This is a genomic window from Cupriavidus sp. 8B (assembly GCF_054589115.1).
Genome location: NZ_BAAILO010000099.1, coordinates 1 through 56,421, shown reverse-complemented (window position 1 = coordinate 56,421; position 56,421 = coordinate 1). Strand labels below are relative to the sequence as shown.

At 62.6% G+C, this 56,421-nt stretch carries 51 protein-coding genes and 1 pseudogene (1 of these 52 only partly in view); 21 read left to right on the top strand and 31 right to left on the bottom strand.

The window, feature by feature from the left end:
- A protein-coding gene (locus ACYP5B_RS10410; RefSeq protein ID WP_459569529.1) for a quinone oxidoreductase family protein crosses the window boundary here: on the bottom strand, positions 1 to 315 show its 5' end (the start). The gene continues 666 nt to the left of window position 1, outside the view; only the first 315 of its 981 coding nucleotides appear in the window; it begins with the start codon at positions 313 to 315; the stop codon falls past the left edge of the window.
- A gap of 67 nt (positions 316 to 382) precedes the next feature.
- On the bottom strand, positions 383 to 1,330 hold the full coding sequence (locus tag ACYP5B_RS10405) for a universal stress protein (RefSeq protein ID WP_459569528.1): 948 nt from the start codon (positions 1,328 to 1,330) through the stop codon (positions 383 to 385).
- A gap of 323 nt (positions 1,331 to 1,653) precedes the next feature.
- Here ACYP5B_RS10405 and ACYP5B_RS10400 point away from each other — a divergent pair, with 323 nt between their 5' ends.
- Positions 1,654 to 4,353 carry a LuxR C-terminal-related transcriptional regulator gene (locus ACYP5B_RS10400; protein ID WP_459569527.1) on the top strand — a complete coding sequence of 900 codons (2,700 nt, stop codon included), beginning with the start codon at positions 1,654 to 1,656 and terminating at the stop codon, positions 4,351 to 4,353.
- 109 nt (positions 4,354 to 4,462) lie between these two features.
- On the opposite strand, the gene ACYP5B_RS10395 is transcribed toward ACYP5B_RS10400, so the two are convergent.
- Positions 4,463 to 5,458: a Bug family tripartite tricarboxylate transporter substrate binding protein gene (locus ACYP5B_RS10395; RefSeq protein ID WP_459569525.1), complete on the bottom strand. Its 996-nt coding sequence runs from the start codon at positions 5,456 to 5,458 to the stop codon at positions 4,463 to 4,465.
- Between the two features lie 271 nt (positions 5,459 to 5,729).
- Here ACYP5B_RS10395 and ACYP5B_RS10390 point away from each other — a divergent pair, with 271 nt between their 5' ends.
- Both ACYP5B_RS10390 and ACYP5B_RS10385 read left to right on the top strand, forming a co-directional pair.
- Positions 5,730 to 7,403, top strand: a complete 1,674-nt coding sequence (locus tag ACYP5B_RS10390) for a fatty acid--CoA ligase (protein ID WP_400093356.1) — start codon at positions 5,730 to 5,732, stop codon at positions 7,401 to 7,403.
- A gap of 181 nt (positions 7,404 to 7,584) precedes the next feature.
- The gene (locus tag ACYP5B_RS10385; RefSeq protein ID WP_400093354.1) at positions 7,585 to 8,823 is read left to right on the top strand and encodes a polyhydroxyalkanoate depolymerase; all 1,239 of its coding nucleotides are present in this window, start codon (positions 7,585 to 7,587) and stop codon (positions 8,821 to 8,823) included.
- A 245-nt stretch (positions 8,824 to 9,068) separates the two neighbouring features.
- Here ACYP5B_RS10385 and sorB read toward each other — a convergent pair whose 3' ends face one another.
- The 12 genes from sorB to ACYP5B_RS10325 all read right to left on the bottom strand — a co-directional run bounded on the left by sorB (position 9,069) and on the right by ACYP5B_RS10325 (position 20,330).
- Positions 9,069 to 9,704 carry a SorB family sulfite dehydrogenase c-type cytochrome subunit gene (gene sorB, locus ACYP5B_RS10380; RefSeq protein ID WP_400093353.1) on the bottom strand — a complete coding sequence of 212 codons (636 nt, stop codon included), beginning with the start codon at positions 9,702 to 9,704 and terminating at the stop codon, positions 9,069 to 9,071.
- Positions 9,705 to 9,712: 8 nt separating this feature from the next.
- A complete protein-coding gene (sorA, locus tag ACYP5B_RS10375; RefSeq protein ID WP_400093426.1) occupies positions 9,713 to 10,939 on the bottom strand; it encodes a SorA family sulfite dehydrogenase catalytic subunit in 1,227 nt (408 codons plus the stop codon).
- Positions 10,940 to 11,005: 66 nt separating this feature from the next.
- Positions 11,006 to 12,091: a YeiH family protein gene (locus ACYP5B_RS10370; RefSeq protein WP_459569524.1), complete on the bottom strand. Its 1,086-nt coding sequence runs from the start codon at positions 12,089 to 12,091 to the stop codon at positions 11,006 to 11,008.
- A gap of 361 nt (positions 12,092 to 12,452) precedes the next feature.
- A complete protein-coding gene (locus ACYP5B_RS10365; RefSeq protein WP_459569523.1) occupies positions 12,453 to 13,541 on the bottom strand; it encodes a phosphotransferase family protein in 1,089 nt (362 codons plus the stop codon).
- Between the two features lie 78 nt (positions 13,542 to 13,619).
- Positions 13,620 to 14,405: an SDR family NAD(P)-dependent oxidoreductase gene (locus ACYP5B_RS10360; RefSeq protein WP_459569522.1), complete on the bottom strand. Its 786-nt coding sequence runs from the start codon at positions 14,403 to 14,405 to the stop codon at positions 13,620 to 13,622.
- 87 nt (positions 14,406 to 14,492) lie between these two features.
- Positions 14,493 to 15,962: an NAD(P)(+) transhydrogenase (Re/Si-specific) subunit beta gene (locus ACYP5B_RS10355; protein ID WP_400093346.1), complete on the bottom strand. Its 1,470-nt coding sequence runs from the start codon at positions 15,960 to 15,962 to the stop codon at positions 14,493 to 14,495.
- A complete protein-coding gene (locus tag ACYP5B_RS10350; RefSeq protein ID WP_267602989.1) occupies positions 15,959 to 16,294 on the bottom strand; it encodes an NAD(P) transhydrogenase subunit alpha part 2 in 336 nt (111 codons plus the stop codon). Before ACYP5B_RS10350 ends, ACYP5B_RS10355 begins: the two co-directional genes overlap by 4 nt.
- A gap of 10 nt (positions 16,295 to 16,304) precedes the next feature.
- Positions 16,305 to 17,423: a Re/Si-specific NAD(P)(+) transhydrogenase subunit alpha gene (locus tag ACYP5B_RS10345; RefSeq protein ID WP_459569521.1), complete on the bottom strand. Its 1,119-nt coding sequence runs from the start codon at positions 17,421 to 17,423 to the stop codon at positions 16,305 to 16,307.
- 246 nt (positions 17,424 to 17,669) lie between these two features.
- Entirely contained in the window at positions 17,670 to 18,464 is a 795-nt protein-coding gene (locus ACYP5B_RS10340; RefSeq protein ID WP_318237265.1) for a TauD/TfdA dioxygenase family protein, read from the bottom strand.
- 40 nt (positions 18,465 to 18,504) lie between these two features.
- Entirely contained in the window at positions 18,505 to 19,476 is a 972-nt protein-coding gene (locus ACYP5B_RS10335; protein ID WP_400093344.1) for a zinc-binding dehydrogenase, read from the bottom strand.
- A 37-nt stretch (positions 19,477 to 19,513) separates the two neighbouring features.
- Positions 19,514 to 19,879, bottom strand: a complete 366-nt coding sequence (locus ACYP5B_RS10330) for a hypothetical protein (RefSeq protein WP_459569519.1) — start codon at positions 19,877 to 19,879, stop codon at positions 19,514 to 19,516.
- Entirely contained in the window at positions 19,869 to 20,330 is a 462-nt protein-coding gene (locus ACYP5B_RS10325; protein ID WP_459569518.1) for a hypothetical protein, read from the bottom strand. Before ACYP5B_RS10325 ends, ACYP5B_RS10330 begins: the two co-directional genes overlap by 11 nt.
- Positions 20,331 to 20,518: 188 nt before the next feature.
- On the opposite strand from ACYP5B_RS10325, the gene ACYP5B_RS10320 reads away from it, so the two are divergent.
- The 7 genes from ACYP5B_RS10320 (at position 20,519) to ACYP5B_RS10290 (ending at position 29,882) form a co-directional block, all read left to right on the top strand.
- Complete coding sequence (locus ACYP5B_RS10320; RefSeq protein ID WP_267602983.1) at positions 20,519 to 20,809, top strand: UxaA family hydrolase; 291 nt, start codon at positions 20,519 to 20,521, stop codon at positions 20,807 to 20,809.
- 4 nt (positions 20,810 to 20,813) lie between these two features.
- On the top strand, positions 20,814 to 21,968 hold the full coding sequence (locus tag ACYP5B_RS10315) for a UxaA family hydrolase (RefSeq protein WP_459569517.1): 1,155 nt from the start codon (positions 20,814 to 20,816) through the stop codon (positions 21,966 to 21,968).
- 6 nt (positions 21,969 to 21,974) lie between these two features.
- Positions 21,975 to 22,679: a GntR family transcriptional regulator gene (locus ACYP5B_RS10310; protein WP_459569516.1), complete on the top strand. Its 705-nt coding sequence runs from the start codon at positions 21,975 to 21,977 to the stop codon at positions 22,677 to 22,679.
- A complete protein-coding gene (locus ACYP5B_RS10305) occupies positions 22,676 to 23,710 on the top strand; it encodes an Ldh family oxidoreductase (RefSeq protein ID WP_459569515.1) in 1,035 nt (344 codons plus the stop codon). Before ACYP5B_RS10310 ends, ACYP5B_RS10305 begins: the two co-directional genes overlap by 4 nt.
- A 100-nt stretch (positions 23,711 to 23,810) precedes the next feature.
- Entirely contained in the window at positions 23,811 to 27,389 is a 3,579-nt protein-coding gene (locus ACYP5B_RS10300) for an indolepyruvate ferredoxin oxidoreductase family protein (RefSeq protein ID WP_459569514.1), read from the top strand.
- 89 nt (positions 27,390 to 27,478) lie between these two features.
- Complete coding sequence (locus tag ACYP5B_RS10295; RefSeq protein ID WP_459569513.1) at positions 27,479 to 28,456, top strand: tripartite tricarboxylate transporter substrate binding protein; 978 nt, start codon at positions 27,479 to 27,481, stop codon at positions 28,454 to 28,456.
- Between the two features lie 100 nt (positions 28,457 to 28,556).
- Complete coding sequence (locus ACYP5B_RS10290) at positions 28,557 to 29,882, top strand: MFS transporter (protein WP_459569512.1); 1,326 nt, start codon at positions 28,557 to 28,559, stop codon at positions 29,880 to 29,882.
- A 181-nt stretch (positions 29,883 to 30,063) separates the two neighbouring features.
- Here ACYP5B_RS10290 and ACYP5B_RS10285 read toward each other — a convergent pair whose 3' ends face one another.
- The 7 genes and pseudogenes from ACYP5B_RS10285 to ACYP5B_RS10255 form a co-directional block, all read right to left on the bottom strand.
- Positions 30,064 to 31,269, bottom strand: a complete 1,206-nt coding sequence (locus ACYP5B_RS10285) for a porin (protein WP_400093331.1) — start codon at positions 31,267 to 31,269, stop codon at positions 30,064 to 30,066.
- A gap of 330 nt (positions 31,270 to 31,599) precedes the next feature.
- Positions 31,600 to 32,199: an RBBP9/YdeN family alpha/beta hydrolase gene (locus tag ACYP5B_RS10280; RefSeq protein ID WP_459569511.1), complete on the bottom strand. Its 600-nt coding sequence runs from the start codon at positions 32,197 to 32,199 to the stop codon at positions 31,600 to 31,602.
- Positions 32,200 to 32,394: 195 nt separating this feature from the next.
- A complete protein-coding gene (locus ACYP5B_RS10275) occupies positions 32,395 to 33,237 on the bottom strand; it encodes a TauD/TfdA dioxygenase family protein (RefSeq protein WP_459569510.1) in 843 nt (280 codons plus the stop codon).
- A gap of 296 nt (positions 33,238 to 33,533) precedes the next feature.
- Entirely contained in the window at positions 33,534 to 33,611 is a 78-nt protein-coding gene (locus ACYP5B_RS10270; RefSeq protein ID WP_400093424.1) for a hypothetical protein, read from the bottom strand.
- 23 nt (positions 33,612 to 33,634) lie between these two features.
- A pseudogene (locus tag ACYP5B_RS10265) lies at positions 33,635 to 33,979 on the bottom strand (alcohol dehydrogenase catalytic domain-containing protein); the annotation flags it as partial.
- Between the two features lie 333 nt (positions 33,980 to 34,312).
- The gene (locus tag ACYP5B_RS10260; protein WP_400093327.1) at positions 34,313 to 35,314 is read right to left on the bottom strand and encodes an AraC family transcriptional regulator; all 1,002 of its coding nucleotides are present in this window, start codon (positions 35,312 to 35,314) and stop codon (positions 34,313 to 34,315) included.
- 248 nt (positions 35,315 to 35,562) lie between these two features.
- Positions 35,563 to 36,621, bottom strand: coding sequence for a beta-keto acid cleavage family enzyme (locus tag ACYP5B_RS10255; RefSeq protein WP_459569533.1), 1,059 nt, complete (start codon positions 36,619 to 36,621; stop codon positions 35,563 to 35,565).
- Positions 36,622 to 37,312: 691 nt separating this feature from the next.
- On the opposite strand from ACYP5B_RS10255, the gene ACYP5B_RS10250 reads away from it, so the two are divergent.
- From ACYP5B_RS10250 to ACYP5B_RS10235, 4 genes are all read left to right on the top strand, one after another.
- Positions 37,313 to 38,305 (top strand): Bug family tripartite tricarboxylate transporter substrate binding protein, encoded by a 993-nt coding sequence (locus ACYP5B_RS10250; RefSeq protein ID WP_459569509.1) that lies wholly within the window; start codon positions 37,313 to 37,315, stop codon positions 38,303 to 38,305.
- Between the two features lie 65 nt (positions 38,306 to 38,370).
- Positions 38,371 to 40,086, top strand: coding sequence for a long-chain fatty acid--CoA ligase (locus ACYP5B_RS10245; RefSeq protein WP_459569532.1), 1,716 nt, complete (start codon positions 38,371 to 38,373; stop codon positions 40,084 to 40,086).
- Positions 40,061 to 40,339, top strand: a complete 279-nt coding sequence (locus ACYP5B_RS10240; RefSeq protein ID WP_459569508.1) for a 3-keto-5-aminohexanoate cleavage protein — start codon at positions 40,061 to 40,063, stop codon at positions 40,337 to 40,339. Before ACYP5B_RS10245 ends, ACYP5B_RS10240 begins: the two co-directional genes overlap by 26 nt.
- 80 nt (positions 40,340 to 40,419) lie before the next feature.
- Entirely contained in the window at positions 40,420 to 41,466 is a 1,047-nt protein-coding gene (locus ACYP5B_RS10235) for an AraC family transcriptional regulator (RefSeq protein ID WP_459569507.1), read from the top strand.
- A gap of 283 nt (positions 41,467 to 41,749) precedes the next feature.
- Here the strand turns inward: ACYP5B_RS10235 and ACYP5B_RS10230 are convergent, their stop codons facing one another.
- Positions 41,750 to 41,953, bottom strand: a complete 204-nt coding sequence (locus ACYP5B_RS10230) for a cold-shock protein (protein WP_400093421.1) — start codon at positions 41,951 to 41,953, stop codon at positions 41,750 to 41,752.
- A 1,013-nt stretch (positions 41,954 to 42,966) separates the two neighbouring features.
- Between ACYP5B_RS10230 and ACYP5B_RS10225 the strand changes: the two genes are divergently transcribed.
- Positions 42,967 to 43,533, top strand: a complete 567-nt coding sequence (locus ACYP5B_RS10225) for a phasin family protein (RefSeq protein ID WP_400093320.1) — start codon at positions 42,967 to 42,969, stop codon at positions 43,531 to 43,533.
- A gap of 121 nt (positions 43,534 to 43,654) precedes the next feature.
- Positions 43,655 to 44,398 carry an acetoacetyl-CoA reductase gene (gene phbB / locus ACYP5B_RS10220; protein WP_459569506.1) on the top strand — a complete coding sequence of 248 codons (744 nt, stop codon included), beginning with the start codon at positions 43,655 to 43,657 and terminating at the stop codon, positions 44,396 to 44,398.
- Between the two features lie 129 nt (positions 44,399 to 44,527).
- Here the strand turns inward: phbB and ACYP5B_RS10215 are convergent, their stop codons facing one another.
- Positions 44,528 to 45,400: a hypothetical protein gene (locus ACYP5B_RS10215; RefSeq protein ID WP_459569505.1), complete on the bottom strand. Its 873-nt coding sequence runs from the start codon at positions 45,398 to 45,400 to the stop codon at positions 44,528 to 44,530.
- Between the two features lie 534 nt (positions 45,401 to 45,934).
- Here ACYP5B_RS10215 and ACYP5B_RS10210 point away from each other — a divergent pair.
- A complete protein-coding gene (locus ACYP5B_RS10210; protein WP_400093318.1) occupies positions 45,935 to 46,375 on the top strand; it encodes a GNAT family N-acetyltransferase in 441 nt (146 codons plus the stop codon).
- A 593-nt stretch (positions 46,376 to 46,968) separates the two neighbouring features.
- Here ACYP5B_RS10210 and ACYP5B_RS10205 read toward each other — a convergent pair.
- From ACYP5B_RS10205 to ACYP5B_RS10185, 5 genes are all read right to left on the bottom strand, one after another.
- Complete coding sequence (locus ACYP5B_RS10205; protein ID WP_400093317.1) at positions 46,969 to 47,238, bottom strand: DUF1643 domain-containing protein; 270 nt, start codon at positions 47,236 to 47,238, stop codon at positions 46,969 to 46,971.
- Positions 47,235 to 47,819, bottom strand: coding sequence for a hypothetical protein (locus ACYP5B_RS10200; protein WP_459569504.1), 585 nt, complete (start codon positions 47,817 to 47,819; stop codon positions 47,235 to 47,237). The genes ACYP5B_RS10205 and ACYP5B_RS10200 overlap by 4 nt, the downstream gene beginning before the upstream one ends.
- The gene (locus ACYP5B_RS10195; protein ID WP_459569503.1) at positions 47,816 to 48,235 is read right to left on the bottom strand and encodes a hypothetical protein; all 420 of its coding nucleotides are present in this window, start codon (positions 48,233 to 48,235) and stop codon (positions 47,816 to 47,818) included. Before ACYP5B_RS10195 ends, ACYP5B_RS10200 begins: the two co-directional genes overlap by 4 nt.
- A gap of 12 nt (positions 48,236 to 48,247) precedes the next feature.
- Complete coding sequence (locus tag ACYP5B_RS10190; RefSeq protein WP_400103348.1) at positions 48,248 to 48,439, bottom strand: Dabb family protein; 192 nt, start codon at positions 48,437 to 48,439, stop codon at positions 48,248 to 48,250.
- A 144-nt stretch (positions 48,440 to 48,583) separates the two neighbouring features.
- Positions 48,584 to 49,447, bottom strand: coding sequence for a LysR family transcriptional regulator (locus tag ACYP5B_RS10185; protein WP_459569502.1), 864 nt, complete (start codon positions 49,445 to 49,447; stop codon positions 48,584 to 48,586).
- Between the two features lie 196 nt (positions 49,448 to 49,643).
- Here ACYP5B_RS10185 and ACYP5B_RS10180 point away from each other — a divergent pair, with 196 nt between their 5' ends.
- The 4 genes from ACYP5B_RS10180 to ACYP5B_RS10165 all read left to right on the top strand — a co-directional run bounded on the left by ACYP5B_RS10180 (position 49,644) and on the right by ACYP5B_RS10165 (position 53,431).
- The gene (locus ACYP5B_RS10180; protein WP_459569501.1) at positions 49,644 to 50,564 is read left to right on the top strand and encodes a DMT family transporter; all 921 of its coding nucleotides are present in this window, start codon (positions 49,644 to 49,646) and stop codon (positions 50,562 to 50,564) included.
- Positions 50,565 to 50,902: 338 nt separating this feature from the next.
- A complete protein-coding gene (locus ACYP5B_RS10175) occupies positions 50,903 to 51,991 on the top strand; it encodes an IS630 family transposase (RefSeq protein WP_459569500.1) in 1,089 nt (362 codons plus the stop codon).
- Between the two features lie 12 nt (positions 51,992 to 52,003).
- On the top strand, positions 52,004 to 52,303 hold the full coding sequence (locus ACYP5B_RS10170; protein ID WP_459569499.1) for a hypothetical protein: 300 nt from the start codon (positions 52,004 to 52,006) through the stop codon (positions 52,301 to 52,303).
- Positions 52,304 to 52,465: 162 nt separating this feature from the next.
- Complete coding sequence (locus ACYP5B_RS10165) at positions 52,466 to 53,431, top strand: Bug family tripartite tricarboxylate transporter substrate binding protein (RefSeq protein ID WP_400103350.1); 966 nt, start codon at positions 52,466 to 52,468, stop codon at positions 53,429 to 53,431.
- Here the strand turns inward: ACYP5B_RS10165 and ACYP5B_RS10160 are convergent.
- Both ACYP5B_RS10160 and ACYP5B_RS10155 read right to left on the bottom strand, forming a co-directional pair.
- Positions 53,428 to 54,354, bottom strand: coding sequence for a LysR family transcriptional regulator (locus tag ACYP5B_RS10160; RefSeq protein ID WP_459569498.1), 927 nt, complete (start codon positions 54,352 to 54,354; stop codon positions 53,428 to 53,430). The genes ACYP5B_RS10165 and ACYP5B_RS10160 overlap by 4 nt on opposite strands.
- 502 nt (positions 54,355 to 54,856) lie before the next feature.
- Complete coding sequence (locus tag ACYP5B_RS10155; RefSeq protein WP_459569497.1) at positions 54,857 to 56,047, bottom strand: iron-containing alcohol dehydrogenase; 1,191 nt, start codon at positions 56,045 to 56,047, stop codon at positions 54,857 to 54,859.
- Between the last annotated feature and the right edge of the window lie 374 nt (positions 56,048 to 56,421).

The window sequence follows — 56,421 nt, the reverse complement described above, 5'->3', positions numbered from 1 at the left end:
CGCAGCCGGGATCAGGCGTTCGGTGCTGTACGCGCCGAGCGTATTCAGAAAGCCCGTATAGGTGACGCGATCGCCCACCGCGACCTGGCTGACGCCGGCCCCGACGGCCTCGACCACGCCGGCGGCTTCAACGCCCATGCCGGCCGGCAGTGGCATCGGGTACAAGCCCGAGCGAAAGTAGGTGTCCGCAAAGTTCAGGCCAACGGCTTCATGGCGCAAGCGCACCTGCCCGGGACCCGGATCACCCACGGCGACCTCTTCCCATTGCAAGACTTCCGGGCCGCCGGTTTCATGGATTCGAATGGCGTGTGGCATGTTGACTCCTCCTCGTTATATTCAGTATGTGGTTGATTCGGTTTAGCGGTGATCCGCCGGGATGCGTTCAGGCATCCGGCGGTGCGGCTGGGGCAAGCGCGGCCAGCAGCTGTGCAAACGTGGCGTCGGAGCGAATCCCGGCGCGGTGATCGACGGCCTGGGTCAGCGCGACATGCAGCGCATCCCAATCGGCCTGAGTGAGGTAGTGGCGCGCCGCCGGCAATACCACGCCTTCTTCGCGGCCCCTGTACTCCCATACCAGGCGGGCATACTGCTCGACCACCCGGGCGAGCGCGGTAAATGCGGACGCGCTGGCAGCGGCTTGCTCCACTTGCACGGCAAGGTCGTCAAGCAGATTCTCTTGGCGCAAATGCTGGCGGGACAGCTCTTCCAGTTCTGCGCGCAGGGCTTCGCTGCGCTGGCTCAGGCGGCGAAACAACGTGGCCTCCTTGCGCCGTTGCAGCGGATGAATCGTCTGGTGCACATATTCGACGGCTGCCAGCATGGGAGCCGCGACAATCGGCGCGCCCGCCACCGGCGGCGCTTCGACGAGGCGCAGCCAGGCGTCCAGCAGCGTCGCCAGGCGGCTGTACGCGTTGTGCAGCAAATCGATTGCCGCAATGGGCGCGGGTGCGCAAGCAGCCCCGATCGATAGCACCGGAATGCGGGCATGCATCAGTATGTCCCTGGCAGGTGACGCCGGCTCGGCGAGATCCCCCGCGCCATGGGCGAGGACAATCGCGTCGCAACCGGCCTGGTCCGCCGCGGCCAGCAAGGCCCGCGCCGGATGTTCGGCAACGAGACTGGCGAACGTGCTCGCTACGCCCTGCGCACGTGCCGCCGCATCTGCCCGGACCAGCGCCTCGCGGACCTGCGACTGGCCGCGCGTACAGCTATCCTGCGCATGCCGGAAGCTGATGCGCGCACCGTGGCTGCGGGCCAGTGCGATCGCTTGCAGCGTTGCTTTGGCGTCGTGGTCGCGGGGGTCGACAGGGACGAACAGATGGCGGAACATGGTCTGGGCCGGTTTCGGGTTAGAGCGGGGCAGGGCGGGTTAGGGCGACGTTGGTGCATGGACGCCGGGCGTCGTAGCGATTGGGTTGTCGGCTGCAGGCATTGCGTCCCTTGTTTGATCGTCCTGATTGTGGATTGAATGGTAGGAGCGCGCCGGTGGGGGGCTCCCCCCAGCAGCGGGGGGGATAGGGCACAGGGATATCCCTGAGAGCGACCAGCAATGCACCCGGCGTGGCTATAATCCGCGGCATTGGCCGTGCGCTTCGGCTGACCCGCCGGATACGCTCAACCCACTTGATCGGCATAGCCTGCCGGGCTTACTTGATGACAAATCCCACCAGTGGCACTGGCATCACAGCATCGGAACTGCTGCTCAAGACCAGTCCACCGCGCGCACCGCGCCACCTGCTAGCGCGGTCGCGCCTGCGTTCGGATAGCGAGCGGTTCGTTGACCGGCCCGTGACGATCGTGCAAGCGCCTGCCGGCTTCGGCAAGACATCCCTGCTGATCCAGTGGCACCGCGAATACATCATGCGCGGCAGCGCCGTGGCCTGGGTGTCTCTGGATGAGGGCAACGATCCCCGCCGGTTGCTGATGAGCCTCACGAGCGCGATTCGCTCAGGCTGCGGGCGTGCTGCATTCGGCGGACGGCTGCTGGAAGGAGAGAGGGCGACCGATGGACCGTTGGAGGGGTTCACGGCATGGCTGGGCGAGGTTGCCCACCTTGCGCTGGATGTCGTTCTCATACTGGATGAGGCCGAGCGGCTGCCGGACGCCAGCCGCGATGCGCTGATCTACCTGCTTAACAACTTGCCATCCAACCTGCGCATCGTGGTGGCGGCCCGCGGCGGCTTCGACACGGTCGTGGAGCGGCTGGGCCCATATGGCCAGTGCGTGAAAGTCGATACCGGCTTGCTGCGTTTCCGCCTGGACGAGACGATCGCGCTGATCGGCAGGCATTTTGAGACTAGCGTGGAGGCCGACGCCTGCGCCAGGTTGCATGACGTGACCGAGGGCTGGCCGCTCGGCCTGCAACTCGCGCTGGCGGCAATCACCCATGCTCCTGATCCCGTTGCCGCCATTGATGCCTTCGCCAGCAGTACCGGAGGCATGCGAGAACACTTCGTTACCGCGCTGCTCGCCAGGCTCTCCGATGCGGATACCGGGTTCCTGACGCGCATCTCGATCGTTGAGCTGCTGCATGCCGATCTTTGCCACGCCGTGACGGGGTTGCCGGATGCGCAGGAGCGCTTGCAGCGTCTGATGCGTGACACGCCGCTGTTTGTCGTCTCGGACCAGCATGGCGAGTGGTTCCGCCTGCATGCGATGGCACGCGATGCGCTGCGCACCCGGCTGGCGGACCTCCCGGCTCAGGAACTCGCCGGGATGCACGATCGTGCGATGCACTGGCTTGCCGATCATGGCATGACCGAGGCTGCCGCGCGCCACGCGCTCGCCAGCGGCCAGCGCGAGACTGCCTATGGGCTGGCGCAGCGCTGCCTGCATGACGCCGCCACGCGCGGCCAGTTGTCCGCCGTGCTCGAATGGCTCGAATGGCTGCCCGAGCCCGAGCTGGACCGGCATCCACGCCTGCGCCTGGCGGCGGCATGGGCGCTGGCGCTGAGCGAGCGCCACCAGCAGGCCGAGGCGCAAGTGCGGCAAATCCTGCGCCATGCGACGCCGGACGATGCCATGCGCTACGAGATCGACCTGATCCTGAGCGCCGCGGCCTACTACGCGGACGAGCCGGACCGCGTCGCGGCACTGTTCGATCGCTGGGGGGAGGCACCACCCGTCAACGATGCGTGGCTGCAGCAGGCGCATGCCAACCGCCTGGCCGTGCGCGCGCTGACGGCAGGGGAGTATGCCAAGGCGCGCCGTTACGAACAGAACGCGCCGCGCGGCGACGCCAGTCTTGCCTACCGTTATGTGATCCGCTGGCGCGATTACATCATCGGGCTGGGGTACCTGTTCGAGGGACAGGTGCTATTGGCGGAGCGCACGCTGCGCCCGGCACTGGCCCGCGCCGACGAAGAGTTGGGCCGGCGCCACCCGTTTTCCTGCATGATCGCCGGCTTGCTGGCCGCCGCCGCTTATGCGCGGGACCAGATAGACGAAGCGGCAGCGCTGCTGGCCAATCGCCTGGATGTCCTGGAGCGTGGCGGGACGCCGGACACGGTGCTGCTGGCTTACCGCACGGCGGCCCGCATCGCCGCCGCCAGGGGCGTCGAGCATCGCGCTCTCGACCTGCTCGAGACCATGTATGCGGTTGGCATTGCCCGCAACCTGCCCAGGCTGTGCGTGGCCAGCCTGACAGAGCAGTTGCGGCTGCATAGCGGGCGTTTTCGCTCCGAGACGTGCCGGACCCTGCGGCGGCGCATCGATGAGATCGTTGCAGACAACGCCGCGCCCGAGTCTCCGATCCGGCAGCGCAACCTGGTCCTGCTCCAGGATCTGGCGCATGCCTATACGTGCATTGCCGAGCAGGACTGGCGCGCGGCGCAGCAGCAGCTGACGCGGGCGGAGGCAGGGGCCGAGGCGATGAAGCGCGAGGTCGTGCGCATCGAGATCATGGCGCTGCGGGCGCTGGCCATGGACCGCTGCGGGGAGAAGAGCCTTGCCTTGCTGCGTGAAGCCATGAACCTGCTGGAGGCATACGGGGTGACGCGCGGCGTACGCGACGTCCATCCCGCGCTGGCGGACTGGGCGCGCGATATCGAGACTGAATCCACAGCTGCCCGGCGTCTTGATCCCGCCACGCCGGCGCCGGCGGCACGTCCCCTCGCCGCGACTGGCGCAGACGGGCCGCGCGCGGCGCCCAGCATGGTGCTGACGCCGAAAGAGCGCAATGTCCTGGAACTGCTGGCCCGGCACCTTGCCAACAAGGAAATCGCGCTTGCCATGGGCATCGGGCAAGAGACCGTCAAATGGCACCTGAAGAATCTGTCCGCCAAGCTCGATGCCGGCACGCGCAAGCAGATCGTGCGCAGGGCGCAACTGCTAGGCCTGCTGCGCGACGTGTAGCGGGAATGACAGCACGATTGTCAGGCTCGGCATCAAGATCCATGCTTGTGTTTGGCGTGTTCATGGGCAAGCGTTCCTGGCTAGCGGTATTGTGTACGAGCGGCTGTGGCTAGTCAGGCTTGAAGTCAATCGCCTTTAGCAGTGCGCCCTGACGATCGTGCGCCGTGCGCAGCGAGGCGCCCAGTTCAGCCTGGCTCCTGGGAACCCCAACGTCCAGGCCGAGTTCGGCAATGCGATCCCGTACCGATGCCGATTCAAGCACCTTGCGGGTTGCCGCACGCAAGCGGTCCTGGATCGCTTCGGGCACGTCAGGTGCTACCCAGACGCCGATCCATGCGAGCTGGTTAAGCGCAGGGTAGCCAAGTTCGGTGAACGTAGGTACCTGCGGGAGCGTCGCAAGGCGCTTCGGCGAACTGACGGCGAAGGCGCGGAGTTTGCCAGCCTTGATGAGCGGCAGCGAAGTCGCTGTCCCATCGAACGTCAGGGGGACATGCCCTCCCATCACATCCTGCAACGCCGGCGGAGATCCCTTGTAGCCCACATGGCTCATGTCGATGCCGGCAAGCTGATTCAACTGCAGACCCATGGTATGCCCGAGCATGCCTGTGCTGTAGGACGCATAGTTGACCGAGGCGGGATGGGCTTTGACATAGGAGATCAGTTCGCCAAGAGTCTTGGCGGGCAAGGCGGGATTGCCGACGAGCACTAATCCGCCGCGCGCCAGTTCCGCAACCGGCTTGATGTCCTTGAAGGGGTCGAACCGCTGCTTGGCCAGGAAAGGGGCTTCGGATGCAATACCGTCCTGGATGACCAGTAGCGTATAGCCGTCATGCGGCGCTGCCAGCATGTCTTGCACTGCAATGGCGCCGAAGCCACCCGGCTTGGAGTCGACGATAAAGGGTTGGCCAAGTTGCCTGGTCAGCCCGTCAGCCAGGCTACGGGCGAGCATGTCGGCGGTGCCGCCCGCGGGCGCAGCTGTGACGATGCGAACCGGCTTGGCAGGCCAGGTTTCGGCGCCGGCCTGCTGGCCAGCGAGGCACAGGACCACGGTGCCTGCGGCCATGAGTGCACGACCGCCCCGGTCAAACCACTTGATGCATTCCACGAGTGTCTCCTTGTTGTTGATAGCGGCCCTGGCTTGGTGGCTGCGTACTGCAAGAAACGCAAAAACGTGCGCAACGCACACCAAGCCCAACAGCCGCTTGCCAGCATTCTTACCCTGGCGCCCGTGGCATCGCCCCCCTGCCTTGGGGGGGGATGCGGAGTGGGACTAGGGCAGAATCCAGCGCATCAGGCCGGCGCGCGACGTTCACAAAGGACGGACGTCGCATCGCTGGCGGAGCATGCTACTCACAAACACTACACGGAGACTTCCTATGCAAGCATTTGAACCGTCCGCGCGCCATGCGTCGGCAACTCCATCCGCCTATGACTATCCGTTGCTTGTTGGGCAACTGCTTCTGAATTCGGTCAGCCTCTATGGCAGCCAGGAGATCAATTACTGCGGGGAGCGGCGCTTTACCTTCAGCGAGTTCCGCCAGCGTGTCGGGCGGCTTGCCTGCGCACTGGATGCACAGGGCGTCGTACAAGGGTCGACCGTTGCGGTCATGGATTGGGACAGCCACCGCTACCTGGAGAGCTATTTCGCCATCCCTATGATGGGCGCGAGGCTCTTCACGGTTAACGTGCGCATCTCTCCCAAGCAGATTGCCTATACGCTGAACGACTCGGGTGCCGATCTAGCCCTGGTCCATGCCGACTTCCTGCCCCTGGTGGAGCAGATACGCTCGGAATTGCGCTACCTTCGCAAGATCATCGTGATAGCAGATGGTCAGGCGCTGAGGGAGATCAGCCTGCCGGTCGCGGGGGAATACGAGGCACTGATCGACCAGGCACCGGCCGAGTTTGCATTCCGGGATTTCGACGAGAGGACCACGGCGGCTATCTTCTATACGACGGGCACCACTGGCGATCCGAAAGGCGTGAGCTACAGCCACCGCCAGATTGTCTTGCATACGCTCGCCACGGCGACCACGCTGTGTGCTCCGCGCGATGGCCAGCGGCTTCACCGTGAAGACGTCTATATGCCCATCACGCCCATGTTCCATGTGCTGGCGTGGGGCATGCCCTACGTTGCCGTCATGCTCGGCCTCAAGATCGTGCTCCCAGGGCGCTACTTGCCGGAGAACCTGCTACGCCTGCGCAAGGCGGAGAAGGTGACCTTTTCCCATTGCGTGCCCACCATTCTCCAGATGCTGCTGCAAAAGGCCGGCGAGCAGCAGACGGATCTTAGCGGATGGAAGATGATCATCGGCGGCTCCGCGCTATCGGCCTCGCTTTGCAAAGCCGCTGTCACGCAAGGCATCGATGTGTTCGCCGGCTATGGCATGTCGGAGACGGGGCCAATTGTCGCGCTGTCGCAATTCCCGCCCGGAGGCGCTCCCGACGATATCGATGAGAGCGTTCGCATGCGCTGCATGACCGGCAGGCCGATTCCCCTGGTGGATTTCCGCGTGGTCGACAACGAGATGCGCGATGTGCCGCGCGACGGCAAGACGCAAGGGGAAATCGTGCTGCGCTCGCCGTACCTGACGCTGTCCTACCTTGGCCAGCCCGACGCATCGGAGGCACTCTGGGCCGGTGGATACCTGCATACCCAGGATGTGGCGGTCATGCGCCCGGACGGCTACGTACAGGTGGTGGATCGTCTCAAGGACGTCATCAAGACCGGCGGCGAGTGGGTGTCCTCGATCGAGGTCGAAAACCTGATCTGCGAGATGCCCGGCGTGCGTGAATGCGCGGTGATCGGGGTGCCGGACGACAAATGGGGCGAGCGGCCAATGGCCGCGGTATGCGTCGACGACAGCGCACTGACTGTCGAGCAGATTCGCCGTCACCTGGAGCGCCACGTGGAAACCAGGCGCATCAGCCGGTATGCCGTGCCGGATCCGCAGCGGATCGTCTTTGTTTCCGAGATCCCGAAGACCAGTGTCGGGAAAATCGACAAGAAGCAGCTTCGACTGGATCTGCTGCAGGGGGAGAGTGAATAGGGGTAAAGGGCAGGCAAGGGAAGTGGGCAGCCGCGTGATTGCAAAATAACGTCATTGCCGTTTCCCTTGCCTTTTCCGTTGCCTTCTGTGTGCTAGCGCCTATTGCTGCAGACACACTGGGCTTCCTCGCGGGTAATCTTCAATCTAGCTTCAGGCCAGTCTGTCCGACCGGGAAATCAATATGCTTTACCAGTTGCATGAATTTCAGCGCTCGTTGTTACAGCCACTCACCGCGTGGGCGCAGGCAACGGCCAAGACCTTGACCAATCCGTCGAGTCCGCTTTCCCTTCTACCCGGCGCTACTCGGCTGGCGGCCGGCTACGAACTGCTGTACCGGCTCGGCAAGGCCTATGAGAAACCGGCCTTCGATATCAAGTCGGTCCGCTCCAATGGCCGCGAGATCCCTATCATCGAGCAGACGATTCTCGAGAAGCCATTCTGCAGGCTGGTGCGCTTCAAGCGCTATGCGGACGATCCTGAGATCATCAGGCAGCTCAAGAACGAGCCGGTGGTGCTGGTGTGCGCGCCGTTATCGGGCCACCACGCCACGCTGCTGCGCGACACCGTGAAGACCTTGCTGCAGGACCATAAGGTCTATGTGACCGACTGGATCGATGCCCGCATGGTGCCGCTTGAGCACGGCGCCTTCCATCTGGCTGACTACATCCATTACATCCAGGCATTCATCCGCCACGTCGGCGCCGAGAACCTGCATGTGGTGTCGGTGAGCCAACCCACGGTGCCGGTGCTCGCGGCCATTTCCCTGCTGGCCTCCGCTGGCGAGAAGACGCCCAAGACCATGACCATGATGGGTGGCCCGATCGACGCGCGCCGCAGTCCCACCGCAGTGAATTCCCTGGCCAGGGAGAGGTCGTTCGCGTGGTTCGAGAATCATCTGATCCACACGGTGCCGGCGAACTACCCAGGACACGGCCGCAAGGTCTATCCGGGCTTCCTGCAGCATGCTGGCTTTGTGGCGATGAATCCCGACCGTCACCTGATGTCGCACTACGACTATTACCTAAGCCTGGTCGAGGGCGCCGCAGACGACGCGCAAGCGCACGTGCGCTTCTACGATGAATACAACGCGGTGCTCGATATGGCCGCCGAGTATTACCTCGATTCGATTCGTGACGTCTTTCAGGAGTTCCGGCTCGCAAACGGCAACTGGGAGATCGACGGCATGCCGGTTCGGCCGCAGGACATCACGGCCACCTCCCTGCTGACCATCGAAGGCGAACTGGACGACATTTCAGGGGCTGGCCAGACCGCGGCCGCGCACGAACTGTGCACCGGTATCGCGGACGGGCGCAAGCAACATATTGTCGCTGCAGGCTGCGGGCACTATGGCATCTTTGCCGGCAGCCGTTGGCGCGAGAGCATATACCCGCAAGTGCGTGCATTCATTCGTAGCGCCTAGCGCCCGCCAGGCGGTTCGGCAGGCAGGGGAGCGGTCAGTCTGCGCGTGCGCTGGCTGCGTATCGGCATCGAACCCCCATGAACCCAGCGCGTTCGCATTCGACCCGGTACTGGCCGGACGCAATAGGAGGATGCCGTGGTGCCAGATGCGCCGCGCATCGCCCCCCCTCGCAAGCCAGGAGTAGAGCGTGACCAAGCATGTTGTCCATGTCGGTGATCTGTCCGATAACCCGCGCAGGCTTGTTGCTACTGTGTGAGCACCCAGCTTGCCAGGGTTTTCAATTCGGCCTCGCTTAGCTGCGGGAACCCGGGCATGGGAACGGCGCCCCATTTCCCGCTTCCGCCGGCACGGATGCTCTGCATCAATTGCGTGGTGGCATCCGCTTTTCCGACGTACTTCGCCGCGACATCGTGCAGCGCTGGCCCGACCAGCTTCTTGTCGACAGTGTGGCAAGCGGTGCAGTTGTTCGCACTGAGCAGGCTCCTGGCATCCTGCGGCGCTGGGGATGCTTGCACGGCCGGATGCGCGCCGGCGGTTCCCGGGCTGTCCTTGCCCCGTTCGGCGCCGTAGGTTTTGACCAGATAATCGATCATGGCCGGCATGTCCTCGTCCTTCAGCGGTGCGCCAAAGGGCTTCTTCATCTTCTTCACCGTGGCATCCCAATAGGCGCGCGTAGAAGAAGGCGGCTGGCTTTGCACGTACTGAGCGGAGTGGCAGGTCATGCAGTTCTGCTGCACCAGGCGGTATCCGGGGAGTTCGCTAGCGCGATAGCTGGCGGTTTCCGCGGGTAGCGTGACTTCCAGTGCAAAGGCAGCGGGAATGCCGCTCACGACTGCCATTGCGGCGGCGAGGCTGGCGCGTACCAGTTTAGGAGACATCATGCTGTACCTCATATTGCGCTGACGCGGGTGGTTTCCACCACGTTGCGCATATAGCCAGCCGGATTCCAGAGCGCATTGAGCGGCTGGCTTTGGCCGATTCGATTGGTGGCGCGTACGCGCAGATCGTAGCTGCCCTTGCGCGAGGGGCGGAAGGCCACGCTCCACTCCCGGAAGGAGTAGCGGCCGAGATCCTTGCCCATGCGCGCTGCGTTCCAGGTCTGCCCGCCATCGGAGGAGAAGGCCACCTCGGAAACACCGTACCCGCCGTCAAATGCGATGCCGCGCACGACCGTCTCATGGCCGGCCAGAACCTTGCTGCCGGTCTGCAGGCTGGTGATGAAGGAGCGCACGTTGAAGCGGCCGATCGGCGTTGTACGCGCGGGCGCCGTGCCCGGCGCCACACAAGCGCAGCCATTGTCGGGCGTACGATATGCGGCGCTCATCCAGAAACCATCGAAGACGCTGTCAAGTACCTGGATCTTCGAAAGGTGCTTCACCCAATAGGTGCCGTAGTGGCCCGGCACCACCAGCCGAAGCGGGTAGCCGTTGAGTAGGGGAAGATCCGCCCCGTTCATACCCCACGCCAGCATCACCTCGCCATCCAGCGCGTGATCGATCGGCAGCGCTTTCACAAAGTCCGGACTGCTGTCCAGCGGCGGGTGATCCAGTCCGTCAAAGCTGACCTGCACGGCGCCGGGTTGCACGCCAGCCTTTTCCAGTACCTTTTTCAGCGGAATCCCCATCCATCTGGCATTGCCCATGGCACCGTTTGCCAGCTGGCCGCCGTTGACGCGCGGGGTGAGAAAGCCACGGCTATTCCCCGAGCACTGATTGACCGCCACCAGTTCGACCGGGTCGGCCATCTGCTTCAGGTCCGCAAGCGACAACGCCAACGGGTTGGCAACCTTGCCGCCCACTTGCAGCCGGTAGCTGTCTGCATCGATGGACGTGGGAATGCCGCTCCAGTGGTATCGCACAAAGAACGCATCGTTTGGCGTGACGGCGCCTTCATTGAATACGCTGAAGGGCGTCTCGAGTTGCGGGGGACGGCTGGTCAGAAGGATCAGGGGGCGTTTCTGGGGGAATGCCACCAGTTCGCGCGTGCCGTTATCGAAAGGCAAGTCCACCGTGCTTGCGCTTGCGGCTGCCATTGCGTCGAACGCGAAGCCGCCAAGCGCGGCGTGTGCGCCAATTGCAGCCGCACCCCGCAGGAATGTGCGCCTCGCAGGCAATATCTGATCAGGGTTCTGATGGTTCTCCACTGCTTCTCCTCTGGGGTTGGTCTTTTTATCTGCCGGTGCTCAGGCGGCGAACCAGCACAAGGCCGCACCGCCTGCGATCAGGAACACGAACAACATGCCCGCCAGGATCATCGGCGCGCGGCCGGTGCGGACCAGGTCGATCAAGCGTGTTTGCAGGCCGATCGCGAGCATGGCGGTGGCAAGCAGCCAGTTGTCCAGTGCGATCAATCCGGGCTTCCAGGCATGTGGCACCATGCCGGCGGAGTTGATGGCCATCACGGCAACAAAGCCAAGGGCAAACCACGGTACCGAGCGCAGGAGACCGGACCAGCCGGCGGCCCCGGTATCGAGGCCTTGCTTGCGCTCGCTTGTGCGGGTCCACAGAGCCATGATCAGCAGCAGGGGGCCGAGCGCCAGCACGCGCACCATCTTGGCGACGACGGCGGCATCGGCCGTCGCATCGCTGACCATCTTGCCGGACGCGATGACCTGCGCTACCTCATGCAGGGTGGCGCCGGTGAAGACGCCGAAAGTGCGTTCGCTGACCGCCATGTGCATGTGACCCACGGCGAGGTCGAACAGGTAAGGGTAGAGCACCATGCCGACCGTCCCGAACAGCACGACCGTAGCCACGGCAACGGCGGTCTGGCGATTGTCGGTCTTTACCACGGAGGCCATGGCAATGGCGGCCGCGGCACCGCATACGGCGCTGCCCGCGCTGACCACAAGCGCTTCGCGCCGCTCTAGCCCCAGCAGCTTGACGCCGATCCAGGTGCCCAATAGCAGGGTCGAGACCAGCATGGCAAGTGGAATCAGGACGCCGGCCAGACCCAGCGCAACGATCGCGTCGAACGTCAGGCGCAGGCCGTACAACCCCACGCCCAGGCGCAGCATGTGATGCCGCGCGACTTGCATGCCGGACGCCAGCGGCGTGAGCCAGCCGCGCGGCAACGTGTTCCCGGCGAACATGCCTGCGAACATGGCAAGTGTCAGGGCGCTCAGGCCCGTCTTGGCGATGGCTGGGTGCTCTGAAAGCTGCAGCGCTAGCCAGGCGATAAATCCAAGGGGCAAAAGCGTAAGCAGCCGGTTCCACCAGTTCAGGGCGGTGGAGAGGGTGGGGCTGCCGGCTTGAGCGATCGAAGACATGGAGGGGGCTTTCCTGTGTGGATGAGCGAGCGTAGAGCGCTCGGCCTAATCGGCATAACGGGAAATTTGGATATCCCTTACCAGTTATGTCGATAGGTGGTAGGAATGTGGCATCGCCGTTCCGTAGTTCGCGTGCCTTGAATCGGCCAGGCACGTTCGGGCCACCGAGAGTACAAGCATCGGAAACCCCAATGCGAGCCTGAATGCCAAGATCCCGACGCCGAGTCTAGCTTCCGCAAGGTCGATGAATGCCCCCCGCTGCGGGGGGCACAGGTTGCTTAGTCTGCGCGGCTCAAGTGCCGGCACGTCGCTTGCGGGCACGGACACACAAAGCGGGCCCGCTGGCGGCCGCTGCGCGGGATTAGCGCGCCCATGCCCCTGGCCGCGTTGCCCCGTAGCGGGTCGCATACTCCCAGCCCAGTTCTGCAAGCGGTTTTGCCTTGCGGCCGGTTTCCAGCGCATCTGCGGCTGCCGCATTGCCGCCTTCCGCGCGCCGCGCGATACCGTTCATGATGGCCGCCAGCCGGAAGAAGTTATAGGCGAGGTAGAAGTCCCAATGTTCCATCTCCTGCATGCCGTTGGCGTTGCCGTACCACTGGATGTAGGTGGCCTCGTCCGGAATGCCCAGAGCATGCAGGTCCAGCCCGCCGATGCCGCGCCAGAGCGACGCCGGGATGTGCCAGCCCATGCACTGGTAGGCAAAGTCGGCCACTGGGTGGCCTAGCGTCGACAATTCCCAGTCCAGGACCCCGAGTACGCGCGGCTCGGTCGGATGAAAGAGCAGGTTGTCCATGCGGAAGTCGCCGTGCACAAGGCTTGTCTGGTGTTCCGGCGGAAGATGGCGCGCAAGCCAGTCCGCCAGGGCTGCCAGCGCGGTATTGCCGTCCGTACCGGTTTCTTCGCACTGGCGCGACCAGCGGCTCACTTGCCGTGCGATGTAGTTTCCGCTTTTGCCATAGTCGGCGAGGCCTACCTTGTGATAGTCCACCCGATGCAAGGCGGCGATCACGCGATTCATTTCCCGATAAATCGCCGTGCGTTCTGCGCGCGACACGCCGGGCAGCGACTGGTCGAACATCACCCTGCCTTGCAGGAACTCCATGACGTAGAAGGGGCTGCCCAGGATCGACGTATCCTCGCTGTAGAGGAAGAGCCGCGGGACGGGTACTTCGCTGCCCTGCAGGGCACGCATCACGCGATATTCGCGGTCGATGGCATGGGCGGACGATAGCAGCTTGCCCGGCGGCTTGGTGCGCAGCACATATTGTTGCGCTTCGCACCAGATCCGATAAGTGGGATTGGACTGGCCGCCGGCCAGCCGTTCGGCCGTCAGCGAGGGCAGCTCGATCAGGCCCTGTCCGTGCAGCAAGACTGCCAGTCTGGTGCAATCCAGGTCCAGCGTGTGTTCATCCGCCGGGGCGGTCTCGCTTTGCGCGCAGGCATGCGTCATCGTGTCTGTCTCCTGGATCCCCGATCCACTACGAGGTCTCTTCGATTGGTTGTGTCGTGCGTTTCGTGCTAAAGCCTGCTAAAGCGTGCTGACCATGTGCCCGCCATCCACGGGCAAGACGGCGCCGGTGATGTAATCCGAGGCGTCCGACGCCAGCAGGAGCAGCGCGCCATCGAGTTGCTCCGGTTGCCCGAGCCGGCGTTGCGGGATCCGCTTTACCAGCGCCTGGCCGCTATCGGTCTCGAAAAAGCTCCGATTGATGTCGGTTTCAAAATACCCCGGCGCCAGCGCATTGACGCGGATGCCATAACGCGCCCATTCCAGCGCAAGCGACCGTGTCAGGTGAATGAGGCCAGCCTTGGCCGCGGTATAGGCGGGCACTTGCTGGGCGACGCGCATACCAAGGATCGAGGCGATGTTGACGATGCTGCCGCCTTTGCCCCCATCGCGCATCATTTTCGCCGCCTGTTGTGCCACCCGCCACGCGCCGCTCAGATTGGTGTCGATCACGCTCTGCCATTCGTCCTCCGCCACCTCGATGGCGGGACGCGTGACAGCAATGCCCGCGCTGTTGACCACGATATTGACCGTGCCCAACGCGCTGGCCGCACCCGCGAAGGCCGACGCCACCGAGGCCGGGTTCCTGACGTCGAGCGAAACCACGCAGCCTTGACCACCTTCGTCGCGGAGCGCGGCAAGCAATGCCTCGCCTTCGCCGACGCGCCGTCCGGCCAGTGCAACCCGGCATCCGGCACGCGCCAGGGTCAGGGCGAAGTGCCGGCCCAGGCCGCCGAAGGCGCCGGTCACCAGCGCTACCTTGCCTTCCAGGTCGGCAAACGGGTTAGGGGCGGGATGCGCTTTCATGCAAAATCTCCTTTGATTGCCAGAATGGATGCGGGTGTTTCCCGGCCACCGCTCGCCAATGGGCGCAGGCGGCCAGCCAAAGCTGCCTCAGGCCGCCTTGCCCATGTCTTCGACCACCTTTTTGGCGTCGCCGAACACCATCATGGTCTTGTCCATGTAGAACAGTTCGTTATCCAGGCCCGCGTAGCCCGCCGCCATCGAACGCTTGTTCACGATGATGGTCTTGGCCTTGTAGGCTTCCAGGATCGGCATGCCGGCAATCGGCGAGTTGGGATCGGTCTTGGCCGCCGGGTTCACCACGTCGTTGGCGCCCAGCACCAGCACCACGTCCGCCTGGCCGAACTCACTGTTGATGTCTTCCATTTCGAAGACCTGGTCGTAAGGGACCTCGGCCTCTGCCAGCAGCACGTTCATATGGCCCGGCATGCGGCCGGCCACCGGGTGGATGGCGTACTTCACCGTCACGCCCTTCTCGACCAGCTTCTCGGTGAGTTCCTTGAGCGCATGCTGCGCGCGGGCCACCGCCAGGCCGTAGCCCGGGACAATGATCACGGTCTCGGCGTTGCCCATCAGGAAGGCCGCGTCGTCCGCCGAGCCGGCTTTGACATTGCGCTGTTCCGCACCGCCGGCCGTGGCGGCTGTCGCTGTGTTGCCGAAGCCGCCCAGCAGCACGTTGAAGAACGAACGGTTCATCGCGCGGCACATGATGTACGAGAGGATGGCACCGCTCGATCCCACCAGCGAGCCCGCGATGATCAGCATCGGGTTGTTGAGCGAGAAGCCGATGCCGGCCGCCGCCCAGCCCGAGTACGAGTTCAGCATCGATACCACCACCGGCATGTCCGCGCCGCCGATCGGGATGATGATCAGCACGCCCAGCACGAAGGCAATTGCCAGCATCAGCAGGAACGGCGACCAGTCCTGCGACAGGAAGAAGAGCACGCCGAAGCCGATCATGGCCACCGCCAGCAGCAGGTTCAGCATATGCTGCCCGGCGAACGACACCGGCGCGCCCTGGAACAGGCGGAACTTGTAGCGCCCGGCCAGTTTGCCGAAGGCGATCACCGAACCGGAGAAGGTGATGGCGCCGACGAAGCAGCCGATGAACAGCTCGATCCGGTTGCCCAGTGGGATGTCGTGCGATCCCGTTGGCGCAATGCCGAAGGCGGCCGGCTCAGCCACCGCGGCCACCGCGATGAAGACCGCGGCCAGGCCGATCAGCGAATGCATGGCGGCCACCAGTTCAGGCATCTTGGTCATCTCGACCTTCTTCGCCACATAGGCGCCGATGCCGCCGCCGACCACCAGCGCGCCGAAGATCAACGCCAGGCCTTCGGCGACCGACGACTGGCCAGCGCTTGCAGCCACGAAGTCGTTCTTCAGTTTGGCGATCAACACCAGCGTGGTCACCACCGCGATGGCCATGCCGGCCATGCCGAAGGCGTTGCCGCGCCGTGCGGAACTGGGATGCGAGAGGCCCTTGAGCGCCTGGATGAAACACACCGAGGCCAGCAGGTAGAGCAGGGTGACGAGGTTCATGCTCACGAGATTGCTCATGCCGTGGCCTCCTTGCCATGGGCACCCGCCGGCTTGGCCTTGGGTTCCTTCTTCTTGAACATCTCCAGCATGCGCTGCGTTACCAGGAAGCCGCCGAACACGTTGACCGCGGCCAGCGCCACCGCCAGCGCGCCCATGGTGCGGCCGACGGGGCCCTCGGTCAGGCCGGCCGCCAGCATGGCGCCGACGATGATGATGGCCGAGATTGCGTTGGTCACCGCCATCAGGGGTGTGTGCAGGGCGGGCGTGACCGTCCAGACCACGTGGTAGCCCACGTAGATCGCCAGTACGAAGATGATCAGGTTGATCACCGTGTGGTTCACCATTTCCATCGACTTCTCCTCAGCTTGTCAATTCCAGTTCACGGCGCTTGGTCATCAGGCATGCCGCTACGATGTCGTCTCTCATATCGATGGCGAGCTTGCCATCCTTGCCGATGATCAGTTTGAGGAAGTCGAGCACGTTGCGCGCGTAGAGCGCGGACGCGTCGGCCGCAACCATGCCGGCCAGGTTGGTGTGGCCGATCAGCGTGACGCCATGGCGCTCCACCACTTCGTCGGCCACCGTGAGCGGGCAGTTGCCGCCCTGCGCCGCGGCCAGGTCAACCACCACCGATCCCGGCTTCATCGCCTGCACGGTCTGTTCCTTGAGCAGCACCGGCGCCTGGCGGCCAGGGATCAGCGCGGTGGTGATGACGATGTCGGCGGCCTTGGCGCGCTCATGCACCAGTTCGGCCTGGCGCCGCATCCAGTCCGCCGGCATCGGCCGGGCATAGCCGCCCACCCCTTGGGCGATCTCGCGCTCTTCGTCGGTGACGAAGGGCACATCGAGGAATTTGGCGCCCAGCGATTCGATCTGCTCCTTGACGGCGGGGCGCACGTCGGAGGCTTCGATGACGGCGCCCAGGCGCTTGGCAGTGGCGATGGCCTGCAGGCCCGCCACGCCGGCGCCGAGGATCAGCACGCGCGCCGCCTTGACGGTACCGGCGGCGGTCATCAGCATCGGCATGAAGCGCTGGTAATGGTGGGCGGCAACCAGCACCGCCTTGTAGCCCGCGATATTGGCCTGGGAGGAGAGCACGTCCATGCTCTGCGCGCGGGTAGTGCGCGGCGCCGCCTCGAGCGCGAAGCCGACAATGCCGGCGGCGGCCATGCGGGCCTTGTTCTCGGCATCGAAGGGGTTGAGCATGCCGACCAGCACCGAGCCCTCGTTCATCCGGGCCAGCTCGGCCGGGGTCGGGGCGCGGACCTTGAGCACCAACTGCGCGCCCAAGGCGTCGGCGGCGCTGCCGATGCGGGCGCCGACCGCCTCGTAGGCGGCGTCGGGCTGGCTGGCGCGCAATCCCGCACCGGCCTGCACGGTAACCTGGTGGCCCTGTGCAACATATTTCTTGACTGTCTCCGGTGTGGCGGCAACGCGTGCTTCGCCTGCCCGAACTTCTGTCGGGATACCCATCTGCATTTTGTATTCTCCTATGCTCTTGTCTTGTCTTGTCGCCCGGCGGCCTCGTGACCGGGCTGCCGGGCACCTTCAGTTCAAGAAGCGCTTCCCCACGCGGGGCCTTGGCGGGGCACTGGAAACCCGCGTAGCGCGCGTGAAGCCGTGACTAGCATCTGGGGACAGGGATTCGATCCGGACCGGCGGGAAGGAAGCCGCCGGCAACCAGGGCACCGGCCGCGCATGTTCCGCAGCCGGGCCCGCTGCTTGTCAGCAGGGGACTTCGCCTTCCAGCGTCACCCGGTTCAGGATGCGCTCGGCCTCGCCGTAGTCGTGCACGGCATAGTGCATGGTGCAACGGTTGTCCCACATCACGACATCGCCCTGCTGCCACATATGGCGGTAGACGTTATCGGGGCTGGTCGAGTGTTCGTAGAGAAAGTCGAGCAGCGGACGGCTTTCGGCGGGCGTCATGCCTTCGATGGAGTGCGCCGTGTCGGGATGCCCCACATAGAGCGCCTTGCGGTGTGTCTCCGGATGGGTGCGAACAAGCGGGTGGACCGCCGAGGGCACCGAATCCGACCCCGTCATCCTGGCGAGCCGCAATCCCGTGAAGCGCACGCGCAGGCCTTCGAGCATGCGTTGCATTGCGGGAGACAGGCGCTCATAGGCCAGATATTGATTGCACCACATCGTGTCTCCGCCGCGCGGTACCACGACCGCGGAGAGAATCGAGATCTTGGGTGGCACCTCGGTATAGATGGAGTCGGAGTGCCAGGCCTCGGTAGATGCCGTCTCCTTGGGAATCTTGGTGACCTGGGCGAGTTCCGGGAAGTCCGACAGCCCTCTCAGCAGCGGATTGTTTTGCACCGGTTTACCCCAGCGCCTGGCAAATGCGATCTGGGCCTCGGGCTGGAGCCTTTGGCCGCGGTAGACCAGCACGCCATATTCAAGGAACGCCTGATGCAACACTTCGAAGGCCGCATCGTCAATCGGTTGGTTCAAATCGATGCCTTCCACCGACCCGCCAACCGAGCCGGTGAGCGGTGTGACCTGGATACCCATGAATGTCTCCTGTTCGTTTTTGAAAACTCAAAAGGATGAATTAGTCCGCGACCAGAACGATCTTGCCGACGTGCTGGTCAAGCTGCATATAGGCGTGCGCTTCGCCAATGGCGTCCATTGCAAAGGTGCGGTCGATCGGCAGACGGATCCGCCCAGCCGCCAGGAAGGGCAGCATGTCGCGCGCGCAAGCCTGGATGCACTCCAGCCGTTCCTGCTCCGAGCGCGTGCGGAATGTCACGCCAACCAGCGTCAGCCGCTTGAGCCAGAGCAGGCTCAGGTCGATCTGCGCCGTGCTCGAACCCAGCCGGGCAATATTGACCAGCCGTCCCTTGACCGCGAGGCTCTGCATATTTGCCTCGAAGACCGGGCCGCCCACGGTGTCGATAATGAGATCGACGCCATGATTGCCTGTGGCAGCCATGACGGCATCGACCTGCGATTCGCTCGATGCATTGATGCCCACGTCCACACCGAACTGGCTCAGGCGATCGAGTTTGGCGGCCGAGCGTGAAGTGGCGATCACTGGTTTGGCGCCAAACAGCGACGCGATCTGGATCGCGGCCATGGCCACGCCGCCTGATGCGCCGTTGATCAGTACCGCTTCGCCGGCACGCAGGCGGCCATTGGTCATCACCGCGTCGTGGGCCGTGATGAAGACATTGGGGAATGCCGCGGCGTCGATCCAGGAAAGACCATCGGGCACCGCCATCAGCGCCAGTGGATCGGCAATCACATACTCGGCCTGGCACGCACGACCGTGGCCCATGACCCGATCCCCCTTGCGCCATCCGCTCACGCCGTCGCCGACTGCTGCCACCTCCCCGGCAAACTCGACGCCCGCGGTGATCGTATTGCCTGTGCGCAACTCACGCGCCTGGTTGATTTCGCCCCGGTTGAGACCGGCGGCTCGCACCCTGACCAGAACCTGGCCGGCGCCAGCGACTGGAACGGGGATGTCCTGTATTTCCACTTTGCCGCCAGTAGGGCTCGGTACGACACGTACTGCTTTCACTGCTGTCTCCTTTTCATATGGTGCTGCAGTAGTTTGATCACTCGCTGGCGAGGGCCTTCGTACGTATCCGCGCCAGCAATTCAAGGGCGCGCTCGGCGGCGCGCTCGCCGCCCGCCAGGTTGCCGCGGACAAAGGGCGGCCGGATATCCTCGATTTCGGCCAGCATCTGCATCAACTCGCCGTCCGCGATGCTGAGCCGTCGGAACTCGTTGATGGTCAGCAGGTAAGTGTGAAAGACGTCGCTATCCGGCCGGTTCGCACGCAGTCGATGGAGCGCGGCGTTCAACCAGTGCGTGCCCGCCAGCATGGCGGCCTCGATCTTGATCTCGTAGTCGGCTGGGCCGCACTTCCGCAGCGAGCGCTCGATCCGGCGCGCGATGGCGATGTGGGCGTCAACGTGCATCTTTGCCTCCATGCATCCGGCTGGCCAATAGCTGCAGGCAACGGCCAAGGGCAGCATCGCATTCCCCGGCAATGGCCGCCGTCGGCGCCAGCCCCTCGCGCAGGCACGGATCCCGATGGCGTTCGACGATCTCCATCTCATGCATCATCGCCGCCACATCGTTCGGGACGGGGGCGTCGATCTTGGGCCTGCCCACGTGCAGCACATCGCCCAGCGGGCCGAATGCCGCACGCAGCGAGCCGTCCGGCTGCGGTACCAGGTAGGCGCCTGGCTGCGTCGGGAACACGTCGTCGTCCAGCGTGACGGCGGCATGATGGAGTGCCGCATTGACGGCGTGCGTGCCAGCCGTCATCCCGGTCCAGAACCACAGTTCGAAGTCCTGAAGAGGATCGAGGCGTTCGCGCAATGCTTCCAGCTTCGCAATCTTCTCCATGTGGGAAGCCACCTTCATTCTCTGTCTCCTGAATTCGCGGGCACTGCTGTGCCGCCCTTGTTGTGAAGATAGGCACAGTGCGTGTTGCTGTCAAGAACTTCTATATAGGACTTACGTGGACGAGTAGTGGATTGCCCCAGTAAACCTTGACATGCTGGCTTTAGATTAACTACAGTACATCAAACACCTATATAGGAATCCAGCAAATGCCACGTGCCATCGTACTCAACCAGGCGGACAACGTCGCCACGCTGCTCGATGCCGGCCGTGCCGGCGAGCCCTGCACCCTTCAAGGAGAGGCATCGGGACAGATGACGCTGCTCCAGGATGTGCCATTCGGCCATAAGGTCTGTATCGCGGATACCCCGCTGAGCGCCAGTGTCCTGAAGTACGGGCAGGTCATCGGGCGGGCCAGCCGGAACCTGAAGGTTGGCGAACACATGCACGTGCACAACATCGAGTCGACCCGCGCCCGCGGCGATCTGGAAAAGAGGTAAGCAAATGGCAATGACATTCCTTGGCTACCGCCGCGAGAACGACACAGTTGGCGTACGCAACTGGGTGGCGGTGATTTCCGTGATGGACAACTGCAACCCGGTTACGCGCACCATTGCGCAGACCGTGAGCGGCTGCATCCCGGTCACCACGTTGTTTGTGCGTGGGCAGTTCGGCGCCGACCTGGATTTCGCTTATGAGTCGCTGGCAGGACTGGGACGCAATCCCAATGTCGCCGCAGTCCTGCTGGTGGGGCTCGAAGATTCGTCGACGGAGGAGGTGGCGCGCCGTATCAGGACCACGGGGAAACCCGTGGAAACGGTGCATCTGCAACCGAACGGCACGATCGACTGCATTGCCGCCGGCACCCGCAAGGCCTTGAGGCTTTCACTTGCGGCCTCGCGTGCAAGGCGCGAACCCTGCCCGGTGTCGTCGCTGGTCCTGGGCGTCGAGTGCGGCGGTTCGGATACCACCTCCGGCCTGAGCTGCAATCCGACGATCGGCCGTCTGGCCGACCGGGTGATCGAAGAGGGGGGCACCATCATCATTTCCGAGACGTCCGAGTTCATTGGCGCGGAGCACCTCTTTGCCGAACGCGCCGTCGACGATGCGGTCAGGGATGCCTTCGTCAGGGCGGTCCGCGGCATGGAGAACCTCGCGATTACCCGTGGCGTGGATATGCGCGAATCCCAGCCCTCGCCCGACAACAAGCGCGGCGGGCTGACCACGGTCGAGGAGAAAGCCCTGGGCGCGATGGCCAAGGCTGGCTCGAGCCCACTGGTTGGCGTGCTGCGCTATGGCGAAGCCCCGGGAAAAAAAGGCCTGCATTTCATGGACGCTCCGGCGGCGGCAGTGGAAAATCTCAGTGCACTTGCCGCCGGCGGTTGCCAGCTCACCTTCTTTGGCACGGGGGTGGGCAATCCGATCGGCAGCATGGTCGCTCCGACGGTCAAGGTCTGCGGCAACGTCAATACGCTGGAGTCCATGGCCGATAACATTGATTTCGACGCAAGCGGGATCCTCGAGAAGGGACAAAAGATCTCTGATGTGGGCGATCGGCTGTATGCCTACGCCATGGATGTGGCGTCCGGCACCCGTCTCAGCAGCGAGGTACTGGACATCAGGGAAACCGCAATCAGTCGATTTGCACTTAGCCTCTGAGCCAACATGACAAAGCTGATCAGCGTCTCCGACGCCATTATCCGTTCCATTGAATCCGGCGCGCTGCGCGAGGGTGACAGGTTGCCTTCCGAGGGAGAGCTTGCCACGGCGCATGGCGTCAGCGTGGGCACCATTCAGAAGGCGCTGGCACGTCTTTCGCACTCCGGACTGATCACCCGCGAGCAGGGCCGCGGCACCTTCGTCTCGGGCGCCAGGGTCGCGCCTGCCGATGTGCGCTACCTGCGCTTTCGCGATGCCGAGGGCATCGAGCTGCCTTCCTATGTCCATGCGCGCTCGGTCAAGCGGCTCAAGCGCAAAGGGCCGTGGTCGGAGTTTCTCGATGGCGAAGCCTTCGTTCGCATTGAACGCATCATCAATGTGGGCGGGCGCTTCGACCTGTACAGCGAGTTCTGGCTGCGCGAGGAGGACTTCGCGCAACTGGGCGGCGTTGAACGCGATGATCTCGAGAAGAATCTGCGGGAGCTGCTCGGGCAGCGCCTGGCGCTCCCGACGTTGCGCGTGGACCAGTGGATGCGATTCGACGAAATCCCGTCGGTAGCGGCCCGCGAGCTTGGTCTCGAAGCCGGGCAGCCGGGCTTCGTCATGGAACTGCGCGGCTATACGCTGCGCGACCGGCCGCTGTACTACCAGACGGTTTATTCCGGCCCGTTTTCCGAGCGCCTGATGGTGGTGCGGGAGAAGGCCTCATGAGCACGCATTGGAACGTTCAGGCGCTTGAGCAGTGGACGACCCGGGTATTCGAAGGCTGCGCCGTGCCGCAGGAACAAGCGGCCGAAGCCGCCGCCATCCTGGTGCGCAGCGAGTTGCGGGGCTATAAGACGCACGGCATGACTCGCTTGGCGTCTTATGTGGAGCGGCTGCGGGCGAACGAGTTCAATCCCAGGCCGGAGATGGCATATCGGTCCTTCCCCGGCGGCATCGTGCTGCAGGCCGATGGCGCCATGGGGCAGATCGCCGGTCCTTATGCGGTGCGCCTGGGACTGGAAGCCCTGGAGACCAGCGCTTCCGTACTGATCGTGCTGCAATCGTGCGGCCATCTGGGGGCGCTCGGCATCCACGCCCTACTGGCGGCGGAGGCCGGTGCTTTCTCCATGATCGGGCAACGCACGCCGCCAGCGCTCGCCATGGAGGGATTCCCGCGCGCGGCAATCGGGCACAACCCGATTGCGTTCGGTTGCCCGCTGCCGGGGCAAGCCCCGATCGTATTCGATGTGGCGTGCAGCGTGGCCGCGCGTGGCCATATCTTGCTCGCGGCACGCGAGGGAAAGCCGATCCCGCAAGGGTGGGCGCTGGATGCGGACGGCCGGCCAACCACCGATGCAAAGCGCGCGCTGGGCGGGTCACTGTTGCCCATGGGCGGCCACAAGGGCATCGGCATTGCCATGATGGTGGAGTGCCTCGCCGGTGCCCTGGCGGCCACCGCCGCGTCTCACGCACCGGCGCCGGGCGATCTCCTGCCTGGCCGTGGCGCCGCCATGCAGGACGCGTTCCTCTGGATGGTAAAGCCGGAATCCTTCGCCGGGCAGGCGCCCTTTGGCGAGTATATGAGTCAATGGACCGAGACCTACCTTTGCGCAGGCGGCGATGAAGCGCGGCTGCCCGGCAATCGTGGCGACGCACTGGAGCGCGAGGCACGCGAGCACGGGATTGCGCTGCCTGCCGCGATCGCGCAGGAGTTAAGCGTGCTTGGCGAACGGCTCGGCGTGCGATTTCCGACATAAGCACCAGAATAAGCACCGAAGCGCCACGCGTACCGGGTCCTTGCGAGCCCGGCGGGCGCTGGTCGCCCTCCCCACAACACAATTGGCGAGTACCTGCCCTATGAATGCCCCTCTCTCAGACGCCTCACGCAAGGCCATGGAAATCGTCACGCTCGACGACAAGTACGCACTGGACACGGGGCGTGCTTTCATGAGCGGCGTCCAGGCACTGGTGCGCCTGCCGCTGCTGCAGCGCAAACGCGATGCACTGGCCGGCCATAATACCGCCGCGTTCATTTCCGGCTACCGGGGTTCTCCGCTCGGCGGATACGACCAGGCGCTGTGGCAGGCCAAGAAGCACCTCGCGGACAATCATGTCGTCTTCAAGCCCGGCGTCAACGAGGAACTCGGCGTGACCGCGGTGTGGGGCTCGCAGCAGCTCGAGTTCGATGCCGAGAGCAAGAAGTACGACGGGGTGTTTGGCATCTGGTACGGCAAGGGCCCGGGGGTGGACCGCAGCGGCGACGCGCTCAAGCACGCCAATCTGGCAGGCACCGCGCCGCTGGGTGGTGTGATCGCACTGGCCGGAGACGACCACGTGTCCAAGAGCAGCACGCTCGCGCACCAGAGCGACCATACGTTTATCGCCTGCGGGCTGCCGGTGTTCTTTCCCGCCAGCGTGCAGGACATTCTGGATCTGGGTGTGCATGCCTTTGCCATGAGCCGCTTCAGTGGCTTGTGGGCCGGCATGAAGACCGTGCAGGAGGTGGTGGAGGCGGGCGCGTCGGTGGTCACCGATGCCGACCGGGTGCGCATCCTGCTGCCCGAAGATTTCGCCACGCCGCAGGGCGGCTTGCATATCCGCTGGCCCGATGATCCTCTGGCGGCGGAAGCGCGGATGATGGAGATCAAGTGGCCGGCGGCGCTTGCCTATGTCCGCGCAAACCGGCTCAACCGCAACGTGATTGAAGGGTCGAATGACCGTCTCGGCATCATCGCCAGCGGCAAGGCCTACAGCGATACCCGGCAGGCGCTGGCTGACCTTGGCCTGGACGATGCCTTGTGCCGCGCGATTGGCGTGCGGCTACATAAGGTGAGCGTGGTGTGGCCGCTCGAGCCAACGAGCGTGCGCGAATTCGCGCACGGCCTGCGCGAAATCCTCGTAGTCGAGGAGAAGCGCCCGATCATCGAGCAGCAGGTGAAGGATGAGCTGTACCACTATCGCGCCGACGCACGGCCTGCCGTGATCGGCAAGTACGAGCCGGCCGACGGTGAAGGCGCCGGCGGTGAATGGAGCCACCGCAAGCCGGCAGAAGACTGGCTGCTGCGCGCCAAGGCCGACCTGACCCCCGCGCTGATCGCCAAGGCCATCGCGAGCCGCCTGAAGAAGCTGGGCGTGCCCCCGGATGTCGCCGCGCGGATGGACGTGCGCCTGGCGCAAATCGAGGCCAAGGATCGCCAGTTCCCCTCCGGCGACAGCCGCGGCACCGACCGTCTGCCGTGGTTCTGCCCAGGTTGCCCGCACAACACCAGCACCCGTGTGCCGGACGGATCCATTGCCATGGCCGGGATCGGATGCCACGGGATGGTGGTCTGGATGGACCGTTCGACCACGTCGTGGACACAGATGGGCGGCGAGGGCGTGCCCTGGATGGGGCAAGCGCCGTTCAGCAAGCGCGCGCACATGTTCGCCAATCTGGGCGACGGCACGTACAACCACTCCGGGTCGCTGGCGGTGCGGCAATCGATCAATGCCGGCGTCAATATCACCTACAAGATCCTCTACAACAGCGCCGTTGCCATGACGGGCGGGCAACCGGTCGACGGGCAGCTGGACGTGCCGGGCATGACGCGCGAACTGGCGTCGGAGGGGGCGAAGCGCATTGTCGTGGTGACCGACGAGCCGCAGAAATATGCCGTCGTCAAAGACCTGGCGCCCGGCGTCACTGTACGCCACCGGGATGAGCTGGATGCCGTGCAGCGCGAGTTGCGGGTGGTCGAGGGTGCCACCGTGATCATCTATGACCAGGCGTGCGCTACCAAGAAGCGGCGGGAACGCAAGCGCGGCACCATGTCCGATCCGGACAAGCGCGTCATCATCAACGAACTGGTTTGCGAAGGTTGCGGGGATTGTTCGGTCGAGAGCAACTGCGTAGCAGTACAGCCGCTTGAAACCGAGTTCGGCCGCAAGCGGGAGATCAACCAGAACACCTGCAACAAGGACTTTTCCTGCGTCAAGGGCTTCTGCCCGAGTTTCGTCACGGTGGAGGGTGGAAATCTCAAGAAGCCGGAGGCGGCGCGCAAGACGAAGCTATCCGACATGCCGGCGCTTCCCGAGCCGAAGCTGCCGGATGCCGCCAAGGCGCAGCGCATCGTGGTGGCGGGCGTGGGCGGGACGGGGATTGTGACCATCGGCCAGGTACTCGGCATGGCGGCCCACCTGGAAGGCAAGAGCGTGATCACGCAGGATGCCACCGGCATGGCGCAGATGGGTGGCGCCACCTGGAGCCACATCCAGATTGCCAACGAAGCCGACGCCCTGCACGCAACGCGCGTCGATGTCGCCATGGCGGACCTCGTGATCGCCTCCGATACGGTGGTCGGTGCCAGCAAGGCAACGCTGGCGACCATGTCGCACGGCCGCACCTTCGTCGTGCTCAACAGCCACGTGACGCCGACTTCGGCCTTTGTCCGCGATCCGGACTGGCAGTCTCACAGCGACCAGGCTATTGCGGCGATCGCGCAAGGCGTCGAGGCCGGCCAGATCGGCATCTTTGATGCCGAACAAGTGGCGACGCAGTTGCTTGGCCAGTCGATCTACTCCAACCTGATGCTGCTCGGCTACGCCTGGCAGAAGGGCCGGGTGCCGCTGTCGCGCGAAGCGCTGATGCGCGCGATCGAACTCAATGCCGTGCAGGTCGACAACAACAAGGCGGCCTTTGAGTGGGGCCGGCACTGCGCGCACGATCTGGCCAAGGTGCCCGTGCGGTCCGCCGATGCCCAGGTGGTTCAGTTCGTCAGGAAGCCTTCAATCGGCGATGTCATCGGCAAGCGCGCCGAGTTCCTCACCCGCTACCAGAACCGCGCCTATGCCGCGCAGTATGAGGACTTTGTTGCCGAGGTCCAGGCCGTGGAGTCGCGCTTTGGCAGCAACAAGGTCACCGAAGCGGTCGCACGCTACCTGTTCAAGCTGATGGCCTACAAGGACGAGTACGAAGTGGCGCGGCTGCATACCGACCCGGCCTTCATCGGCAAGGTCGCCGCGATGTTCGAGGGCGACTTCAAGCTGGTCCACCATCTGGCGCCGCCTTTGATGGCAAGGAAGAACGAGAAGGGCGAGCTCGTCAAGCGGCCATTCGGCCCGTGGATGCGCACCGCGTTCCGGGTGATGGCCAAGCTGAAAGGCCTGCGTGGTACCGCGTTCGATGCGTTTGGCTACACCGAGGAACGGAAGGTGGAGAGGGCACTGATCGGGGAGTACCGCAAGAGTATCGAAGAGCTTCTGCAAACGCTGTCGCAACGGAATCTCGACCTGGCACTGGAAATCGCGCGCCTGCCGGAAGACGTTCGCGGCTACGGCCACGTCAAGGCGCGAAATTTGGCCGCAGTCCGGGCCAGATGGGAGCGCTTGATGACCGAGTGGCGTAGCGCCCTTGGTGCCCAGAGCGAAGACGGGCCGAAGCGCAAGGCCAAGGCTTGAGCCAGAGGCAACATACCGGCGCGCACTCGGGGCGAAGCAAGCAAGTTTGTGTGTAGAGCATCATCAAACTATAAAGACTGGAGACCGTGATGAACTTCGTACTGCGCCGTGCAGGCCTGTTTCTGTCTGCCATTGCACTGGCTGCTACCGTCCCCTGCGCGTGGGCGCAGGGTGGGTACCCAAACAAGCCGATCCGTATCATCGTACCGTGGCCGGCCGGCGGCGGCGTCGACTCCGTCACCCGTACCGTGGCGGAGAAGCTCTCCATCAGCCTTGGCCAGCAGGTCCTCGTGGACAACCGGCCCGGCGCCACCGGCAATATCGGTGCGGGCATGGGCGCGAAGGCAGCACCGGACGGCTATACGCTGCTGGTGGCAAGCGCACCGATGACGATCAACCCAAGCCTCTACAGCAACCTGCCCTTCGACACGAGCAAGGATTTTGCACCGCTGAGCCTGCTGGCCAGTTCACCCTATGTGCTGGTGGTGAATCCGACGGTGGCGAAATCGGTGAAGGAACTGGTGGCCAGCGCTAAATCGGAGCCGGGGCGCATGAGCTATGCGTCGCCAGGGCCGGGAACCCAACAGCACCTGATCGGCGAGTCGTTCAAGGAAGCAGCCCACATCAACGTCATCCATGCCCCTTACAAGGGCGGACCGCAGGCACTGACCGACATGGTCGGCGGCCATATCCAGATGATGTTTCACGGCCTTCCCGCGGTGCTGCCGTTCGTGAAATCCGGCCAGATCAGAGCCATCGCGGTAGCCAGCAAGCAGCGCCTGAGCATGCTGCCGGATGTGCCAACCATGGCGGAAGCGGGATTCCCCGGGATCGAGGCGAGCGAATGGTATGGCCTGGTGGCACCTGCCGGGACGCCGAAGGAGATCGTGGTTCGCCTCAGCACGGAGATTGCGAAAGCCCTGAACATGCCAAGTGTCCGCGATCAGTTGGTCGGCAGAGGCTATGAACCGGCCGGCAGCACACCCGAGCAGTTCAGCACGTTTATTGCCGCTGAGCAGAAGAAGTGGGCCATCGTGGTCAAGCAATCGGGGGTGCGCCTGGACTAGCGGATACCGGTGCGGATGCGCAAATCCCATCCCCTCAGTAACGACTACCGGCAGCGAGCCATGTACTTGCTGATCCACCGCCGCAAGGCAGGAGACACCAATGCCCTCTGATCCGACTGCGATGGGAGCCACATCCCCACGCGCCATGCCGAACACCTCCGCGCCCAAGCCGCTATCCAAGGTTTCGGCCGTTTCCGCCATTACCATCGGTGGCGCGCTGGAGCTGTATGACTCAGGTGTCTACAACTTCTTCGCCCTCCTGATCGTTCCCCTGTATTTTCCAGTCGGCAATCCTCTCGGCCAGTTGCTGCTGTCCTTCGGCACATTTGGGGCAGGCTATCTGATGCGGCCTTTGGGCGGCCTGGTTATCGGTGCGTATGCCGACCGCGTAGGCCGCAAGCCGGCGGTGGTGCTCTCGATGTGGCTGATGGCCTTCAGTGCGCTGATTCTGGTGGTGACGCCACCCTATGCGCAACTTGGCGTCCTTGCCCCCGTGCTGATGATTCTTGCCCGCCTGATCCAGGGCTTCGCCATCGGCGGCGAGATGGGCTCTGCCAGCGCGATGCTGCTCGAGTATGCGGATCAGCGATCGCGGGGCTTCTACACCAGCTGGCAGGCGTCCAGCCAGGGCGTTGCCGCTGTCTTCGCTGCCTTGGTTGCACTGGTGCTCAGTCATGCGCTGCCGCCTTCCGCACTCGAGTCCTGGGGGTGGCGCGTCGCCTTCCTGATTGGCATCCTGGTCATTCCGATCGGTCAGATCATCCGGCGCCGTCTGGAAGAGACGTTGGTGCTGGAGCCGAAGAAGGCCACGAAGAAGGACGGCGGCCGCAAGTTGCTGAAGGCACATTGGCGTGAACTGCTGGCGAGCGTGCTGCTGATGATCGGCCTAGCGGCCTCGGTCCACATCATCGCCTTCTACCTGGCCAACTACGCCACCTTCCAGTTGCGTATCTCGCGCGGTGACGCCATCTGGGCAGGCTTCGTCGCCTCGCTGGTGCTGGCGGTGTTCGCACCGCTGTCCGGCTGGCTCTGCGATCGCATCGGGCGCCGGAAAGTGGTCTGGTGGTCCCGGGTGGCGCTGCTCGTCATGATCTATCCTGCCTTCTCGCTCCTGAACCGCTTTCCATCCCTAACGTGCTTGCTAGTCGTGGTAGGGCTGCTGGCCGTACCGATGGCGATGACCTCTCCCGCCACGATGGTACTGGTCAGCGAGGTGCTGCCGCAGCGGCTACGCGCAACGGGCATGTCGGTCACGTACTACGTGGCGATCGCGGTGTTCGGGGGCTTCGCGCAGTTGTTCTCGACGATGCTGATCCAGGTCACGGGGAACCCTAACGCGCCGGCTCTCTATGTCATTGGCTGCGGCGTTGTCTCGCTGATCGGGCTCGCCATGGTGCCCGAGACGTTGGGGCGGCGTTTGTCGTGAGTAGGGGGTCTTTTCGACCCGGTAGTTGCACAGTGATCTGTGTCGGCTGCGTCAGTGCCAAAAAAAATGCCGCCGAGGCGGCACAAAGAGCATGAGCGGGGGCTGCATGCATGTAAGCGTATCCGCAGGCCTGCCAGGACCGCTGCGCAAACAAGGCCTTGTCACAGTCGTTGGGCTGCCTTTAGAACTTGTGGCGAATACCTACGGCGACACCGAGCATATTGCTTTGGCCGCTGGCAAGCGTGTAGCTATTGCCAAGGGATAGGCTGTTGGCAAAGCCGATCATCGGGGAGTCCAGTCCCAGACCTGCATTCTTTGCATATGCCGTGGTCAGGTAGATGTCAGTCCGCTTGGAAAGCGTGTAGTCCGCGATAAACGCAACTTGCCATGGGTTCGGCACCGACGTGCTGGCGAGGAAGTTCTTGACGTTGTCGTAGTTGTACTCGAGCGTCAGGCCAAGCGCCGGCGTCACCTGGTAGGTGGCGCCGATCCAGTAGAAGTCGTCGCGCTCGATCAGGCTGCCATTCTGGTCCTTGTTCTGGCCCCAGCGATAGCCGCCCATGATCTTTGCCGGGCCGAACGCATAGCTTGCCGCGACCGTCGCCTTCTTGAAGCTGCCGCTACCGAGGGCAGCAGCGGTCAATGGGTTGGAAATGGTCGGGTTGAACTGGTCGTAAGCAAGGGCCACACCGACAGGGCCAGAGATATAGGTCAACGCTGCGCCATAGGCGGTGTCGCGACGGAACTGGCCCGGCACCTCGCCGTTGCCACCGAGCAACGGACCGTTGGCCACCGTCGTGGGCAATGCCAGGCCGGTACCGAAGGACCAGTGTGCCAGGGCGGACACGGCACCGAACTGGCCGGAGTACTTGATGGTGTTGTCCTCGCGGAAGTTCGCGCCGGTCAGCATCACGATCGGTTCATACTGCGTGGCAAAGGCAGCCGGCACGAAGTTCGCGATACTCTCGAACATCGAGGTGTACTGACGGCCGAAAGTCACCTGGCCAAACTGCGTGCTTTGGATGCCCACGTAGGCCTGGCGACCGAACAGGCGGCCGCCTTGCTGCGACGTGCCGGTATCCAGGTTAAAGCCGCTTTCCAGTACAAAAACGGATTTCAGGCCGTTGCCAAGATCCTCCGCGCCGCGCAAGCCCCAACGCGAGCCGGACAGGCCGCCGGAGTTCATGCGGTAAACATGGTTGGACGGGCCGGCATTGAATTTGTTGGCGGCGGTGGGAACGGCGCCAACATGGTTGGCGTATTCCACGTTCATGTCCGCCACGCCGTACAGCGTCACGCTGCTCTGCGCGTGTGCGCCGCCGGCACAAATTGCACCCACAGCGGCGAGTGCAAGATTAAGCTTGCTCAGCTTGCTGGATGATTTCACTACCTTTTCTCCTCGTGTCTATTTTATTTACAGCCATCACTACGCCGCCATCATGCTCAGAGCCAGGCACCGTGTGCCCCCCAATGGCAGGGGGGCGGGATTGTCCGGATTGCAGGAAGTTCTCAGCGCATGGATGCCAAGTGACCTCGGAGGTGTCGCAGCAAGCCAACGCGGAAAGAGGAAGCACAGGGAAGGCGAAGGAGGCGGGCAGGGTCCTCTACGCCACGCAGGCCCCAGCGGGAACCGGCCAGGCCGCCGGAGTCCATGCGGTAGACCCTGTTGCCCGGCCCCGGATTGAATCCATTGGCGGCCGACGGTACCACGCAGGTTTCACCGGACCGCTGAAGCCCTCCCTGCTGCTTGCAACTCCTGAATCAACACCTCGGCCATCGGCCACGTGCCATATCCATCAGCCGGCGAAAGATGACCGACGTCGCCGGCGTCGACGAAGCGGCTGCCCCAGGTGTCCCCGAGCTCGCGGATTCGCTCGAAGTTGCCGATCGGGTCATTGCGGCTGCCGACGACGATGCTTGGAAACGGCAGGCGCTCGCGCGGCACCGGCGTCCAGCCGTTCCTTGCCAGCGTCTGCGGATCGGAGTAACCGGCCGGCAACGGCGCGTCGAAATCGGGGGGCGCGGCTAGCAGCGCGCCCTCGATTTCGCGCTTCGTTTGCTGCGCCCAGTGAACGGTGATCAGGACTCCGACGCTGTGGGCAACCAGGATGATCGGGCCATCAATTCCGTTCACGGCCCGATCAAGGTTGGCCACCCGTGCGCCGCGCAGGATCTTGTCCTGGTCAATCTGGGGCACGATGTGTACCGCTCTTCCGATTTTTCGCATACGCTCAGCCAGCAGCGTTTGCCAGTGATCCGGCATGTGATCGCGAAGGCCAGGGACAATCACAACCGTTGGCGGCTTTCTAGTGGTCATGGAATTCGAGTTCCTCATTAGCATTGAATGTCTTGCCGAAGCGGTCATCCAGCAGTGGCGAGCCGTTGAGCGTGAGGACGCACTGGCCGGCCTTGGCGCGGCGACGGGTTGCCGTGCCTGGTCAGCGTCTGGTGGCAACGCGGTTGCGCCCGGCAGCGTCCGCGCAGTGCCTGGCGCGCACCGTCCTTGGGAGGCTCAGAAGGGACGGTCGCCCATGATGGTCGCGCGCTCCATCCTGCGCGGCGCCGGCCAGTAGTCGCTCACGGCGTAGTGCTGTGTCGCCACGTTGTCCCAGATCGCTACGCTGTTCGGCTTCCAGCGGAAGCGCACCTGGTATTCCGGAATCGCCGCCTGGCTGAGCAGGTAGTTCAGCAGCAGGCTCGCGCCAGGGGTCTTGTCCTGCCCGACGCGCACATTCTCCGGCGTGTGGTAGTTGATGAAGTGTGTAGAGAATGGCCCCACGTACAGGATCTTTTCTCCCGTCTCTGGGTGCGTCCTGACCACCGGGTGGTCCACCAGCGGGTTATTCCTCACCAGCTTCTCGCGCTCCTCCGTCGTCATGATCGCGCCAAACGAATGCTCGATCCCGTGCTTCGCACGCAGGCCGGCAATCTTCTGCTTGATCTCTTCCGGCAAGTTCTTGTACGCGTCCACCATGTTCACCCAAATGGTGTCGCCACCCACGTCCGGACAGGAAATGCAGCGCAGCACTGCGCCCTTGGGCGGAGTCGCCCGCCACGACGCATCGGTGTGGTAGGTATTCTCGAAGTGGTCCCGCTTGTCACTCTTGTAGATCTCGATCAGGCCCGGATAGCCCGGCACCGTATTGTTGACAGGATGGTCTTCCAGGTCACCGAAGCGCCTGGCGAACGCAACATGGTCGGCGCGCGTAACGTCCTGGTCGCGGAAGAACAGCACCCGGTGTTTCAACAGTAGTGCCTTGATCTCGGTGAACAGCGAATCGTTGCGCGCCACATCGGCGAGATTCACACCCGACAGTTCGGCACCAATCGAGCAGGTGAGGGGGTTGATTTGCATAGCGACTTTTCCTTTGACGTAGGAAGTTGACAGGCCCGCCAGCGGGTAGCGGATAGCTTGGATTCCATTGTCGGCACTAGCCTCCCCATGCGCTTGACCCATCGCGCCACAATTTGGCGGGTCACGCCAAACCGCTCCACAGGTGCAAGCCCGCGCACCGGACTTGTCATCAAACCTCTGATCGCTGCTCGGCGTTGCGTCGCAACGAGACTGGCCACGGTTCGCACGGGTGGGGAGGATTCCGGGTGCGAGATGTCGTGGCCGGGTTGTCGGATGCAGCAGGTCAGCTTCAGCAGTTAGTCGGCAACGAGCACGATCTTGCCCATGTGCTGGCTGCTCGCGATGTACGCATAGGCCTCGGCAATCGAATCCATCGGGAAGGTGCGGTCGATCGGGAGGCGGCCGCATCGATCCATGAGACATCCTTCGGGACCGGCATCAGCGCCAGCGGGGCAGCGACAACATATTGGGCATGGCAGCCGCGGCCATGGCCCATGACCCGGTCGCCTTGGCGCCAGCCGCTGACTTGCTCGCCGACGCGGACGACTTCGCCTGCAAACTCGACGCCAGCGGTCATCGGGTTGCCGGCCCGGTGCTCCCGCATGTACTTGATCTCGCCAAAGTTGAGGCCCGACGCAAAAATTCGGACCAACACTTCGTTGGGACCCGGATTTGGATCGGGAAGATCCTGCACCTCAAGCTGGCCACCGTCGGCGCCTGGTATAACGCGTACTGCCTTCATCCTGTCTCCTGTTTAATGGCTCAGGAGATCTGACAAATGGACGACCGGTGCTCCTGAGCCGTGACGCTTAGGGATTCTCGGCAGTTCCACCCGCCGCCGCTTGGCAGGACACGCCACAACTTGGCCAATCGCGTCAGGCACGAATGCATTGGTCGGAATCGAGCGAACGGCGCGCTACGGTCAGGTGCCGGCAGACGAAGGATGCCGGCAACAGCCGTGAATGAGGCCGCCGTCAGTCAGACTGGGGGTATTGATGGGTTGTGCCGGGCCCTGGATATCGATGCGGATCGCCCGGTCGGGGCGAGGGCCGTGGTATTGATGAGGCCAGCCCACTCACTGGAGCAGGTCACCTCGCCAGCGAGTCGGCGACTTGCCAAATTGCGCGCTGAACCAGCGGGAGAAGGTGCTTACCTCGGAGAACCCAACCAGGATCGCGACCTGGGACACGGGATATCGATGATCCCCAAGGTAGCGGCTGGCCAAGCCACGCCGGACGTCATTCACCAGGGAGGAGAACTCTTCGCCTTCCTGCTCAAGCCGTCGTTGCAGCGTGCGGGCGCTCAGTCCGAGCTTCTCGCCAACCTGGTCGATACCGCTTCGCCCCCGCGGCAAAAGCAAGTGGACCGTGCGACGCACATTGGAGGCCATGGAAACCTGCCTGCCGACCGAGCTATGGTCAAGAAACTCCTTGGCGTAGCGCGAGAGGCTCACGTCGCCCAGCGGATTGGGCCGGTCAAGGTCCTGGCGGTCCAATACGATGCCGTCAAAGTCGCAGCCAAATTCGACCCTTGTGCCGAACAGTCGATGGTGAATATGGAGACTTGCGGGCGCAGGATGCGAGAAGTGTACGCTCCGCGGCTTCCACCGTCCCCCAAGCATCGATTTCATCAGCGACAGAAGCGCGCCGACCGAAAGCTCGACAGGCTGCCGTCCCGGATTCGGCCTCTCCGTAATCAGCTGCTGATGGACGACGGCGATCTCATCGCTTTCTTCAACGTGGACAGTGACGGACTCGCTGAGGAGATGACGGTATGTCTCCACCTGCCCCAGTGCATGACGCAGCGTCGGCTGGTGCTGGAGCAGCAGGCTGATGGGGCCGAAATCGGACAGCCGCCACGCCTCAGCCATCAGCAGGCCTACGGAAGAGCAGCTGGACGCCTGCTCGGTGGATTCAAGCACCTTCGCCAGCCATGATTCCGGAACATGCAGGTCCGGCGAAAGGATGCATGTCCGGTCGGCACCGACGTGGTGGATCATGCGCTCCGGGTCGACGCCCAGGGTCCGGGCAATCTCGGAGTACTTGACCAGGAGGGCGCTGCGAATCAGGGTACTCATATGATCACTCGGGCGAATCTTTTGGCAACTGAATCCATCGCCGCGTCGGCGAGGAGCAACGGCGCATGCAATTCGTCACTGGGCGGCGGCGTTGCTGAAGCTGAAGGTATTTAAGAGCACGGGCTGTGTCAAGACTCCTATATAGAAGTTGGGGTAAACACCTGCGCCTGGCAGATGTCACCTGCTTCGCCCGGTCTGCGTTCCACCGCCAGTTGGCAACGCCCGTCGCCCGTCGCCCGGATCAGCGCTCAGAACGTCTTGCGCAGGAAGCCCTGGTTGCCGCCGTTGCGATTGGGCGCGAAGCCGTTCTCCTGCAGAGATTCCTCCACCGTGTCGAAGAAAACGCCGATCCTGGAGATCTCGCGCGCCTGCTTTGCGGTGGCGATCTCGCGGCCGAATTCGCGCGAGATGCCCACCAGCTGCTCGATCTGCTTCACGGTGCTCATCTTCTCCGTGCGCGACTGGTTCCACAGACAATCCTCGGTGCCGCAGCGCACGTGCAAGCCCATGGCAATGCCCATCATGTTGACCGGCAGTACGTTGCGCACATTGCTTTCCACCGTGACCACCGCGCCATCGGGCACTGCGCGAATGAAGTTGGCGAGACTGTAGACACTGGGCGTGTCCATGCCGCCGGCAATTGCTACCCAGTTCATGACCAGCGGGCCTTTGTAGAAGCCGCGGCGCATCAGCCGCTCGACCGACTCAAAGCTGTTGAGGTTGTAGCACTGGAATGCACTCTGAATGCCCTTGGCCGTCAGGCGGCGGACGTGCTCCTCTACCCACCCTGGCTGCGCAGGCACTGTCATTTCCTTGTAGGCGTCGAAGATGGCGGGATTCGCGCGCGACGTGCCCCTGAAATCCGCATCTTCGGCCTGATCGGTGACGTTCATCTGCGAGGTGTTGACGGTCACCGTGACCTGGTCCGGCGTCGGTTCCAGCTCGGCAAGCATGTGGCGGGTATCGTCAGCCAGCCACTTGGCGGCCTGGCCTTCGTTCTCGGGGGCGAAGGAGATGGAACCGCCGACCTGAATGATCATTTCAGGCACCGCCTTGCGTACGCCGGCGATCAGTTCGTTGAACATGGACAGGCGCTTGCTGCCCCGGCCATCGAGTTCGCGCACATGCAGGTGCAGCACCGTGGCACCCGCGTTGTAGCAGTCCACCGCCTTCTGGATCTGGTCTTCCATCGTGACCGGGATGTCTTCAGGAAAGTCAGCAGGCAACCAACCAGGTGCATAGGGCGCAGCCGTAATGATCAGCGGTTGCTGGTTTTCGGGAAAGAGGTGGCCGTCGAGGAAATTCATGGTGGTTCTCCAAGGGGAAGGGCTGTTGTCGGTTCGGTAGGAGATGTCGCCCGGCTGGTATTCGCCGGGCGCCTTGTGCGGGGCCCGGCCCGCCAGCGTCATGCAGGCGCCGGCCATCCGCTTCATGCGTATGTCTGCGTCATCCGGCTTTGATCCGGTGGCCTGAGTATCTGGGGCAGCCGCAATCAACGCTTGCTAATCCGGGACATTCATTTGCTTATTCGGGACAAGGTGCCAGCGCCAGCGATGGAGCCATCCCTGGCTACGATGCCCAAGGTCTGGGCGATCTCGGCGTACCAGATCAGAGGCGCGCTGCGCGCCAACGCGCCCATGAAGTCACCTTGTGAAGTCTGGACCGGGTGGTGCCGGGCACCTCAATTGTCGCGATCCGCAAGATTCTGTCGTGCGAAGCAAAGCGCCCGGAGGAGTGAGCCCACAGAATCTGGTCGAAGGCCATTTCAGAGCCGGGCCGCTGCATCAAAGCAAGTTGGCCCTGGAACCAGGAAACGCAATCAACACCTGGAGTGAGACATGCAGCTTCCCGACGACTCTCTGCTGCCCCGTGCGCGCCGTTGTTCCCACCCCGGCTGACGCACCTGTTCGCCCCGGGCTGATCCCGGGGGCATTGCCGCCCGAAGTACCCAGTCGCCACCACAGCCGGCAAGCCGCTGGCACCACGAAAGGAACTGCGATGAAGCGCGTCCCCCTGATTGCACGCCAGACCCTGGCGCTCACGATTGCATTTGTTCCACTGTTGTCGACCGCGCCAGCGGCGAATGCCGCCGAATGGCCGACCAGGCCCGTGCGGATCATCGTTGGTGCCCCTCCGGGCGGCACGGCCGATATCGTGGCGCGCCTCTTTGCGCATGAGTTGCAACGCCCGCTTGGACAGGCTGTGATCGTCGACAACAAGGCCGGCGCAGCGGGAACCATCGGCGTCCATGGCCTGCTGTCGGCGCCACGGGACGGATACACATTCCTGTTGATTCAAAAGGGTATTGCCTCGGAAGTGCCCCACACCATGCAGACGTCTTACGATCCGTTCAAGGACATAGTTCCAATTACACAGCTTACCCGGCAGGGCCTCGTACTCGTCGGCAATCCTGGCCTGCCCGCGAAAAACCTGGGCGAACTGATCACGTATGTCAAGGCGAACCCGGGTAAGGTCGACTATGCGAATTTCGGTGTCGGCTTGCGTGGCCAGACCATCGGTGTGCAATTCAATCGTCTTGCCGGACTGACTACGGGCACCGTGAGCTACAAGGGATCGCCACCTGCGCTGCAAGACGTAATGGGGGGACACGTTCCGCTCATGTTCGACGGTCCGGCAACTTCGCTTCCATTCATCAAGGCAGGGAAGCTCAAGGCATTTGCCATTGCCTACCCCAAGCGGATCTCCGCGCTTCCTGATCTACCGACCTTTGCCGAGCTGGGATTTCCCGCCCTCAAGGAAGTCAGCTGGATGGGGCTCTGGTCAGCGCCAGGCGTACCGTCAGCCGTGGTGGCCAGGATGCGCGACGCCACGCTCAAGGTGATGCAATCGCCCGACATCCGGAAGAAGATTGAAGACCTCGGTATGGAGATCGGTTCGCCGGCAACCAGCGAAGAGCTTTCCGCAGACGTGCGTGAATCCTCCGAACGTCAGGGCGAGCTGTTGCGCTCGATCAACTTCAAGCCCGAATGATGATTCAGACGCCGAAGCGATGGCCGGGGCTCAGACAGAGCGCCAAGGACGTGGGGGAGCAAGCGATGTTGCACACAAGGCAGGACTTTCCGCCGACGCACGTAGATTCCGGCAAGGGATCCACCGGGATTGTGTCGCCGGAAACGTCCCTCTGGTACAACCTGGAAGTCACTGCGCAGCGTTTCCCGCACAAGACCGCAATTCACTGCTATGGCTATGCGCTCAGCTTTCGCGATCTGCATGCGCAAGCCTTGGCGATTGCCGGATGGCTTCAGCATGAAGCCGGCGTCGGGAAAGGCGATCGGGTGTTGCTGTATATGCAGAACTGCCCGCAGTTCATCGTTGCCTATTACGCAATCCTGCGCGCCGGGGCGGTTGTTGTGCCGGTCAACCCAATGAACAAGGCCGACGAGTTCCATCATTACGTGACGGACAGCGAGGCTCGGATGGTCGTGTGTGCAGCGGACGCCTTCGAAACGGGCATTAGCGCGGACCTGCTGTCGGCTGGCCATCTTCAACGCGTGCTGGTGACCCGCTATGCGGACGAACTACCCGATGTCGATGCTGCGGCCGGGCTTTCGCTGCCGGCGTGGATGACGCAGGCGTATGAGCTGCCTGTGTGGGCTGCCGGCAAGGTATCGCTTTGGTCCGATGCGCTTGCGGCTCGGTATGTCCCTGCACGGCATGACGCCGAAGTCGATGACATGGCTGTCATGCCCTATACCTCCGGCACCACGGGAGCTCCCAAAGGTTGCATCCATACGCATCGATCCGTCATGCATAACGCGATCGGTAACTGCCTCTGGTCGGCATGCGGGGCCGAATCGGTTGTGTTTTCGGTACTGCCGTTGTTTCACGTGAGCGGCATGCAACATGGCATGAACGCACCGATCTACTGCGGGGCCACGATTGTGATGCTGCCCCGCTGGGACCGCGACGCTGCGGGCCAGCTCATCTCGCAGCATGGGGTTACCCACTGGATGGGCAATCCGACCATGGTGATCGACCTCCTTGCCAGCGCGAATCTTGAGCGATTCAATCTCACGACCCTGCGCCACGTTGGCGGGGGAGGGGCGGCCATGCCGCAAGCGGTTGCGGAACGTCTGAAACAACAGTTCGGGCTCAGTTACCTGGAAGGATACGGCCTGTCGGAAACAATGGCCGCCACACACAACAATCCGAGCCATCGGCCTAAGCAGCAATGTCTCGGTCTGCCGACCTTCAACACTGAAGCCCGCGTGGTCGACCCGACGACGCTCACGGTACTGCCGGTCGGGGAAGTCGGTGAAATCATCGTCAGCGGACCGCAGGTATTCAAGGGGTATTGGGGCAAGCCAGATGCTACCGGGGACGCTTTCATCGAACTGGAAGGACGGAGCTACTTCCGGACAGGCGATCTGGGCACCGTGGATGAGGACGGCTACTACTTCATCACTGATCGCCTGAAGCGGATGATCAACGTGTCCGGCTTCAAGGTATGGCCCTCCGAAGTCGAGAACCTGCTTTACAAGCACCCCGCCGTGCAGGATGCCTGCATCATCGGCTCGCGTGACGCCTACCGCGGGGAGACTGTGAAAGCCTTGGTGGTGCTCAAGTCCACCGCGAAGGAAACCACACCGGAAGAGATCATCAATTGGGCCAGGAGCAACATGGCGGCCTACAAGTACCCACGGGTGGTGCAATTCGTCGACGCATTGCCCAAGTCCAGCACGGGCAAGGTGATGTGGCGACAGCTGCAAGATCTGGAAAACAGCCGTGCCGCGGCCAATGTACAGTCATAACGGAAGTGCTCTGATTTGCAGCCCGATCCGCAAACGCATTCCGCTTGCCTCCATGCCCGCCTCGATGGGCGGAAACGTCCGCGTAGGGCTCGAGGACTCGCTCTGGGATGGGCCGGGTCGGCTCGCCACGGGCAACGCGCAGCAAGTGCAGCGCATTGTCTCGATCCTGAGATTGCTGAATCTGGAAGTCGCGACGCCTGATGAAACGCGCGACATGCTGCAACTGAAAGGAAAACATGCCGTCGCGTTTTGACCCGCCTGTGTGCGTGCCCGCGCACCGTTCCTCGCCTTCGTTACCAGTCGTCGTGGTGCTCCGGGGCGTTCGCGGAACCTATGCAACACGTCGGTAAACTGATTCGCAGTGCCAGCCTGAACGGCTACATCGAGCTGATGGAGTCGCTCGGGCGCGATCCCTACGCGTTCCTGCGAGGGGTGGGGTTGTCAGCGCGGCTGCTCGAAAACCCTGAGACGCTCATCCCCAGCCACGCTGTGCGCGAATTGCTCGAAGTCACCGCGCGCGCTACCGGCGTGGAAGACCTTGCCCTGCGGCTGGCGGCGCGGCGCAGCTTCTCTAACCTGGGGCCCATCAGCCTGGTGCTGAAGGAAGAGCCTACCCCGCGGCAGGCGCTCGATACCTTGTGCCGCTACCTGAAGCTGCTTAGCGCCACGCTGATCACCCGCATCGAGGATGCCGGGCAGGCCGTCATCATCCGCGAAGATCTTCTGCCCAGCCCCGGACTGGCCACGCGGCAGGCAATGGAACTAGCGGTCGGCGTGAAGTTCCGCACCCTGCGCGAGCTGATCGGGCCCCGGTGGCGGCCGCTGGAGGTTTGCTTCACGCATCGCCCGCCGGTCGACGCGTCGGCGCACCGCGCCTTCTTCGGCCGCAGCCCGAAGTTCAATCAGCCATTCAACGGGCTGGTCTGCGTGGCGGCCGATCTGCAGTTGCCGCGCACGCCTGACAATCCGGGCGCCGCGCGTTTCGCGCGGGACTACCTTGAGGCGGCGCTGCGGCGCCGCGACGAAGGCCTCCGCGAATCATGCCGGGAACTGATCCTGGCCTTGCTCCCGGGAGGACGCTGCACTACCCAGCAGGTGGCGCTTCTTCTTCGCATCGATCGCCGCACGCTGCACCGCTACCTCAGTGCGGAGGGGCTGACATTCTCAGCCCTGCTTAGCGAGGTGCGCTCGGAACTGGTAATGCGCCACTTGAAAGAGAGCGACCTGCCGGTCGCCGAGGTCGCCAGCCTGCTGGGTTTTTCGGCGCAAAGCAGCTTCAGCCACTGGTTCCACACCGCTTTTGGCTGCAGCGCCACGGACTGGCGCAAGCGGATGGCACACCAGGCTGCACCACCCTTGATGGACCGTGACGGAGCATGAAGAGAAATGGGCATATGCGCTGGACGATGCCGGGAGCCAATGCTTGGCTGCAGGTGAAAAGTGCCGTCTCAGTGGTGGCCCGGGGGCAGCACTAGCGCTTCCACCCTATTCTGTAATCAGGATGCCCGCGCGCCAGCGCAGACGTACGAGTTCAATGAGGCTGTCATCGAACATGGCCGCTATCTGTAAGCGATTGTTAGGCAGCCCCCATGATGGCGTTTGAAACAAAAAAGCCCTTACATGCGAAGGGCTTTTCTGGATTGTTGCTTATGCGCGCGAGCGACTAAAGGGCACGAATCTTGGAAGCCTGTAGACCTTTCGGACCCTCTTTGACTTCGAACTCGACTCTGGCGCCTTCTTCCAGCGATTTGAATCCAGTGCCCAGGATTTCCGTGTGATGTGCAAACAAATCCTTGCCGCCACCATCCGGCGTGATGAAGCCAAAGCCCTTTTCGTTGTTGAACCACTTCACGATTCCCGTCGCCATCTCATCCTCGCATCGCTGAATAGAAGCCATTGCAGAACGTGAGAATAATGTGAGCAACATTACTCTTCCGAGTGCGTTCTGCGACGACAAGCATAACTGAATCTGGCGACTATAGCCAAGACGCGCTTGCTGGGGTTTTCCACGAGAGTCGCGCGCTTCGTGGTCCAAGAGGACGAGGCAAGAGCGAAATGTTTGGCCGCGGGTGTCCTGGCCGGTTGCCTTCGAACCCATCCCGCCCAATCAGCACTGGGTGTTCATTCGAGAGAGTAGGTGGTGGTCCTCGTTTCAGGCGGCGCAATGACGTCTCTCTCTCCTCGGATTTGGGGTGTATCACACTGTGATAGCTATGCGGGCACTTGGGAACGCGCGTCCCGTGTACGGCAGATGGACGAGAATCTACCTTAGGTATTTTCATATGTGATTTCGAGGTATATTGAACCTAATGTCGTGTACAGGTAAGATTGCCCTTCGACGCGCGATGACAAGCGTCGCACCAGCCAGAACTCGCGTTCGCGAGATAAGAGAGTCGGGGCACAAGCCAGGCTTGCTGCCACAGACTGCAGTCGTAGTCCCCAGGAAACATAGACGTTTGTCTAGGAGACGATGATGCTGAGTCCCCATGAGTTCGCCACACTCGTACTGGTAAACGAGACCCCCGACCAGGTCGACCTGGATGTCGAAGACGTGGCGGCGCTGCTGGAAAATCAGCTCGTCACCCTCGAGAAGCTTGGCCCAAGCTGCAGACGGCCGCGAGTTGCCCTCCAAGGGTATGTTGTCCTCAAGGCCTTCGGGCGTTCCCGTGGAAGAACTTGTCAGACAGCGCCTGCCTCACGATGAGACCTGACGCGGCGCTCGTCGGAGGTGCCTGCCGAAACGGTCGCGCTTTCAAGCTTTAGGTAGTCGAGATGCATCACAAGACCGCCTACCATGCAGCGGTCGTTTTTACCGAACTCGGTCTCAAATGTGCTGTCGTCGGACGGCGCAGGGCTGGGGTCGCACTAAGGAGATGAAAGATGAATCAGTTTTCCCCAGAGAAAATCGTGGAAGCGCAAAAGGCAAGTCTCGAAACCTTCGTTGGTCTGACGAGCAAGGCCTTCGATGGCTTTGAGAGATTGCTTGAGCTGAATCTCCAAACCATGAGGTCCACGTTAGCAGAGACACGGGAAGGCATGAAGCGGGCCTTGTCGGTCAAAGACCCACAGGAGTTGATGGCATTGCAAATCGAGCTGCTGCAACCCGTGGCCGAAAAGTCCTTGTCGTATCGCCGCCATTTTCTCGAGATCGCGGCGTCTACAAGGGCCGAGTTCGACAAGGTCGCCGAAGCCCACTACGAGGCCAACAAGCGTGGAGTCCAGAGCCTAGTGGAAAGCGTTGGAAACGCCGGACCCGCGGGCTCCGAGGCGGTGTTCGCTGCCGTGCAAACCGCTATCAATGCAACTACTACGTTGTACGAAACCGTGCAGTCGACGACCAAGCAAGCGGTGCAGGTTGCTGAGAACAGTTTCGATACCGCCGCAGATGCAGCGGCCAAGGTCGTGCAGCATCGCATGGCGCAGACATCCCGGGCAGCTAAGGCGTAACTCGCTATGGAAGCCGCAGTGCCGTGCATCATTGCGGTGCTGCGGAACAATAAAAGACTTGCGACACGCTGTTGGCTGGCCGCGCGGCGGGCAACGTCGCAAGCGACATAGAGGGATGGAGATGACTAAGAGGATTGCCGTGGTAACGGGAGGCATGGGTGGGCTGGGCGAGGCTATCAGTACCAAACTACAGGACGCAGGTTGTACGGTGGTTGTGACCCATTCCCCGAGCAACGCCGGCGTCGCAAGCTGGCTGGAGCGGATGGCGGCGGAAGAGCGCCGATTCCATGCCTATCCTGTTGACGTTGCGGATCATGAGTCGTGTCAGGAATGTGTCGGAAAGATTCGAGAGGAGATAGGTCCAATCGATATTCTGATTAACAACGCAGGGATTACGCGAGACGCGAGTTTCAGAAAGATGGAAAAAGTCGATTGGGATGCGGTCATGCGGACCAATCTCGATTCGGTGTTCAATATGACAAAGCCGGTGTGCGATGAGATGGTCAAGCGCGGCTGGGGGCGCATCATCAATGTGTCATCCATCATCGGCTCGAAGGGCGGTTTTGGCCAAACCAACTACGCTGCAGCCAAGGCCGGCATGCATGGCTTCACGAAGTCGTTGGCGCTCGAGGTCGCCAAGAATGGTGTGACCGTCAACACCGTTTCGCCCGGATTCATCGCAACAAGGATGGTGATGGCTGTACCCCAGGAGATCCTGGACACCAAAGTTATTCCACACATCCCAGTTGGCCGCTTGGGTGAGCCTGAGGAGGTCGCTGCGTTGGTCGTGTATTTGTGCTCGCGCGAAGCAGCCTTCTTGACTGGCGCAAATATTGCCATCAACGGTGGGCAGCATCTGCAGTAAGCTGGTTTGCCCGGGCCCAAACAGGGCCGGGCGTCATTGCAACGCCGCGCTGGCCGCTGCTTAGGTTGCTATCGCGCTAGGCCAATTGCTCCGCGCCCCGGTTGCGCGAGGGAATTGTGCGACCCAACCCTATCGGGTGCTCATGTATGCAGCAAATAGCGCCGGCTGCAAACCGCGCAATTCCTTGCGCCGTTCAACTAGCTCATGGTGGCGACCGTGCCGCTCCAGGTTCAGCAGTTCGAGCAGCAGGCGCATCGCACGCTCAGGCGAGCTTTGAGTCGACTGTTGTGTCTGACGCAGCAGGTTCGCGAGGCCAGGCTTCTCGATCAACGCCCAGGCGGGAAACCACACCAGATCCTCGACGGCGCCATCGCCCTCGAAGCGAGAGTCGAACGTCTTGCGCAGCATAGTCAGACAGGAGTCCTTTAGGCGGTGCATCAATTCGTCAAGACGGCTTGCCGAAAGCCACGCGAGCTCGGCCAACAGCGGCCAGATGGCTTCCAGTCCGTGCTGGTGATATTGCGCCTCTGCCATCCAGCAAAGCGTCGTTGGAATGCGGCGCCACGATGCAATACGTGCGACGGCTTCTTGTGCCCCGACCCAGTCCCCGACCTTGATCCACAAGGGCGCTGCATGGGCATCGTGCTCGTTGCGGCACAACGGCAGGTGCTCAGCTGCGTGCGCGAGCGCTCGCCAAAGCGGCACGAGCCATGCGCTGCCGGCAGTGTCACCAAACACGCGGGCAGCAGCCGGCACGACCTCGCGGGTTATCTCGCCATGCGCACGTCGTAGTGCATCGTGGTCGCTAAAACGCGCTGGCCTTTGATCCTCGAGGGCCCGAGTCAGCGTACTAAGGGCAGGGAGAAGATCGTCGGAAGGACACTCGCTGAGCAATAGCTGCAACGCACCACGCGCAGCAACCGCATCGCGGCGCTGCAGGGCGTCGGCAACATCATTGCGTAGCATCACATCGCGGCTGTGAGCAAAGATATCGAGTTGCATCGACTTCAACACCCAGAATAATGTGACCGTTCACGGCATGAGGAGGAATTCTAATTCATCCGGCGGCTCAGGAGCAGGTGGGGAGTGGCCGCATCAGCGGCGACCAGGCGGAAACCTCGCCGGCGCGGCCAATGTATGGATACGCGCTGGGGGTAGCCAATGGGATGCCAGGGGGGTGTTTACTCTGTCCATACCGAATCCACTTCCCGCATCAAGCGCCCGGCGAAAATATAGTCGCCCAGCTTGGATGCCTTTGCCTCGAGGGTCTTCCGCATTCTGCACTTGGTAACTCGCATTGATTTCACCCATTCAGCTGCTATCGCGCCTTTCGTGACGGGAGAAGAATAGGCCGGGAGGGTTGTATTCACAGAAGCTATCTCTGTTCCGGCTAAGATCATCCGGGAGACGTATCTGGGTTTTCCCGCTATCCACTAGCTTGGCGGAAGTGTTAACCTAGAAGCCGCAATCTTTAGGAATCGAATTGCTAAACGTTTTCTGCGTTCAGCTCGCGTACGACACGAGGAGATGCCGGAAATGATGAGAAGCGTGCAGATTCGAGTGGCAGGAGAAACGGATTGGCCTGCTATCGTGGATGTTCTTGAGTGTTGTGGATTGCCTAACGATGTCGTCGATCAAGCATTGCGCTTCTTTCATCTCGCTGTATTAGATGAGCGGGTAGTCGGTTGTGCTTGCGCCGAGCAATATGGAGAGACGGTTGTTGTGCGGTCCGTTGGTGTGCTTCAAGAGTATCGTGGTCATCAAATTGCGACGCACCTTGTCGGCAGCATACTGACGCGCGCTCGCGCGGATGGATGTACCAAGGCGGTACTCATCACCGCTGGCCGGCTCGGCCTCTCTAATCACTGCGATTTTTCGCTCGCGGAGCTCGAATCCATGCCGGAGGAAGTTCGGCTATCCAAGACGTTCGTGGGAAGATTTGGCGGGGGGAGGACATTCAAGATTTCCATGGGCTAGCTTCGTGCACGACTTGCCGGGAGGAGTCAATATCTCGCGCAAGTCAGCGCGGATGGTTAGCCAGGAAGCCGCACACTCAAGCGAGATCCACCACGTCGCCAAGCACCACGCGCAAAGCGGGGCCGGCTTCGAAGTCAGCTCGGCTTTGCCTCTGAATATCAGGACCGCAAGTCCGACGCTCGGCGGACGGGCTGCAGTGACTGAAAGCGAAGCGGGCGCTGGAGAGCGATTCGTCCACCACCAGTCCAGTCTCGCGAGCGCTTGTGTGCGGGGCTTAGTGGACGGGTTCCTGAAACTGGGATCGGAACGTCAGAGCGTGAGTCTTGCGGCTGCAAGCCCAGGGCCGTCGAAGGTTAGGATCGTTCCGAGGGCATTCAGCATAGAAAGAAGTGCGGGCGACAAAAGCCAGGCGGGCTTCTCTGGGCCAAGGCTTGGATCGCGATCAGGTTGGTTCCAACTCGACCTTGACTCGCTTTCCAGGTGCCCTTGCTGCGCTAATCAAGGGCTCGCGTTAGGCGGGGGCCAAAAACAGGAGACAAAGCAACTGCTCTATCGGAAGAGCCGAGTATCCCTTGCGAGCGTCTGCCCGATTGTTAAAATGCAATTAATCGCCAAATTTCTGCCCCAACAAGAAACCGGCGCTTGGCAACCCAGGGGCGCAGGCCGGCCAGCGCGCGCTGCAGGCACTTGGTGGTCGTCGGGTCGTTGACCCGGTGGTCTGCCGTCGACGGGTTGAGCATGATGAAGCCCAGGGCTGGCTGCGTACGGTCCCACTCGCGCCAGAGGCGATAGCGGTACTGCTCGCAGTCGGAGAGAATCGCGCCGGCCTCGCCGTCGATGGTCTGCGTGGTCAGGTGCTTCATGCTAGGATTTCCTCCATATGGCTCTCCGACATCCATACAGGGAGGCGGAAATGGCGATAGTCGAGGACGACAACCAAGAAACCGAGTTTTGGGAGGCCGTGCGCATAGCGGCGGACGCTCGTTACCAGGCAGAGCAGGCTGCGAAGATGCGACGGACTATCGGCTGGGCCTTGGGACTTTCTATCGCAGGTCTGTGCTTGGCGCTTGTAGCTCTCCGACGACACCAGAACACTGTGCGGCTGTTTGGCTTGGGTGAGGGAAAGGAGAATGAATAGCGGCTTTCTGCTCACTCCACGATCCATCTGAAACGATGGGAGGTTGCTATGTCGAACCATATCTTCGTCGAAGAAGGGGATTACCACTGCCACTGCACGGTCTGGGAGTCGCATACCGGGATTTGGCAGGCATCGGTATTGTTCGAGCGGAAGATCGATCACACGAATGAGTTCATCCCTGGCTTGCGGCACAAGATCAAAGCCCAATTCAGTAGCAGGGAAGAGGCGATGCGCGAAGCCATTGCCTACGCAAAGGCTTGCGTCGAGAACACTCAGACAGGGCTGTAATATGGTGTCGCCGGTCATTGCAGGACCTCCTTGGCAGCAGCGGGGCGGCGCAATACTGCCGGGAGCCAGCGACGGCCCTCCAGATGCTGCTCAGCAACTGAGACCATGGCCTCTTTCTTCATCGTGGCAATGCTTGCGGCGGGTTCCTGGTTGACCGCCTCGCGAACCGCCTCCATCCGTCGAGCCTTGGGTACGTTGGCCAAGTAGGAGCCGGCGGTGGGTTGCCACCAGTCCCCCATGTCCAATTCGACGGCCGCAGCGAGCTGATGCGCATTCTCGTGCACGGCCGATTCTTCGCGCGTGGCCTGGTGATCCAGAATCAGACTGCCAAGGAGATGGGAAAAGTCCTTGGCATTAGCTCTCGAACTGTCGAGGTCCTTCTGAGCAAAGCTTTTGAAAAAGCTCAACGCCCCGTCGACAGCTGTTCTGATCAAGTATCTTCCCGCTTAGGCGGGAGTCAAGCCACTGACGGCTGGTGTTATGTAATCCACCGCCGCCCATTCGAAGTAGGGTTTCAGGTCCGCCACCTGCGCCTGGTGCAGTGGATGGAAGAGGTAGGCGTCAAGCGCTTCCTTGTCCTCCACTCCGGACTGCAGCACATAATCCCAGCAGATCGGGCGCTCCAGCGCTGGCAGCACTTCGCCATCAACCGGCCCCTGCTTGCACGCGCTGCTTTCACCCGCAGAGCAAGCCCGCCCCGAATGTGTCGCGCCAGCATCGGATCGTCTCGTACGTCACAATCACGCCGCGCTTGAAGAGCAACTTACCAGCGTACGGCGCAACTACGCCAGGCTGGCGTTTTCCGTGAAGCATGATCCCAGGAACTGCATGACAGCCTGGATCCGCGGAGCACGCCGGATGTCGGCGTGGACCGCGAGCCAGATCTCGCGTTCAAAGCGCTTGCCGTTGCTCCTCACGCGCTGGAGACCATCGTCCCGGTCGCACAGGAAATCCGGCAGCGCGGCGATGCCGACACCGGCACGCGCCGCGGCGGCCTGGATTTCCAGTTCGTTGCTGACCATCACGATCGGCCGGCTTCCCGCTTGTTGTTTCAGCCAATCCTGCTGGGGCGAGCCCTCCATGCTGTCGTCGTAGGCAATAAAGCCATAGTCGGATGGCGTGGTGGCACTCAGGTAGCTGGGGGAGCTAAAGAGCGAAAACGCGACGACACCAAGCTTGCGCACCACCAGATCGCCTTCGCTGGGCCGGGTCAGCCGTACGGCCAGATCGGCCTCGCGCCGCGACAGCGAGGCCATGTGCGTGGTCCCCGTCAGGCAGATGCGCAGAGCCGGATGCTGTTCGCGCAAGCGGCCTAGCTGGGGCGCGATCACCGCCGCAGCCATCGAAGGCGGCGCACTGATAGTGACATTGCCGCTGACGCCGGTCTGCCCGGCCGCCGCCGTACGTTCCACCGCGAACGATTCCTGCTCCATGCGTGCGCCCAGCGCGGCTACGCGTTCGCCTTCACCGGTCAGCAGATAGGCACGCGGACGCCGGTCAACCAGCTTGAGGCAAAGCGATGCCTCCAGCGCCGAGATGCGCCGGGCCACCGTGGCGTGGTCCACCTTAAGCCGCCGTGCCGCGCCGGATAGTGAGCCTTCCTGCGCGAAGACGCTGAAATGGCGAAGATCCTCCCAGTCGAACATGGGTGATTTCTCACAACTAATGTGAATAATTAGGGAATTTTACACAGGTTAGAAAGCTCGCAAAATGGCACTCATGCCGTCGCAGGGCGGGAATTACCGAGCAACTCCTCCGCCTTGCCGCCGGCCATCGTCCACCATGCTTGCCCAGACCGGCCCGAGGCCCGCATGGCGCACGCAAAGAAACAGGAAATCAGCCATGCGCCAGCCAGACAGCCTCGCCTACGTCGGCATCATTGTTTCGACTTTCTTCTGGGGTACCAACTTCAATGCCGGCGCATTGATCATCCGGCATATGACGCCGATCGGCGCATCGATCGAGCGCTTCCTGATCTCGACGACCCTGCTGTTGTTGATCTTCGGGCTGCAAGGCAAGCTTCGGTTCAGCGTGCTGCGCGAAAACTTGTGGGCATACGTGGGCCTCGGGCTGCTTGGCTTTACCGCCTTCAATCTCGCCACCTTCTTTGGCCTGCAAACGACCACGCCGATCAATGGCGCCCTGATTCTCGCCACTACGCCGCTGTGGACCATGCTTCTTGCCGTGGTCTTCGAGCACGAGCGCATCGACACCGGGCGCGCCATCGGCCTGTTCTTCGGGCTGCTCGGCGTCGGGCTGGTCATCACGCGCGGGGATGTACAGATGCTGCTCGCGCTCAAGGTGGCGCGGGGCGATGCGATCATCCTCGCCGGCAGTCTAGCCTGGGCCGCCAACATGGTGGGCACCCGACGCTTCGTCAAGCAGGCCACGCCGCTGGAGAACACCACGTTCTCGATGCTGTTCGGCACCATCGGCCTGATCGTCCTCGGTTTCATGTTCGAGCATCCGCTGGCGAGCCTGACCGCAACACCCGCCAACATCCATGCGGCCGTGCTGTACCTCGCCGTTGGCGGCTCTTTGCTGGCTTACCTGCTGTGGTTCCGCGGCATCCACCAGATCGGCGCGGCGCGGACCTCGATCTTCTTCAATCTCGCCCCGGTCTTCACGATGCTGGTCTCGACCGTGCTGGGTGTGCCTCCCAACGCATGGCAACTGGTCGGAGCGGTGGCGGTCATCCTGGGTGTGGTCTTCGCCTCCGGACTCGTGGGCATTCCGACCAGAGCCAGGGCCTCTCAAACGTGAGGCGGAAAGGCACGGAAGCAGTCTTGGTCTCATCGCTCCTGGCACCAGAAGGCGGTTCAAAGCCGATTTCGATGCCGCGAAGAGTTGCTCTGGTGGCGCGGTATGTTGATAGGGCGCTGCCGATCGCGCCACGCCGGCTCGAACGCAATTCATGCCGCCTGCTGCGGGCATGACCGACGTCTGGACCGGCGAAGGCTAGCTGTACTTGGCCATCGTGCGCGATGTGTTCAATCGCGAATTCAGCAGCGCAGTTTTCGGCCGAGAGCATCTGACGTACAAGCTAGTACTACATCCCGTAAATAGCTTGAATATTTAATCGCCTCGGATATCATGGCGGGATGAGCCAAGGCCGCCATGCAACGCCAGTGAAGCTGGCGAACAAAGAAAGACAGGAACTGCTATCGCTGATCGAGCGCAAGACGGCTGCGCAGCGAGATGTGATGCGCGCGCGAATCGCGTTGTGGGCCCACGAGGGCCACGCCAATACGGTCATTGCGCAGGAACTGGGCGTATCGGTGCAAACGGTCTGCCTGTGGCGCAAGCGCATTGCCCAGCAAGGTGCCAAAGGCATTCGCGAGGGCGAGCGCAGTGGCCGTCCGCCACGTATCACGCAGGAAACGCGACTGCAGTTGATCGCGCTGGCGTGTGAAACGCAGGAACCTGAGGGACGGGTCACGCCCACGCTCGACGAGATTGTGGCGCGCGCCGTGGCGCGCGGCGTCGTCGGGCAGATCAGCCGCAGCCAGGTGCAGCGTATTCTGCAGGCCGGCGACGTGCGTCCGCACCGGGTCCAACAATGGCTACACAGCCCAGACCCGGCCTTTCGCGAGAAGGTCACCGGGATTTGCAAACTGTACCGCAAGGCGCCTCGAAACGCGGTGGTGCTCAGTATTGACGAGAAGACCGGCATTCAGGCCGTCGAGCGTAAGCACCCGGGACGTGCACCCGCGCCGGGGCGGTTGCGTCGGCGTGAGTTTGAGTATGTTCGCCACGGCACCCAGGCGTTGATTGCCGCGCTGGATGTGCATACCGGACAGGTGCTGGCGGATTGCCGGGAGCGGCGCACCCAGGACGATCTGGTGGCCTTCATGGAGCGCGTGGCCACCGCCTACCCGGGCAAACAGGTGCACGTTGTCTGGGACAACCTGAACACGCACCGCGCCCAGGCCGTCTGGCAGGCGTTCAACGCACGGCACGATGAGCGGTTCCACTTCCACTTCCACTTCACGCCGTTGCACGCGAGTTGGGTCAATCAGATCGAACTCTGGTTTGCCCGCTACACGCGCCGGGTGCTGCGCCATGCGAGCCACACCAGCACCGCGCACCTGCGCGAACGCACCGAGCAGTTTGTCCGCGCGCACAATCAGGCGGCACGCCCGTTCAAATGGAGTTTCCGGGGCTATCCGCTGCAAACCGGCGCATCGTAATCAAGGATCGACATGTCAGCTTTACCCGCCAAACACTACGCTGCCGAATTGCAGCGGCAACTGCGCAGCCTGCTCGGCCACGAGCAGATCGTCACGCAAGCCTACGGGCGTCACCTGCTGATCAAACGTCTGGACGATGAGGAGCCGACCGTGGTGGCCCGGCTGACCGAGCTCGGCCGCAATCGTTATGGCGCCGCCTTTCGCAGCCATAGCGGACGTTGGGAACCGTTGCCAGGCGCAGGCTCGCTCGATGAGATGGCCCAGGTGGTCGTCGCGCTCCTGCAGCCGTATTTGCAGCCCGATAATTATTAAACCTATTTAGGGGATGTCGTACTAGCCATCTGAATTCGCGATGGTGGGATCGCGAAATGCTGTTTTGCAGAAGACTGCCAGTCATTCACCATGAAGGAAGGCGTCGGGGCGTGCCGTGTGACGGTGCAAACGGTGACCATTTCCATGAAAGGAGACAAAAAAATGGCAGTCAGACAACTCTTGCAGACCTTCCTTGCGTTCAGTGTGGCAACGGCATGGGCGGCCCAGGAATCGTATCCGTCCAAGCCGGTGACCGTGGTGGTTCCCCAGGCGCCAGGCGGAGCCAACGATGCCATCGCCCGCATCGTCACCCAAAAGCTGTCCGGACAATTCGGGCGGCAGTTCATCGTCGAGAACCGGCCGGGCGCCGGCGGCAACATCGGCACGGCATACGTGGGGAAGTCGGCCGCCGATGGCTACACGCTGTTGTTCACCGTTAGCAGCGCCCATGTCATCAATCCTGCGCTCTACAAACGCACGGGCTTTGATCCGGTAAGAGATTTCGCGCCGGTGGGCAGCGTTGCGACCGCGGGGTACGTACTCGTCGCCAATCCTTCGTTCGGGCCGAACAATGTCAAGGAACTGGTTGACGCGGCGCGCGCGAAGCCGGACACGATCATGTATGCGTCGGCAGGCAACGGCACCCTGAATCATCTGATCGGTGAAATGCTACAGCACAGCGCCGGCATCCGGCTCGTCCATATCCCTTACAAAGGCGCTTCCGCTGCCGTGGCGGATGTCGTGGGCGGTCAGGTGCCCTTGTCGGTACAGAGCCTTCCATCAGCACTGTCCTTCATTCGAGCAGGCAAACTGAAGGTGCTCGCCGTGACCAACGAGAAGCGGCTGCCCTCCATGCCGGAGGTGCCGACTGTGGGAGAGACGCTCCGTGGCTTTGGCGCCACGCCTTGGTATGGACTCTTTGCGCCGGCCAGCACGCCACCCGTCGTAGTGTCCCGCCTGCGGGCTGCACTGAGTAAGGTACTTGACAGTCCCGATGTGCGTGACACGCTGGCACGCCAGGGATGCCAACCATTCCCGTCCGGCGCGCCGCAGTTCGAGGCGCTGATCCGCGAAGAGTTGCCGCGCTGGTCGGCCATCGTCAGGGCAGCCGGCGCCACCGTCGACTAGTCCGGGTGCGGGCTGGCGGCGCCTGCCGCCATACGGGCCGATGGGCACAGGTGGTCCACGAGCAACCGTGCGGCTACCGGCAGGCTATCGTAGGACCGAAAGCATAGATTGAGCTTGCGACACGCCCAAGGCTCCTTGAGTCCAACTGGCCGGATCCTGAGTATCCTGGCGTAGCGCTGCGCCAGGCTCTTGGGTAGGATGCCGATTCCCATTTTGGATTCGACCATCAGGCAAACCGCGTCGTAGCTATTGACCTGCATGCGGAACTTGACCGGAACGCCGAGTTGGCCGGCGGTGCGCATCAGCTGTAGGTTGATGAAGCTGCCGGTTTGCAGGCCGATCAGGTAGTGCTCCAGCAAATCCGGCGTAGTCAGCCACTTGCGAATTCCAAGCGGATGGCCGACGGGCAGGACAGCGACCAGTTGATCCTCGCGGTAAGCCTGCGTGATCACGTTCTGTGGCTGCCCCCCGAGGTCCGCATAAAAGCCGATATCCGCCGCGTTCTCGGCCACCCCGCGCAGGATCTCGCTGCTGATGCGTTCCTCCAGTTTCAGTTGCACCAACGGATACTTCTCGGTGAAGCTTTGCAGGTCGTTGGGAAGGAACTGCGTAATCGACGACACGTTGGCGAAGATGCGCACCAGTCCTCGTGTGCCGCTGGAGTAGTCGTGCATCAACGTGAAGATATTGTCGAGGTCGTTGATGACGCTACGAGACAGGTTCTGCAAGGCGATGCCCGCGGGCGTGGGGACGATGCCCTTGTTGCTGCGCTCCAGCAGTTGCGCGCGGAGGACGTCCTCGAGATCACTGATGCGCTTGCTGATGGCTGAGGCGGCAATATGCTCCCGCTCTGCAGCTGCGGCAATGGTGCCAAGCTCCGCGACCGCAAGGAACAGTTTGAGCGAGACAGGGTCGATTTTCATGGCTAGAGGAGTAAACGTGGAAACTGGCGCCCCAGCTATCCACCGGTTCGAACAAGATCGTGCATGGTCGCGCCATCGACAGCGTCGAGCTTCCCGACGCAGCTGGCGTAGCGCCCACAAGTTTGGCTGATGCACAGCCAAAACCAGCTGTGGCCATGCGCCTGGAGACTGATCTGGGTGCAGTGGCGTATCCGTTGCGCAAGCTCATCCTAAAGTCTGGAGCTTACGTCCATGTTAGCGGTTGGCTTGTCTTCGACCAGCCAAAGTCGTCGCTGACACATCAGTTCAACGCTGCGCGAGGCCCGAGTGCTCCGTCAGCGGCAGCACGGAGTTGAGCGGCGGAGTCGCGTGCGAACTGAAGATCTCGATGCGAGGTTTCCCAGGACCGCTGGCGCCGGTGGCAACCTGGGAACCCGCGGTATGTGATACTGCCACGGGGACCCCTTGCACGGCCGCGATGGCTAACCGGTCGGCCAGCATGGACGCGCTGCAACGATGACGATCACGCCCTCCAGGCCATAGACAAGATCGAACGCAAATCCGCTTCAGTCTCGACCGGCCTGATGTTGTTGCGCGTCACCATCGGATGGTTCAGCGCAGGCACGATCATATCGTCGACCTGTTGCCGCGCGAGGCCAAGATCGTCCAGAGTCGTCGGCATGTCCAGTCGCAAGAGAAGCTCGTGGAGAATCTCGTGGAAAGGTCGCTCTGGCTGCCCTAGCGCAATGCGAAGCCGATCATGCTGGGGCACCGCCCAGCCTTCCAGCCACCTGGCCTGGGCCAGCATCAGCACACAGGCCGCATCGCTGTGCGCCACGCCTCCGTACGGCCCTACGATGTGGACCATCCAATGACTGAAGCCATGGGGAACCGACATCTGTCCCATCCCTGTGTACCAGGTCGCCAACTGACAATGGGTGAATGCCTCGAGCTTACCCCCCTCCTTGAGAAGAGGCAGGTTCTCCATATAGAGCAAAATGGCCTTCTCCGCCAGCAGGCTGGCAAACGGATGTGTCGATGAAGAGCAGGCGGTATTGATTGCATGATCCAGTCCGCGAATGCCTGTCGACATCAGCAAGCGCGCGGGTGTCTGTTGGAGGAGCTCCGGGTCGTAGATGATCGCCTGTGGTGACCCGTTGGGCACGACAAAGCGCGCCTTCAGACGGGTTTCGTCGTCGATGGGCGTACTGACCGGCGTCCACTCGGATGTGGCTAGCGTGGTGGGGATCGCGATTTGGCGGATCGCGTGAGGTGCGTGTGAAGTCGTCAGCATCTCGGTGCCATCCTCTGACAGAACGAACTGGAGCTCGAGCAGCCTGGCCCTTTCGTATGCATTCTCAGAGATGCAAAGCTGCATCGCCTTGCACATGTCCATGACCGATCCACCGCCGACAGAGACCAGCACGTCCGCCCGTGCATCCCTGGCCTGTCTCGCCGCTTCCAGTACATTGGACAGCGGGGAATGTTCGCCCACGTCGTCGGTCAGGCCCACCAATTGCCCGCCCAGGCATTCCCTGAGTTGTTCGATGAATTGCGTCTTCGTATTGATCGATCTTGAGCAGACTACGAATACGCGTTGATATCCAAACAACCGCAAGATGCCGGGCAGCGCCCTGACTGCCGACACGTTGTGGAATACGTGTTCGTGTCCGGTGAATCGGTAGCGATACGCTTTTCTATCGATGTTTTCCATTTGATTTCCTTCTGATGTCGATGTCCATTCGAATTGCGGAGCGAATAGGTCACCGAATCATGGCGCGTGGATCCCGATTCGAAAACCAGTAGTTGGCGAGCCTGCCATCGCGAGTGACGATGGCAGGCGAGCGCACTGGGCGTGCGCCGAAGCGCACGCCCAAGCTGACGGTATCGAAGACGGCAGCGTGACTCCACGCTTGTCTTGGGCTAACCGTCTCTAGGGTTGACTCACAAGCAATCCACGCCCAGAACGCGGTCCATCCCGCGCGACAACCAGTCCTTCGGGACATCATGGCCGCGCAACAGGAGTGCGGAAAGCGCCGGCGAGAGCGTTAGCGAGTTGACCGCCGAGATGACTGTTGAAATCGAGAT

What these genes read in the sequence shown, in the direction of transcription:
- ACYP5B_RS10405 (WP_459569528.1), bottom strand. Translation starts at nt 1,330, where the DNA reads ATGTTCCGCCATCTGTTCGTCCCTGTCGACCCCCGCGACCACGACGCC.
- ACYP5B_RS10400 (WP_459569527.1), top strand. Translation starts at nt 1,654, where the DNA reads ATGACAAATCCCACCAGTGGCACTGGCATCACAGCATCGGAACTGCTG.
- ACYP5B_RS10390 (WP_400093356.1), top strand. Translation starts at nt 5,730, where the DNA reads ATGCAAGCATTTGAACCGTCCGCGCGCCATGCGTCGGCAACTCCATCC.
- ACYP5B_RS10385 (WP_400093354.1), top strand. Translation starts at nt 7,585, where the DNA reads ATGCTTTACCAGTTGCATGAATTTCAGCGCTCGTTGTTACAGCCACTC.
- sorB (WP_400093353.1), bottom strand. Translation starts at nt 9,704, where the DNA reads ATGATGTCTCCTAAACTGGTACGCGCCAGCCTCGCCGCCGCAATGGCA.
- ACYP5B_RS10370 (WP_459569524.1), bottom strand. Translation starts at nt 12,091, where the DNA reads ATGTCTTCGATCGCTCAAGCCGGCAGCCCCACCCTCTCCACCGCCCTG.
- ACYP5B_RS10365 (WP_459569523.1), bottom strand. Translation starts at nt 13,541, where the DNA reads ATGACGCATGCCTGCGCGCAAAGCGAGACCGCCCCGGCGGATGAACAC.
- ACYP5B_RS10360 (WP_459569522.1), bottom strand. Translation starts at nt 14,405, where the DNA reads ATGAAAGCGCATCCCGCCCCTAACCCGTTTGCCGACCTGGAAGGCAAG.
- ACYP5B_RS10355 (WP_400093346.1), bottom strand. Translation starts at nt 15,962, where the DNA reads ATGAGCAATCTCGTGAGCATGAACCTCGTCACCCTGCTCTACCTGCTG.
- ACYP5B_RS10350 (WP_267602989.1), bottom strand. Translation starts at nt 16,294, where the DNA reads ATGGAAATGGTGAACCACACGGTGATCAACCTGATCATCTTCGTACTG.
- ACYP5B_RS10345 (WP_459569521.1), bottom strand. Translation starts at nt 17,423, where the DNA reads ATGCAGATGGGTATCCCGACAGAAGTTCGGGCAGGCGAAGCACGCGTT.
- ACYP5B_RS10340 (WP_318237265.1), bottom strand. Translation starts at nt 18,464, where the DNA reads ATGGGTATCCAGGTCACACCGCTCACCGGCTCGGTTGGCGGGTCGGTG.
- ACYP5B_RS10330 (WP_459569519.1), bottom strand. Translation starts at nt 19,879, where the DNA reads ATGCACGTTGACGCCCACATCGCCATCGCGCGCCGGATCGAGCGCTCG.
- ACYP5B_RS10325 (WP_459569518.1), bottom strand. Translation starts at nt 20,330, where the DNA reads ATGAAGGTGGCTTCCCACATGGAGAAGATTGCGAAGCTGGAAGCATTG.
- ACYP5B_RS10320 (WP_267602983.1), top strand. Translation starts at nt 20,519, where the DNA reads ATGCCACGTGCCATCGTACTCAACCAGGCGGACAACGTCGCCACGCTG.
- ACYP5B_RS10315 (WP_459569517.1), top strand. Translation starts at nt 20,814, where the DNA reads ATGGCAATGACATTCCTTGGCTACCGCCGCGAGAACGACACAGTTGGC.
- ACYP5B_RS10310 (WP_459569516.1), top strand. Translation starts at nt 21,975, where the DNA reads ATGACAAAGCTGATCAGCGTCTCCGACGCCATTATCCGTTCCATTGAA.
- ACYP5B_RS10305 (WP_459569515.1), top strand. Translation starts at nt 22,676, where the DNA reads ATGAGCACGCATTGGAACGTTCAGGCGCTTGAGCAGTGGACGACCCGG.
- ACYP5B_RS10300 (WP_459569514.1), top strand. Translation starts at nt 23,811, where the DNA reads ATGAATGCCCCTCTCTCAGACGCCTCACGCAAGGCCATGGAAATCGTC.
- ACYP5B_RS10295 (WP_459569513.1), top strand. Translation starts at nt 27,479, where the DNA reads ATGAACTTCGTACTGCGCCGTGCAGGCCTGTTTCTGTCTGCCATTGCA.
- ACYP5B_RS10290 (WP_459569512.1), top strand. Translation starts at nt 28,557, where the DNA reads ATGCCCTCTGATCCGACTGCGATGGGAGCCACATCCCCACGCGCCATG.
- ACYP5B_RS10280 (WP_459569511.1), bottom strand. Translation starts at nt 32,199, where the DNA reads ATGACCACTAGAAAGCCGCCAACGGTTGTGATTGTCCCTGGCCTTCGC.
- ACYP5B_RS10275 (WP_459569510.1), bottom strand. Translation starts at nt 33,237, where the DNA reads ATGCAAATCAACCCCCTCACCTGCTCGATTGGTGCCGAACTGTCGGGT.
- ACYP5B_RS10270 (WP_400093424.1), bottom strand. Translation starts at nt 33,611, where the DNA reads ATGGATTCGATTGCCGAGGCCTATGCGTACATCGCGAGCAGCCAGCAC.
- ACYP5B_RS10260 (WP_400093327.1), bottom strand. Translation starts at nt 35,314, where the DNA reads ATGAGTACCCTGATTCGCAGCGCCCTCCTGGTCAAGTACTCCGAGATT.
- ACYP5B_RS10255 (WP_459569533.1), bottom strand. Translation starts at nt 36,621, where the DNA reads ATGAATTTCCTCGACGGCCACCTCTTTCCCGAAAACCAGCAACCGCTG.
- ACYP5B_RS10250 (WP_459569509.1), top strand. Translation starts at nt 37,313, where the DNA reads ATGAAGCGCGTCCCCCTGATTGCACGCCAGACCCTGGCGCTCACGATT.
- ACYP5B_RS10245 (WP_459569532.1), top strand. Translation starts at nt 38,371, where the DNA reads ATGTTGCACACAAGGCAGGACTTTCCGCCGACGCACGTAGATTCCGGC.
- ACYP5B_RS10235 (WP_459569507.1), top strand. Translation starts at nt 40,420, where the DNA reads ATGCAACACGTCGGTAAACTGATTCGCAGTGCCAGCCTGAACGGCTAC.
- ACYP5B_RS10230 (WP_400093421.1), bottom strand. Translation starts at nt 41,953, where the DNA reads ATGGCGACGGGAATCGTGAAGTGGTTCAACAACGAAAAGGGCTTTGGC.
- ACYP5B_RS10225 (WP_400093320.1), top strand. Translation starts at nt 42,967, where the DNA reads ATGAATCAGTTTTCCCCAGAGAAAATCGTGGAAGCGCAAAAGGCAAGT.
- phbB (WP_459569506.1), top strand. Translation starts at nt 43,655, where the DNA reads ATGACTAAGAGGATTGCCGTGGTAACGGGAGGCATGGGTGGGCTGGGC.
- ACYP5B_RS10215 (WP_459569505.1), bottom strand. Translation starts at nt 45,400, where the DNA reads ATGCAACTCGATATCTTTGCTCACAGCCGCGATGTGATGCTACGCAAT.
- ACYP5B_RS10210 (WP_400093318.1), top strand. Translation starts at nt 45,935, where the DNA reads ATGATGAGAAGCGTGCAGATTCGAGTGGCAGGAGAAACGGATTGGCCT.
- ACYP5B_RS10205 (WP_400093317.1), bottom strand. Translation starts at nt 47,238, where the DNA reads ATGAAGCACCTGACCACGCAGACCATCGACGGCGAGGCCGGCGCGATT.
- ACYP5B_RS10200 (WP_459569504.1), bottom strand. Translation starts at nt 47,819, where the DNA reads ATGACCGGCGACACCATATTACAGCCCTGTCTGAGTGTTCTCGACGCA.
- ACYP5B_RS10185 (WP_459569502.1), bottom strand. Translation starts at nt 49,447, where the DNA reads ATGTTCGACTGGGAGGATCTTCGCCATTTCAGCGTCTTCGCGCAGGAA.
- ACYP5B_RS10180 (WP_459569501.1), top strand. Translation starts at nt 49,644, where the DNA reads ATGCGCCAGCCAGACAGCCTCGCCTACGTCGGCATCATTGTTTCGACT.
- ACYP5B_RS10175 (WP_459569500.1), top strand. Translation starts at nt 50,903, where the DNA reads ATGAGCCAAGGCCGCCATGCAACGCCAGTGAAGCTGGCGAACAAAGAA.
- ACYP5B_RS10170 (WP_459569499.1), top strand. Translation starts at nt 52,004, where the DNA reads ATGTCAGCTTTACCCGCCAAACACTACGCTGCCGAATTGCAGCGGCAA.
- ACYP5B_RS10165 (WP_400103350.1), top strand. Translation starts at nt 52,466, where the DNA reads ATGGCAGTCAGACAACTCTTGCAGACCTTCCTTGCGTTCAGTGTGGCA.
- ACYP5B_RS10160 (WP_459569498.1), bottom strand. Translation starts at nt 54,354, where the DNA reads ATGAAAATCGACCCTGTCTCGCTCAAACTGTTCCTTGCGGTCGCGGAG.
- ACYP5B_RS10155 (WP_459569497.1), bottom strand. Translation starts at nt 56,047, where the DNA reads ATGGAAAACATCGATAGAAAAGCGTATCGCTACCGATTCACCGGACAC.